The sequence below is a fragment of the Alsobacter sp. R-9 genome (genome assembly GCF_054612375.1).
Window position 1 is genome coordinate 55,452 of sequence record NZ_JBTSWJ010000017.1, and the last position, 51,757, is coordinate 107,208.

General features: G+C 69.0%; 45 protein-coding genes (1 of these 45 running past the window's edge). 30 read left to right on the forward strand and 15 right to left on the reverse strand.

Annotated features, from left to right (window positions below; genetic code table 11):
- The 3 genes from ACX9GQ_RS22055 to ACX9GQ_RS22065 all read left to right on the forward strand — a co-directional run.
- Nucleotides 1-321, forward strand: partial view of an efflux RND transporter periplasmic adaptor subunit gene (locus ACX9GQ_RS22055; RefSeq protein ID WP_459631760.1) — the 3' end only. 1,074 nt of this gene lie to the left of the window's left edge; 321 of the gene's 1,395 nt are visible here — the last part of the coding sequence; its start codon lies off the left edge, out of view; the stop codon is at nt 319-321.
- Between the two features lie 22 nt (nt 322-343).
- A complete protein-coding gene (locus tag ACX9GQ_RS22060; protein ID WP_459631761.1) occupies nt 344-3,508 on the forward strand; it encodes an efflux RND transporter permease subunit in 3,165 nt (1,054 codons plus the stop codon).
- A gap of 229 nt (nt 3,509-3,737) precedes the next feature.
- A complete protein-coding gene (locus tag ACX9GQ_RS22065; RefSeq protein WP_459631762.1) occupies nt 3,738-3,923 on the forward strand; it encodes a hypothetical protein in 186 nt (61 codons plus the stop codon).
- A gap of 58 nt (nt 3,924-3,981) precedes the next feature.
- Here the strand turns inward: ACX9GQ_RS22065 and ACX9GQ_RS22070 are convergent, their stop codons facing one another.
- A complete protein-coding gene (locus ACX9GQ_RS22070; protein WP_459631763.1) occupies nt 3,982-4,374 on the reverse strand; it encodes a hypothetical protein in 393 nt (130 codons plus the stop codon).
- Nucleotides 4,375-4,663: 289 nt separating this feature from the next.
- On the opposite strand from ACX9GQ_RS22070, the gene ACX9GQ_RS22075 reads away from it, so the two are divergent.
- Nucleotides 4,664-5,680, forward strand: a complete 1,017-nt coding sequence (locus tag ACX9GQ_RS22075) for an extracellular solute-binding protein (RefSeq protein WP_459631764.1) — start codon at nt 4,664-4,666, stop codon at nt 5,678-5,680.
- Between the two features lie 112 nt (nt 5,681-5,792).
- Nucleotides 5,793-7,442: an ABC transporter permease gene (locus tag ACX9GQ_RS22080; RefSeq protein WP_459631765.1), complete on the forward strand. Its 1,650-nt coding sequence runs from the start codon at nt 5,793-5,795 to the stop codon at nt 7,440-7,442.
- A 33-nt stretch (nt 7,443-7,475) separates the two neighbouring features.
- Here ACX9GQ_RS22080 and ACX9GQ_RS22085 read toward each other — a convergent pair whose 3' ends face one another.
- Nucleotides 7,476-9,446: an acetoacetate--CoA ligase gene (locus tag ACX9GQ_RS22085; RefSeq protein ID WP_459631766.1), complete on the reverse strand. Its 1,971-nt coding sequence runs from the start codon at nt 9,444-9,446 to the stop codon at nt 7,476-7,478.
- Between the two features lie 241 nt (nt 9,447-9,687).
- Between ACX9GQ_RS22085 and ACX9GQ_RS22090 the strand changes: the two genes are divergently transcribed.
- The gene (locus ACX9GQ_RS22090; protein ID WP_459631767.1) at nt 9,688-11,547 is read left to right on the forward strand and encodes an AsmA family protein; all 1,860 of its coding nucleotides are present in this window, start codon (nt 9,688-9,690) and stop codon (nt 11,545-11,547) included.
- Nucleotides 11,548-11,586: 39 nt separating this feature from the next.
- Here ACX9GQ_RS22090 and ACX9GQ_RS22095 read toward each other — a convergent pair whose 3' ends face one another.
- The 5 genes from ACX9GQ_RS22095 to ACX9GQ_RS22115 all read right to left on the reverse strand — a co-directional run bounded on the left by ACX9GQ_RS22095 (nt 11,587) and on the right by ACX9GQ_RS22115 (nt 16,190).
- Nucleotides 11,587-12,381, reverse strand: a complete 795-nt coding sequence (locus tag ACX9GQ_RS22095; RefSeq protein WP_459631768.1) for an ABC transporter permease — start codon at nt 12,379-12,381, stop codon at nt 11,587-11,589.
- Complete coding sequence (locus tag ACX9GQ_RS22100; RefSeq protein WP_459631769.1) at nt 12,378-13,280, reverse strand: ABC transporter permease; 903 nt, start codon at nt 13,278-13,280, stop codon at nt 12,378-12,380. The genes ACX9GQ_RS22095 and ACX9GQ_RS22100 overlap by 4 nt, the downstream gene beginning before the upstream one ends.
- Before the next feature lie 37 nt (nt 13,281-13,317).
- On the reverse strand, nt 13,318-14,529 hold the full coding sequence (locus ACX9GQ_RS22105; protein ID WP_459631770.1) for an ABC transporter ATP-binding protein: 1,212 nt from the start codon (nt 14,527-14,529) through the stop codon (nt 13,318-13,320).
- Entirely contained in the window at nt 14,522-15,208 is a 687-nt protein-coding gene (locus tag ACX9GQ_RS22110) for a Crp/Fnr family transcriptional regulator (protein WP_459631771.1), read from the reverse strand. The genes ACX9GQ_RS22105 and ACX9GQ_RS22110 overlap by 8 nt, the downstream gene beginning before the upstream one ends.
- Before the next feature lie 61 nt (nt 15,209-15,269).
- Nucleotides 15,270-16,190, reverse strand: coding sequence for an aldose 1-epimerase family protein (locus ACX9GQ_RS22115; protein WP_459631772.1), 921 nt, complete (start codon nt 16,188-16,190; stop codon nt 15,270-15,272).
- 307 nt (nt 16,191-16,497) lie between these two features.
- On the opposite strand from ACX9GQ_RS22115, the gene ACX9GQ_RS22120 reads away from it, so the two are divergent.
- The 14 genes from ACX9GQ_RS22120 to ACX9GQ_RS22185 all read left to right on the forward strand — a co-directional run bounded on the left by ACX9GQ_RS22120 (nt 16,498) and on the right by ACX9GQ_RS22185 (nt 31,412).
- Entirely contained in the window at nt 16,498-17,961 is a 1,464-nt protein-coding gene (locus ACX9GQ_RS22120; protein WP_459631773.1) for a sulfatase-like hydrolase/transferase, read from the forward strand.
- Nucleotides 17,962-17,984: 23 nt separating this feature from the next.
- Nucleotides 17,985-18,482 carry a tripartite tricarboxylate transporter TctB family protein gene (locus ACX9GQ_RS22125; protein ID WP_459631774.1) on the forward strand — a complete coding sequence of 166 codons (498 nt, stop codon included), beginning with the start codon at nt 17,985-17,987 and terminating at the stop codon, nt 18,480-18,482.
- 10 nt (nt 18,483-18,492) lie between these two features.
- Nucleotides 18,493-19,971: a tripartite tricarboxylate transporter permease gene (locus ACX9GQ_RS22130; protein WP_459631775.1), complete on the forward strand. Its 1,479-nt coding sequence runs from the start codon at nt 18,493-18,495 to the stop codon at nt 19,969-19,971.
- Nucleotides 19,972-20,015: 44 nt separating this feature from the next.
- Nucleotides 20,016-21,017 carry a tripartite tricarboxylate transporter substrate binding protein gene (locus ACX9GQ_RS22135; protein WP_459631776.1) on the forward strand — a complete coding sequence of 334 codons (1,002 nt, stop codon included), beginning with the start codon at nt 20,016-20,018 and terminating at the stop codon, nt 21,015-21,017.
- A gap of 64 nt (nt 21,018-21,081) precedes the next feature.
- Entirely contained in the window at nt 21,082-22,539 is a 1,458-nt protein-coding gene (locus ACX9GQ_RS22140) for a sulfatase-like hydrolase/transferase (protein WP_459631777.1), read from the forward strand.
- Between the two features lie 49 nt (nt 22,540-22,588).
- Nucleotides 22,589-23,323 (forward strand): dienelactone hydrolase family protein, encoded by a 735-nt coding sequence (locus ACX9GQ_RS22145; RefSeq protein WP_459631778.1) that lies wholly within the window; start codon nt 22,589-22,591, stop codon nt 23,321-23,323.
- On the forward strand, nt 23,320-24,228 hold the full coding sequence (locus ACX9GQ_RS22150) for a LysR family transcriptional regulator (protein WP_459631779.1): 909 nt from the start codon (nt 23,320-23,322) through the stop codon (nt 24,226-24,228). The genes ACX9GQ_RS22145 and ACX9GQ_RS22150 overlap by 4 nt, the downstream gene beginning before the upstream one ends.
- 94 nt (nt 24,229-24,322) lie before the next feature.
- Nucleotides 24,323-25,843, forward strand: a complete 1,521-nt coding sequence (locus ACX9GQ_RS22155) for a sulfatase (protein WP_459631780.1) — start codon at nt 24,323-24,325, stop codon at nt 25,841-25,843.
- A gap of 97 nt (nt 25,844-25,940) precedes the next feature.
- Nucleotides 25,941-26,876 carry an NAD(P)-dependent oxidoreductase gene (locus ACX9GQ_RS22160; RefSeq protein ID WP_459631781.1) on the forward strand — a complete coding sequence of 312 codons (936 nt, stop codon included), beginning with the start codon at nt 25,941-25,943 and terminating at the stop codon, nt 26,874-26,876.
- A gap of 43 nt (nt 26,877-26,919) precedes the next feature.
- The gene (locus ACX9GQ_RS22165) at nt 26,920-28,272 is read left to right on the forward strand and encodes an ABC transporter substrate-binding protein (protein WP_459631782.1); all 1,353 of its coding nucleotides are present in this window, start codon (nt 26,920-26,922) and stop codon (nt 28,270-28,272) included.
- A 7-nt stretch (nt 28,273-28,279) separates the two neighbouring features.
- Nucleotides 28,280-29,218: a carbohydrate ABC transporter permease gene (locus tag ACX9GQ_RS22170; RefSeq protein ID WP_459631783.1), complete on the forward strand. Its 939-nt coding sequence runs from the start codon at nt 28,280-28,282 to the stop codon at nt 29,216-29,218.
- Nucleotides 29,215-30,048 (forward strand): carbohydrate ABC transporter permease, encoded by an 834-nt coding sequence (locus ACX9GQ_RS22175; RefSeq protein WP_459631784.1) that lies wholly within the window; start codon nt 29,215-29,217, stop codon nt 30,046-30,048. Before ACX9GQ_RS22170 ends, ACX9GQ_RS22175 begins: the two co-directional genes overlap by 4 nt.
- Nucleotides 30,045-31,205, forward strand: coding sequence for an aldose 1-epimerase family protein (locus tag ACX9GQ_RS22180; RefSeq protein WP_459631785.1), 1,161 nt, complete (start codon nt 30,045-30,047; stop codon nt 31,203-31,205). The genes ACX9GQ_RS22175 and ACX9GQ_RS22180 overlap by 4 nt, the downstream gene beginning before the upstream one ends.
- 9 nt (nt 31,206-31,214) lie before the next feature.
- The gene (locus ACX9GQ_RS22185) at nt 31,215-31,412 is read left to right on the forward strand and encodes a hypothetical protein (RefSeq protein ID WP_459631786.1); all 198 of its coding nucleotides are present in this window, start codon (nt 31,215-31,217) and stop codon (nt 31,410-31,412) included.
- A 23-nt stretch (nt 31,413-31,435) separates the two neighbouring features.
- Here ACX9GQ_RS22185 and ACX9GQ_RS22190 read toward each other — a convergent pair whose 3' ends face one another.
- Together ACX9GQ_RS22190 and ACX9GQ_RS22195 are read right to left on the reverse strand one after the other, a co-directional pair.
- The gene (locus ACX9GQ_RS22190; RefSeq protein WP_459631787.1) at nt 31,436-32,623 is read right to left on the reverse strand and encodes a mandelate racemase/muconate lactonizing enzyme family protein; all 1,188 of its coding nucleotides are present in this window, start codon (nt 32,621-32,623) and stop codon (nt 31,436-31,438) included.
- Between the two features lie 12 nt (nt 32,624-32,635).
- Nucleotides 32,636-34,045, reverse strand: coding sequence for a sulfatase-like hydrolase/transferase (locus ACX9GQ_RS22195; RefSeq protein ID WP_459631788.1), 1,410 nt, complete (start codon nt 34,043-34,045; stop codon nt 32,636-32,638).
- 231 nt (nt 34,046-34,276) lie between these two features.
- On the opposite strand from ACX9GQ_RS22195, the gene ACX9GQ_RS22200 reads away from it, so the two are divergent.
- The 3 genes from ACX9GQ_RS22200 to ACX9GQ_RS22210 all read left to right on the forward strand — a co-directional run bounded on the left by ACX9GQ_RS22200 (nt 34,277) and on the right by ACX9GQ_RS22210 (nt 38,014).
- Complete coding sequence (locus ACX9GQ_RS22200) at nt 34,277-35,137, forward strand: formylglycine-generating enzyme family protein (protein WP_459631789.1); 861 nt, start codon at nt 34,277-34,279, stop codon at nt 35,135-35,137.
- A 325-nt stretch (nt 35,138-35,462) separates the two neighbouring features.
- A complete protein-coding gene (locus ACX9GQ_RS22205) occupies nt 35,463-36,476 on the forward strand; it encodes a Gfo/Idh/MocA family protein (RefSeq protein WP_459631790.1) in 1,014 nt (337 codons plus the stop codon).
- A 119-nt stretch (nt 36,477-36,595) separates the two neighbouring features.
- The gene (locus ACX9GQ_RS22210) at nt 36,596-38,014 is read left to right on the forward strand and encodes a hypothetical protein (RefSeq protein ID WP_459631791.1); all 1,419 of its coding nucleotides are present in this window, start codon (nt 36,596-36,598) and stop codon (nt 38,012-38,014) included.
- Between the two features lie 68 nt (nt 38,015-38,082).
- Here the strand turns inward: ACX9GQ_RS22210 and ACX9GQ_RS22215 are convergent, their stop codons facing one another.
- The 4 genes from ACX9GQ_RS22215 to ACX9GQ_RS22230 are packed head-to-tail and all read right to left on the reverse strand — an operon-like array spanning nt 38,083 to nt 41,829.
- Nucleotides 38,083-38,397, reverse strand: a complete 315-nt coding sequence (locus ACX9GQ_RS22215) for a UxaA family hydrolase (protein ID WP_459631792.1) — start codon at nt 38,395-38,397, stop codon at nt 38,083-38,085.
- Nucleotides 38,398-38,405: 8 nt separating this feature from the next.
- Nucleotides 38,406-39,575, reverse strand: coding sequence for a UxaA family hydrolase (locus ACX9GQ_RS22220; protein ID WP_459631793.1), 1,170 nt, complete (start codon nt 39,573-39,575; stop codon nt 38,406-38,408).
- A 52-nt stretch (nt 39,576-39,627) separates the two neighbouring features.
- The gene (locus ACX9GQ_RS22225; RefSeq protein WP_459631794.1) at nt 39,628-40,785 is read right to left on the reverse strand and encodes a mandelate racemase/muconate lactonizing enzyme family protein; all 1,158 of its coding nucleotides are present in this window, start codon (nt 40,783-40,785) and stop codon (nt 39,628-39,630) included.
- Between the two features lie 36 nt (nt 40,786-40,821).
- Nucleotides 40,822-41,829, reverse strand: a complete 1,008-nt coding sequence (locus tag ACX9GQ_RS22230; protein ID WP_459631795.1) for a LacI family DNA-binding transcriptional regulator — start codon at nt 41,827-41,829, stop codon at nt 40,822-40,824.
- Nucleotides 41,830-42,117: 288 nt separating this feature from the next.
- Here ACX9GQ_RS22230 and ACX9GQ_RS22235 point away from each other — a divergent pair, with 288 nt between their 5' ends.
- The 7 genes from ACX9GQ_RS22235 to ACX9GQ_RS22265 all read left to right on the forward strand — a co-directional run bounded on the left by ACX9GQ_RS22235 (nt 42,118) and on the right by ACX9GQ_RS22265 (nt 50,168).
- Nucleotides 42,118-43,113: an amidohydrolase family protein gene (locus tag ACX9GQ_RS22235; protein ID WP_459631796.1), complete on the forward strand. Its 996-nt coding sequence runs from the start codon at nt 42,118-42,120 to the stop codon at nt 43,111-43,113.
- Nucleotides 43,110-44,129 carry an aldo/keto reductase gene (locus tag ACX9GQ_RS22240; RefSeq protein ID WP_459631797.1) on the forward strand — a complete coding sequence of 340 codons (1,020 nt, stop codon included), beginning with the start codon at nt 43,110-43,112 and terminating at the stop codon, nt 44,127-44,129. Before ACX9GQ_RS22235 ends, ACX9GQ_RS22240 begins: the two co-directional genes overlap by 4 nt.
- 110 nt (nt 44,130-44,239) lie before the next feature.
- A complete protein-coding gene (locus tag ACX9GQ_RS22245; RefSeq protein ID WP_459631798.1) occupies nt 44,240-45,535 on the forward strand; it encodes an ABC transporter substrate-binding protein in 1,296 nt (431 codons plus the stop codon).
- Between the two features lie 83 nt (nt 45,536-45,618).
- On the forward strand, nt 45,619-46,521 hold the full coding sequence (locus ACX9GQ_RS22250) for a carbohydrate ABC transporter permease (protein WP_459631799.1): 903 nt from the start codon (nt 45,619-45,621) through the stop codon (nt 46,519-46,521).
- Complete coding sequence (locus ACX9GQ_RS22255; RefSeq protein ID WP_459631800.1) at nt 46,521-47,375, forward strand: carbohydrate ABC transporter permease; 855 nt, start codon at nt 46,521-46,523, stop codon at nt 47,373-47,375. Before ACX9GQ_RS22250 ends, ACX9GQ_RS22255 begins: the two co-directional genes overlap by 1 nt.
- 520 nt (nt 47,376-47,895) lie before the next feature.
- Nucleotides 47,896-49,821, forward strand: a complete 1,926-nt coding sequence (locus ACX9GQ_RS22260; RefSeq protein ID WP_459631801.1) for a PAS domain S-box protein — start codon at nt 47,896-47,898, stop codon at nt 49,819-49,821.
- The gene (locus tag ACX9GQ_RS22265) at nt 49,818-50,168 is read left to right on the forward strand and encodes a response regulator (RefSeq protein WP_459631802.1); all 351 of its coding nucleotides are present in this window, start codon (nt 49,818-49,820) and stop codon (nt 50,166-50,168) included. Before ACX9GQ_RS22260 ends, ACX9GQ_RS22265 begins: the two co-directional genes overlap by 4 nt.
- 164 nt (nt 50,169-50,332) lie before the next feature.
- On the opposite strand, the gene ACX9GQ_RS22270 is transcribed toward ACX9GQ_RS22265, so the two are convergent.
- Both ACX9GQ_RS22270 and ACX9GQ_RS22275 read right to left on the reverse strand, forming a co-directional pair.
- A complete protein-coding gene (locus ACX9GQ_RS22270) occupies nt 50,333-50,560 on the reverse strand; it encodes a hypothetical protein (protein ID WP_459631803.1) in 228 nt (75 codons plus the stop codon).
- Between the two features lie 267 nt (nt 50,561-50,827).
- Nucleotides 50,828-51,499, reverse strand: a complete 672-nt coding sequence (locus ACX9GQ_RS22275; protein WP_459631804.1) for a VIT1/CCC1 transporter family protein — start codon at nt 51,497-51,499, stop codon at nt 50,828-50,830.
- Nucleotides 51,500-51,757: the final 258 nt, after the last annotated feature.

Genomic DNA, 51,757 nt, shown 5'->3' on the forward strand with positions numbered 1-51,757 from the left:
GCGGTTCAGCAGAGCCAGAACGGCATGATCGTGTTCGTGGTGGAGAACGGTCAGGCCCGCGTGCGGCCCGTCACCGTCGACCGGTCCCTGCGGGGCCTCTCGGTGATCAAGACCGGGCTCAAGGGCGACGAGATCGTCGTGACGGACGGCCAGTTGCTGCTCAACGACGGCGCCCGGGTCGAGACCCGCACCGGAAACCAGCCGCAGCAGCGGCCGCAGGGCCAGGGCGGGCAGCGGCCGGAACAGCCGGCCGGGACGCCGCAGGCCGGAGCACCTGCCCCGGCGGGCGCCTCCGTGCAGGCCGGCCAGCCGCGCGGCTGAGCACCCGAAGGAGAACCAGGCGATGAGGCTCCCCGAGGTCTGCATCCAGCGCCCGGTGATGACGACGCTCATCACCCTGTCGTTCATCATCTTCGGCCTGTTCGCCTACCGGCAACTGCCGGTGGCCGCCCTGCCCCGCGTCGACTTCCCGACCATCAGCGTCTCGGCCCAGCTGCCGGGCGCAAGCCCCGAGACGATGGCCGCCTCCGTGGCGGCGCCGCTCGAGCGGCAGTTCTCCAACATCAGCGGCATCACGGCGATGACGTCGGTCTCCACGCAGGGATCGACGAACATCACCATGCAGTTCGACCTCGACCGCAACATCGACGGCGCCGCCCTCGACGTGCAGTCGGCGCTGAGCGCGGCGGCCCGCCGCCTGCCCTCGGACCTGCCGAACCCGCCGAGCTTCCGCAAGGTGAACCCGGCCGACCAGCCGATCCTGTTCCTCGTCGTCACGTCGAACACGCTGCCGCTCTCCACCGTCAACGACTATGCCGAGACGGTGCTCCAGCAGCAGATCTCCCAGATTCCGGGTGTCGCCCAGGCGCTGATCTTCGGCTCGCAGAAATACGCCGTGCGCATCATGGCCGATCCCTCGGCCCTCTCGTCGCGCGGCCTGACCTTCCAGGAGTTGCGCGCCGCGGTGGCCGCCGCGAACTCGAACCAGCCGACGGGAACGCTGCGCGGGGAGCGCCAGCGGGTGACGATCGAGGCGACCGGCCAGCTGCGCAAGGCCGAGGACTACGCCAACCTGATCGTCTCCTCGCGCAACAACATCCAGGTGCGCCTCGGCGACGTCGCCACGGTGAAGGATTCCGTCGAGAGCGACGAGTCGGCCTCGTGGTTCAACAGCGAGCGCTCGCTCATCGTGGCGGTCTTCCGCCAGTCCGACGCCAATACCGTGGAAGTGGTCGACCGCATCCGCGAGAAGGTGCCGGGCTACAGGGAGCAGCTCCCCGCCTCCATCGGCCTCCACGTCCTGAACGACCGCTCGATCCCGATCCGCGAGGCGGTGTTCGACGTCCAGTTCACGCTGATGCTCTCGATCGCCCTCGTGGTGCTCGTGATCTTCCTGTTCCTGAAGTCGCTCACGGCGACGATCATCCCGACGCTGGCGCTGCCGGTATCGCTGATCGGTACGTTCGCCGCGATGTACGTGCTCGGCTACTCGATCGACAACATCTCGCTGTTGGCGCTCACGCTGTCTGTCGGCTTCGTCGTCGACGACGCCATCGTCATGCTCGAGAACATCGTCCGCCACATCGAGGAGGGCATGGAGCCCTACGAGGCGGCGGTGAAGGGCTCGCGCGAGATCGGCTTCACCATCGTGTCGATCACGCTGGCGCTCGTGGCGGTGTTCATCCCCGTGTTCTTCATGGGCGGCGTCGTGGGACGCGTCTTCCGCGAGTTCGCCGTGACGATCTCGGTGGCGATCCTCGTGTCGGGCTTCGTGTCGCTGACGCTCACGCCCATGTTGTGCGCGCGCATCCTGAAGCCGCACGACTCGCACGCGAAACCCGGGCTGTTCTCGCGCGCCGTCGACGCGGTCGTCGGCGGGATGCTGGCGGTCTACCGCGTCACGCTCGACATGGTGCTGAAGGCCCGCGCCCTCGTCCTGCTGCTGACGCTGGCATCGGTCTACGTCACGGCCACCATGTACATGGAGATGCCCAAGGGCTTCTTCCCGCAGGAGGACACGGGCCTGCTGCGCGGCGCGACGGAAGGGCCTCCGGACACCTCGTTCCAGGCCATGGCGCAGCGCCAGCAGGCGGTGATGGAGATCCTCAAGCAGGATCCCGCCGTCGACTACCTGACGTCCAACATCGGCATGGGCGGCGTGAACCAGGGCTTCATGTTCATCGCGCTGAAGCCGAAGGACCAGCGCGACGACATCAGCACGGTCATCGCCCGGATGCGCCGCGCCACGGCGAACATCCCCAACCTGACGCTCGTCCTGCAGCCGGTCCAGAACATCAACCTGAATTCCGGCCGCCAGTCGCGGGCCCAGTACCAGTACACGCTGACCAGCGGCGACACCGAGGCGCTCTACAGGGTGGCCCCGGACATGCGCCGGCGGATGACGCAGCTGGAGCAGCTGCGTGACGTGAACATCGACCTGCAGCTCGCCAACCCGCAGGTGATGATCGAGCTCGACCGCGAACGCGCCGCCAACCTCGGCGTGACCTCCGACCAGTTGCGCCAGACGCTCTACAACGCGTTCGGCTCGCGGCAGATCTCGACGATCTACACGCCCTCCAACGACTACCCGGTCATCATGGAGGCCGACCGAGACTTCCAGACCGACCCGGCGCGGCTGTCTCAGCTCTTCGTGCGCGGCAACAACGGGCAGAACATCCCGCTGGAGTCGGTCGCGACGATCAAGCGCACCATCGGTCCGCTCTCGGTGAGCCGGCAGTCGCAGCAACCCGCGGTGACGATCTCGTTCAACCTCGCGCCCGGCGTGTCGCTGGGCGAGGCGGTCGAGGCCGTGCGCGCGGTCGAGCGGCAGGCCGGCATCCCGGCCTCGATCACGACAGGCTTCGCCGGCTCCGCCCAGCTGTTCCAGGACGCGCTGCGCGGCCAGGGACTGCTGATCCTCGCCGCCGTGCTCGTGATCTACATCGTGCTGGGCGTGCTCTACGAGAGCTTCATCCACCCGATCACGATCCTATCCGGCCTTCCCTCGGCCGGCCTCGGCGCCCTGCTTGCGCTGAAGTACTACAACATGGATCTGTCGGTGATCGCGATCATCGGCATCCTGATGCTGATCGGCATCGTCAAGAAGAACGCCATCATGATGGTCGACTTCGCGCTGGAGCGACGGCGCGAGGGCGCGGACGCGCTGACCGCCATCCGCGAGGCGGCGCTCATCCGCTTCCGGCCGATCATGATGACGACCTTCGCGGCGATCTTCGGCACGCTTCCGATCGCCATCGGACACGGGGCAGGCTCGGAACTGCGCCAGCCGCTCGGCATTGCGGTCGTCGGCGGTCTCATGGTGTCGCAGCTGCTGACGCTCTACATCACCCCGGTCGTGTACTACTACCTCGACCGCGTCGAGAGCTTCCTGACGCGCGGGTCGCGCCGGAGGAAGGCCGCAGCCGAGACCGTGGTCGCGGGTGGCACGCCGGTGGCCGCCGCGGTGCCGGTGGCTCCCCATGGCGCCGCCCACCAGAAGGCGGAATGAGGGACCGGATCCCTCTGCCTGGCGCCGCGGCTGAGGTCGCGGCGCAACACGCGACGACAATTCAAATTCGAACGGTCCGGCCAAGCTCCCGTTAAGGGATCGGTAAGGCTGTTGTTGCTCAAGCTGTGGAAGGGGTCATGCTTACCGGACCCTGAACGACCTTGCGTTGTGTTCGCTCATCATGAGTCACTTGCGGTTTGATCCTGCCCTCGAAGGGCCCTCCGGAGAGGTGGGCCCGGAGGCGGAGCATCCGCGTGACGAAGGCCGTCGGACGGGGCGGCTGTGGCGGGCCGTCGCCGCCTTCCTCCTCGGTCTGACGCTGGGTATCTCCGGGATCGTGATCGGCCAGTCCGCCTTCGAGCGGCACCTCGATCTCTTCGGGCCGGCCGACGCGCCGCCGCCACTGCGGCGCTGACGCGTCGGAGACGTGCGGGATGGAGGCGCGCCGCGGCTGCCTCCCCGATGGAACCGGTTCAGGCGCCCTTCACCGAGACCACGCGGAACGTGTGGGTGACGCCGTCCTCGTCCTTCACCGAGACATACTCGCCCGGCGCGAAGACGTGCTCGCCGAGTCGGTAGCCGGCCTCGTCGTCATCGCTGCCGGCCGGATCGTAGTCGAAGGCCCAGGTCGCGCCGCCCTTGCCGCCCGACCGATGCACCAGATGCCCGTACTCGTCCTTCTCCGCCCCCCAGAAGCGGCGTACACGGCAGGCGGCCCGCGTCTCCTTCCAGGCGATCGGATCGAGCCGCCCCTCGGCGTCGAGCGGGGCCACGATCTCGTAGCCGTGGCGGCCCGAGCCGTCGGGGTGCTCCTTGGAGCGAGCGAGGTTGAGAAGGATTCGCTTCAGGGGATGGGTGGTCATCATGGTCCTCGGTGGTCGGATCGCCGCCGGACGGTGCCAGCGGCAACACCATAATCCATGCCGGTGCACGGCGAAGCCGTCCTTGACCTCGCGCAACGGCGTAAGGACGGGTTCCGGCGTTTCAGTCACTTGAGGTCCAGAGACTGGAACGATTCCGGACTGCGCACTTTAGAAATGCTACAAAGTATTGAAGTTGCAGGATTTTTTCTTGACCCCCGATCCACGGCGGGCGATATCGCGGTCATCGACCACCCCGAGACAGGGCCTTGAACCCTGTGCAGGAGCAACGACCATGACCGTCCGCAACATCATTCCCGCCGTGCTGCTTGCCGGCGCTGCGTTCACTGCACCGGCACTGGCCGCCGAGGTGAACGTCTACACCTCCCGCGAGCCCGGGCTGATCAAGCCCGTTCTCGATGCCTTCACCAAGCAGACCGGCATCAAGGTCAATGCGGTGTTCCTGACGAACGGGCTGGAGGAGCGGGTCAAGGCGGAGGGACAGAACTCGCCGGCGGACGTGATCGTGCTCGTCGACGTCTCGAAGCTCGCCGGCGCGACGGACATGGGCATCACCCAGCCGATCGACGACGCGACGCTGAAGGCGCAGGTCCCGGCGGCTCTTCGTGACCCCGGAAACACCTGGTTCGCCACGACGCTGCGATCGCGCGTCGTCTATGCGTCGAAGGACCGGGTGAAGCAGGACTCGATCACCTACGAGGAACTGGCTGACCCCAAGTGGAAGGGCAAGGTCTGCATCCGCTCCGGCCAGCACCCCTACAACGTGTCGCTGTTCTCCGCTGCCGTGTCGCGCATGGGCCCCGAGAAGGCGGCCGAGTGGCTCAAGGGCGTCAAGGCGAACCTCGCCAAGAAGCCGTCGGGCGGCGACCGCGACGTGGCCAAGGACATTCTCGCGGGCGTGTGCGACATCGGCGTCGGCAACACCTACTACGTCGGCCTGATGCGCAACGGCACGAATGCGAACGAGAAGCAGTGGGGCGATGCCATCAAGGTGCTCAACTCCAGCTTCGCCGGCGGGGGCACGCACGTGAACATCTCCGGGGCCGCCGTGGCGCGCAACGCACCCAACAAGGACGCGGCCGTGAAGCTGATCACCTTCATGACGTCGGACACGGGCCAGAAGATCCTCGCCGACCTCAACTACGAGTACCCGATCCGCAAGGGCGTGGGCGGAGCCGAGACCGAGAAGGTCGCCGGACCGATCCAGCCCGACTCCCTCGCCCTCGTCGACATCGCCAAGAACCGCCGCGCCGCCAGCGAGATGGTCGACCAGGTCGGCTTCGACAACTGACCGGTCCTTGAACACTTCCTCCGAAACACTGGCTCGCGCCGTCCCGGGGTCTCCACGCCCCGGGATCGGCGCATCGGACACAGCCACGCGCCGGCTCGTCGCCGGCGCGACCATGGCTGCGCTGCTCGTCGCCGCGCCGGTCCTTGCTCTCGTCGCGATCGCGCTGGGCGGCGACGCCTCGACGTTGCGGCACGTGGCGCTCAACGTCCTGCCCACGGCCCTCGTCCAGACCGGCTGGCTGCTCGCCGGCGTGGCCCTGGTCACCGCCTCCGTCGGGGTCGGTGCCGCCTGGATGGTGACGGCCTACCGGTTTCCGCTGCGCGACTGGCTGGCGGCCGGGCTCGTGCTTCCCCTCGCCGTCCCCACCTACATCGTCGCCTACGTCTACGTGGAGATGTTCGAGCCGCTCGGGCCGGTCCAGACAGCATTCCGCGCCCTGACCGGCTATCGCTCCCGCGCAGAGTACTGGTTCCCGGAGGTTCGGTCGCTGCCCGGGGCCGTCCTGATCATGGGCGCGGTGCTCTACCCGTACGTCTACCTGACGGCGAGGGCCCTTTTCGCCGTGCAGAGTGCCAACCTGCTGGAGGCGGCCCGCACCCTGGGCGCGGGGCCCTGGGAGACGTTCCGCACCGTCGCCCTCCCACTGGCGCGGCCTGCGCTGGCGCTCGGCCTGTCGCTGACTCTCCTCGAAACGCTGAACGACATCGGAGCCAGCGACTACCTGGGCGTGCGCACGCTGACGGTCTCCATCTACACGACGTGGCTCAACCGCGGCAGCCTGCCGGGCGCCGCCCAGATCGCGTGCGTCATGCTGGCCATGGTGATGCTGATCCTGTGGGCCGAGGGCCGGGCCCGCGGCTCGCGAGGCTTCACCGGCTCCATGAAGCGCCCGCGCCCGGTCACGCCCGTCACGCTCAAGGGCGCGCGGGGCTGGACCGCGACGCTGCTGTGCGCCCTGCCCGTCCTCGCGGGCTTCGTGCTCCCGGCCGGCTTCCTGCTGCGGGAAGCCGTGGGCCGGACACTCTCGACCGGAGTTCCGGAGCCCTTCTGGGGCGCCCTCGCCGCCACGATCACGCTGGCCGCCCTCGCGACCGCCATCGTCCTCGTCGCGGGTGCCGTCGTGGCCGCGGCCGGGCGGCTCGTCCGCACCCGGCGGGTCGCTTTTCTCGGTCGCGTGGCGGCCATGGGCTACGCCCTTCCCGGAACGGTGCTGGCCGTCGGCCTGCTGTGGCCGCTCGCGGCCTTCGACAACGTCTTTGCCAACACGTGGCGCGCGCTGACGGGGGCCTCTCCCGGCCTCCTCCTGACGGGCTCGGGCGCAGCCGTTGTGATCGCCTACGCCATCCGTTTCCTGGGTATCGCGTCCGGCGGCATCGAGAGCGGCATGAGCCGCATCTCCCGCAGCATCGACGACGCCGCACGCACCCTCGGTCGACGGCCGGCCGCGGTTCTGCGGGAGATCCACCTCCCGCTGGCACGCCCCGCGCTCGCCTCGGCGGCACTGCTGGTGTTCGTCGACGCGATGAAGGAACTGCCCGCGACGCTGCTGCTTCGCCCGCTCAACCTCGACACGCTGGCGACCCTGCTCTACGCGCAGGCCTCGCGCGGCGTGTTCGAGGAGGGCGCACTCGCCGCACTCGCCATCGTCGCGGTGGGGATCGCCCCCGTCATCACGCTGATGCGGGTGTCGGCTCCTGGCACGCCGCCCGCGGAGGCGGTCGCAGTGGACGAGGCGGCGGGGCTGTCGCCGGCACGGGCCTGAACGCGCAGCGGCGGGCTTCCCTTCGGTCCGGGATCAGGTCCTCAGCTGCGGCAGGTCCCTGAACAGGGCCAGCGCCTCCGGGTTGGCCAGGGCCTCCTGGTTCTTCACCTCGCGCCCGTGCACGATGTCGCGCACGGCAAGCTCCGTGATCTTCCCCGACTTGGTGCGGGGGATGTCGGCGACGGCGACGATGCGGGCCGGCACGTGCCGGGGGCTCGCACCCGTACGGATCCGGGCGCGGATCTCCTTCTCGAGCGCCTCGTCGAGGGCGGCCCCCTCGCGCAGGCGCACGAAGAGCACGACGCGCACGTCGTTGTCCCACTCCTGCCCGATGGCGAGCGCCTCCACGACCTGCGGGATCGGCTCGACCTGCGCATAGATCTCCGCCGTGCCGATGCGAACGCCGCCCGGGTTCAGGGTGGCGTCGGACCGCCCATGGATGACCATGCCGCCGTTCTGCGTCCATTCGGCGAAGTCGCCATGGCACCAGACGCCGGGAAACCGGTCGAAATAGGCCGCCCGGTACTTGGCGCCGTCCGGATCGTTCCAGAACATGATGGGCATCGACGGGAAGGCCTTCGTGCAGACGAGCTCCCCTTTCTCCATCCGGACGGGCCTGCCCGTCTCGCTCCAGACGTCGACCGCCATGCCGAGGGCGGGCACCTGGATCTCGCCTCTGCGGACCGGGCCGGTCGGATCGCCCAGCACGAAGCAGGACACGATGTCCGTGCCGCCGGAGATCGAGGCGAGGTGCACGTCGGACTTCACGCACTCGTAGACCCACTCGAAGCTCTCCGGGGCCAGCGGCGACCCCGTCGATGTGATGAGCCGGACGCTGGAGAGATCGTGGGTCAAGCGGGGCTGCAGTCCGGCCTTCTTGCAGGCGTCGATGTACTTCGCCGAGGTGCCGAACATCGAGAAGCGCTGCTGCGCCGCGAAGTCGAACAGCACCGACGGCTCGGGGTGGAACGGCGAGCCGTCGAACAGCATCAGCGTGCACCCGTTGGCGAGCGCCGAAACGAGCCAGTTCCACATCATCCACCCGCAGGTGGTGAAGTAGAACACCCGGTCGCCGGGGCTCATGTCGCAGTGCAGGCGGTGCTCCTTGAGGTGCTGCAGGAGCGTGCCCCCGGCCCCGTGGACGATGCACTTCGGCACGCCGGTCGTGCCGGAGGAATAGAGGATGTAGAGGGGGTGGTTGAACGGCAGACGCTCGAACGTCACGGCCTTCGGCGGGTGCGCGGCCAGTGCGGACGGAAGGGCAGTCGCCCCGGGAAGGGATGCCGCAACGGCATCCGCCTCGCCGAGGTAGGGCACGACGAGAACCGCAGCCAGCGTGGGCAGCTGGGGCACGATCTCGGCGAGCTTCCCCGCGATCTCGATGCGCTTGCCGGCGTACCAGTAGCCGTCGCAGGCCACGAACACCCTGGGAGCGATCTGGCCGAAGCGGTCCAGGACGCCGCGCACGCCGAAGTCGGGGGAACAGGAGGACCAGACGGCGCCCAGCGACGTCGCCGCCAGCATCAGCGCGACGGTCTCCGGGACGTTCGGCATCATCGCTGCGACACGATCCCCGGGCCCGACGCCCTGCGCCGCAAGCCACTGCTGCAGGCTCGAGACGAGGTCCGTCAGCTCGCGCCACGTGAGCCGCGAAGCCGCCTTGTCTTCCCCGCGGAACACGATGGCCTCGCCGTCGTCGCTGCGGCGCAGGAGGTTCTCGGCGAAGTTCAGCCGCGCCTGCGGGAAGAATTCCGCTCCGGGCATGCGGTCGGCGCCAAGGATCACGTCCCCCTTCTCGCCGCGCACGTCGCAGGCGTCCCAGACCAGCGACCAGAACGCCTCGCGCCGTTCGACCGACGCCGCGTGGAGGTCCGCGTAGCTGCGCGTCGCCAGCCCGGTGCGGGCATTGAAGGCATCCCGGAAGCCGGAGAGGTTCGCCCGCGCGGCACGATCCGGCGACGGCGACCAGAGGACGGGCGATGGCGAGGGAGTGGATCCGGTCATCGTGCTGCCTTCATCTTGAGTCAGCGAGGCACTTCTCGCCGTCCTTCCGAACTCCGTCGATAGCGAAATCACCGTCCGTGCGAAAGCCTTCCCCCCGAGGCATGCGGCCCCTGCTGCCGTGCGAGCCGCCGTCCTACCCCAGCGCGGACGGGGTTTTCTTTTGTCTTTCAACGGCTATCATCCCTCGCCCGCTGTCGGGCTCGGCGCCTGTCGCCGATTCTGCGTGGCCGTGCTGGGCGACATGAAGCGACACTGGATCCTCGGTGCCACTTTGGCCGTCGCCGGCATCGCGGCCGCATCGGTGCCGTGGCCCGTCCCCGCCAGCGTCCTCGAAGGCCAGATCGCCCCGCAGCTGGCGGCTGCTGCGCGCGTGCCCGTCGGCACCGCGTCCTCGGCACGCTTCACCCTGCTCCCCGTGCCGCGTCTCGATATCGAGAGACCGGCGCTTCGGGACGACGCGGGGGGCGTGACGGTGGAGGCCAGCCGCCTGCGCGGGCGCCTTCGCCTGCTCCCGCTCGTCGGCGGGCGGATGGAGCTGACGGAAATCATGATCTTCGGCCCGCGGCTGACGCTGCGGGCCGACGGAGCCTCGGAAACGACGCTTCGGCGGATGGCCGACATCGTCCACCAGCCCGGTCATGCGCCGGGGGCGCCGCCGTTCGTCGAGCGGCTGGTCGTGATCGACGGGTCGGTCGAGACCGTCGAGGCCACAGGCGCGCGGGCCACGATCGCGTCGCGGATCGACACGATCACCGAGCGCGGGCCCGAGCCCGGCACGTTCGATGTCTCCGGCACGATGACGTGGCGCGGCGAGACCGTCTCGTTCCAGTCCTTCTCGGTCGATTTCGCGGCGCTGCTGAGCGCGCGGCCGGCAACCGTCTCGGTGCGCATGGGCGGCGATCTCGGCTCCGTCGACTTCACCGGCAAGGTCCTCGCGGCCGAAGGGCTTCAGGCCGAGGGACGGCTGGCGCTCAAGACCTCGGCCGTGAAGCGACTGGCACAGTGGGCGGACCTGCAGATGCCGGTGGCGTTCGAGGGGGGCGCCGATCTCCAGGGCCAGTTCCGTCTGAGGGACGGAGACGCCTCGCTCACGGATGCCACCATCACCGTGCGGCAGGGCCGGCTCGAAGGAGCGCTCCATCTCAAGGACACGGGCGGCCGGCCGTCCCTGTCGGGGACCCTTGCCGGGGAGCGCCTCGATCTCACGGCAGACGCGATCCGCCTCGTCGGCGCCCTGCGCGGCGACGATGGCGGCTGGTCGCGCGACATCATCGACCCCGCCATCCTTCCCGCCGGCGACATGGACGTCCGGGTGTCCGCCACGCGGGCGGCCGTCGGCAGCACGACCCTCGCCAACGTGGCCTTCTCGGTCCTCTCGCGACAGGGCAAGACGGACATCACGCTGGGGGGAGCCGAACTCGGGAAGGGCTCGGCGAAGGCCCGGCTCTCGCTCGCCACCGCCCCGCGCGGCTTCGACGTCAAGGCCCAGGCCACCTTCGAGCGCGTCGACATGGCCACGATCCTTTCGCCGCTCGTCGACGGCCGGCGCCTGACCGGCGCCGGCTTCGGCCTCCTGCAGGTGGAGGGCAGCGGCAGCAGCGTGCATGCCGTGATGCGCTCGCTGGAGGGCAAGTCCAGCCTCCTCGTCCGGCAGGGAGACATCGGCGGGATCAACCTGCCGGAGGTCCTGCGGCGCATCGAGAAGCGTCCGCTGGTGGCTGCCCTCGACGTGCGCGGAGGGCGGACGCCCTTCGACGTCGCCTCGTTCATGGCCAGGATCAGCAAGGGTGTCGCCGAGATCGTCGACGGCACGGTCGGCAGTCCGGCGGCCCGTGTCTCGCTCTCGGGGCACATCGCCCTCGCGGACCGGCACCTCTCCATGTCGGGCCTTGCGCAACTCCTCGATGCCGGCGCCGGACGCGAGCCGGTCACCCTGCCCTTCGAGGTGACCGGCAGCTTCGACGATCCGATGCTCGTTCCCGACGCGCGGGCGCTGCTGCGCAGGTCCGGCGCCACGGCACCCCTGTTCGATGCCAGGACCCGCGGGGAGAACGGCATGCTGCCCGCCGGGGCGGGGGCGCTGGCGCCCGCTCCCCAGTAGAGCCTCCGGCGTCCCGGACGATCGCCGAGCGGCCCGCCTTCAACCCCGGCTGGCGACGAGATTGCGCTTGGTTGCGAGCGAGGCGACCACGATCGCCGCCGCCACGACGCCGATCATGATCGTGCAGGCGGCGTTGATCTCGGGAGAGATGCCGAGCCGGACCTGCGAGTAGATGCGCATGGGAAGCGTGGTGGCGCCCGGCCCCGACGTGAAGCTCGCAATCACGAGGTCGTCGAGCGACAGCGTGAAGGCGAGCATCCAGCCCGCTGCCACCGCCGGCGCGATGAGCGGCAAGGTGACCTGCAGGAAGACCGCCACCGGCGTGGCCCCGAGGTCGAGCGCCGCTTCCTCGAGGCTTCTGTCGAAGGTGACGAGCCGTGACTGGACCACCACGGTGACGAAGCACATCGTGAGCGTGGTATGGGCGATGGTGACGGTCCAGAAGCCGCGGTCCATGTCGGCGGCGACGAAGAGCAGCAGCAACGAGAGACCCGTGATGACCTCGGGCATCACGAGCGGCGCGTAGACCATTCCCGTCAGGGCGATGCGGCCCGGGAACCTCCCGAAGCGCACCAGCGCGACGGCGGCCAGGGTCCCGAGGACCGTCGCAAGCGTGGCCGAGACGAGGCCGATGCGGATCGTGACCCATGCCGCGTCCAGCATCTGCTGGTTGCGAAATAGCTCGCCGTACCACCGCGTCGAGAACCCGCCCCAGACGGTGACGAGCTTCGAGTCATTGAAGGAGAACACGACGAGCAGGAGGATCGGCAGGTAGAGGAACGCGAACCCCAGCACGAGCGACACGATGTTGAAGCGCGTGAGGCCGCGGTTCATCGCGCCACCTCCGCACGAGCCTGTGCCCACCGCCAGGTCAGCATCGGGCCTAGGATCAGCACAAGCAGGACCACCGCGACGGCCGACGCCAGCGGCCAGTCGCGGTTCGAGAAGAACTCGTTCCAGAGGGTCCTGCCGATCATCAGCGTCTCGGAGCCCCCGAGAAGATCGGGGATCACGAACTCGCCCACGGCGGGGATGAACACGAGGAAAGCCCCGGCGACGACTCCCGGCAGGGACAGGGGCACGGTCACCAGCCAGAACGCCTTCCACGGAGGGCAGCCCAGGTCCTGTGCAGCCTCGAGCAGGGTGTGGTCGAGCTTCTCCAGCGCCGCGTAGATCGGCAGCACCATGAAGGGCAGGTACGAATAGACGAGCCCGATCTGCACGGCCATTTCGGTGTCGAGAATCTGGAGAGGCTCGTCGACCAGCCCGGTCGCCTGCAATGCCAGGTTGAGAAGACCCTCGGGCTTCAGGATGCCGATCCACGCGTAGACCCGGATGAGGAAACTCGTCCAGAACGGCAGGATGGCGAGGGTGACGAGCACCGGGCGCCAGCGACCCGGTGCCCGCGCCATGGCGTAGGCGATCGGGTAGCCGATGAGGATCAGCAGGACCGTCGCCGTGAAGGCGATGCGGATGGAGGTCCACGCGGCGTCGAGGTAGAGCGGCTCGTCCACGAGTGCCGTGAAGTTGTCGAAGGAGAACTGCCCCAGCTTGTCCCACCACCCGGCGAGGCCGTCGTCCCAGCTGAAGGACGGCTTGTAGGGCGGCCGCGCCGTGGCGCGCTCCGACAGGCTCATGCGCGCCACGATGAGGAACGGCAGCAGGAAGAACAGCCCGAGCCAGACAACCGGCGGCGCGGCCACCAGCAGCCGCCCCTTCCAGCCTCCGGCCATCCCGCCCACTCGCGGTCGCGACGGATCCGCGGCCATCTCAGCCGGCCAGCAGCACGCCGGCGCCCGGCGCGAAATGGATCCAGACGCGGTCCTCCCATGTCACGGGGCGCTCGACGAAGCGCGAGGCATTGGCGCGCGAGACGCGCACGATGGTCCCGTCGCCGATGCGGATGCGGTAGGTGGTCCAGTCACCGAGATAGCCGATGTCCCAGACCTCGCCCTCGATCACGTTCGGCGTGCCGGGCGGCGGCGGATCCTGCGCGATCACGATCTTCTCCGGCCGCACCGCGACCGCGACGGCGGCGCCCACGGGCGGCAGCGGCTGGCCGGTGGATGCCGCATCGACGACGACGGACGGGGCCGCCCCCGCGCCGGCCACGGCCACGAGGCCTCCCGCATGTCCCTCCACCGTTCCCTCGAACATCGTGACGTCGCCGACGAAGGCCGCGACCCCGCGGGTCGCGGGGGTCTCGTAGATCTCGGCCGGGGTGCCGACCTGCGCGATCCGGCCCCGATCCATCATGGCGATGCGGTCGGCCATCGTCATGGCCTCGTCCTGGTCGTGCGTGACCACGAGGAAGGTCATGCCGAGTTCGACCTGGAGGTCCATGAGTTCGAACTGGGTCTCCTCGCGCAGCTTCTTGTCGAGCGCGCCGAGCGGCTCGTCGAGCAACAGCACCTTGGGCCGCTTGACCAGCGCACGGGCGAGCGCGACCCTCTGCTTCTGGCCGCCGGAGAGCTGGTCGGGCCGACGCTGGCCATAACCCTCGAGCTGCACCATCTTCAGGGCATCCGCCACGCGGTCGGCGATCTCGGACCGCGCCACCCCATCCTGCTTCAGGCCAAAGGCGATGTTGCGCTCGACCGTCATGTGCGGGAACAGCGCGTAGGACTGGAACATCATGTTCACCGGGCGCCGATAGGGCGGCAGGCCGGCGAGGTCGACGCCTCCCAGCAGGATGCGCCCCGAGGTCGGCGTCTCGAAGCCCGCCAGCATGCGCATGAGCGTGGTCTTGCCGCAGCCGGACGGCCCGAGCAGGCAGAAGAACTCCCGCTCGAAGATCGCGAGATCCACCCCGTTGACAGCGGTGACGTCACCGAAACGGCGGCTGACGCCCTCGTAGCGGATGAGGGGGATTGCGGCGGGGTCGGTCCACGGCGCGAAGCTGCGACGCACGGAGCCTACCGCCTGCCCCGCCGCCTTGCCCGCCGCACGCCCGGCCGCCGGGCCGGTGCCGGCGTCAGCCATCGTTCTGCAACGCCTCGGCGAGGCGCTCCTCGAGGATCTTCGGTTTCAGGATGACCAGCGCACCGCGGGTCTTGGTCACGATGCCGCTCGTGGAGAGCGCGGACAGTTCACGCGTAACCTGCTCGCGCCGGCAGCCGATGCGCCCGGCAAGCACGTGGTGGAACGGGGGCGGCGAGATCGAGCGCTCCCCCGAGCCGCCCGGACGAAGCGTCGACATGCGCAGGAGCTCTGCGTAGAGGCGGTGCTTGAGGTCGAAGACCGAGTGCTCGGTGATGCGCGCGTTCAGCTCGCGGATGCGGTGGGCGAGAAGGCGCAGGAGGCGGTCGGTGACGACCGGAGAGGCATGCACCGCCTCCCTGAAGACGGCCGCCGGCATGATGCACATCTCTGCATTCGTCAGCGCGGTCACGTTGGCTGATCGCGGCGTGTCGTCGATCGCCGACATCTCGCCGAAGAACATGCCGCCGCGCATCTCGCCGAGAATCACTTCCTTGCCGGCCTGAGTGCGGATCAGGATGCGGACCTCGCCGGACATGATGAAGTAGACGTCGGACGTCTGGTCCTCGAAGTCGAGACAGATTTCCCCCTCGTCGAAGCGCTTCCAGCTGCAGCGACGGTCGAAGCGGTCGAAATCGATCCCCGCATCCTTGAAGAACGGCACCCTCGCGAGTGTCTGCACCACCGACCCCCAGCCTCACGACGCCGCATGCTCACGGTCGTGACCCTGCGGGTCAAGTGCCTCATTCCTCGGCAGACCGGAAGCGCAGCCGCATGCCATGGCGGGCCGTTTCGCCAGGGGGCAGGAGCGTCATGCCGGGCTTGTCCTCCAGCGTGCCCGCATACCCTTCCGGGTCGCCCTGCCCGCTCCACCCCTCGATGCACAGGAGTGGCGCTCCGGGGCGGCTCCAGAGCACGATGTTCGGCAGGTTGTCGAACTCCACCTCCAGGCGCGGACCGTCGCCTTCGCCCGGCCCGAACAGGAGGCGGCGACTGCGCGCGCCCATGAAGCAGAGCGCCTCGTCGGCGAAGGTGTCCTCCCGGAGCGCGAGCCTTCGCCCATCCAGTTCCACCGGCCGAGAGCGCGCCGAGAACAGGCCGCCGGGAGCGATCACCGGGACGCGCGGCTCCTCGCGCTCCGCGAAGATGATCGCCTGGTCCTCCCTTCGGCCGCCGGGCAGCGGCCACCGGAAGCCCGGATGCCAGCCGCAGGCGTAGGGCATCGTTGCGAGGCCGGTATTGGTCACCGTGAACGTGGCCGCGAGGGCGTGATCCTCGACGGCATAGGTGACGGACAGGCTGAACGGGAACGGATACAGGTCCCGCGTCGCCGGATCGTCGCGCAACCGCAGCGTGACCGTCGAGGCCTCCGCCGCGGCGACCTCGAAGCGGCGCTTGCGGGCGAAACCGTGCAGGCCGAGTGGGTAGGTCGTTCCGCCCACGCGGACCGCGCCATTCCGCGTCCAGCCCACGACCGGGAAGAGCACCGGGGCGACACCGTCCCACCATGCCGGGTCGCCCGACCACAGCACGTCGTCGCCCGCGATGCGCCAGTTCCGGAGCTCGGCGCCCTCCGGCGAGACCGTGGCGGTCGCATGGCCATGCCTGAGCTGGACGAATCCGGCGCCGGCAGCCTCACGCGCTTCGCTGTTGCCATCGTCCATGAGAATCGCCCCTTCCCTGCCGCCGCGCCGCTGCGGGAGCCACACCGCCGACAAGGCACCATGGCGGGATGCCGGACGGCCATCAAGTTCAGCGGCACGGCAGCCCCGGAGCGTTGGGCACGCTCGCCCGACACCCGGAGCCCGACGCGACCCGGCCTGCATCGGCTCTGCTGGCAGGCCGGATCAACGCGGGGAGGTCCTGACACCATGCATTGCGGCTATGGCAGAGAGCACTCTTGGTGGCTTGTGGCTGTTCCCGGCTGCTGGCAACGTCTCGGCACAAGAACAAGTCCGGGTGGAGACGCGCGTGCAGCCGACGAACCTGCTTTTCATCCTGTCCGACGAGCATCAGCGGGACATCACGGGGTGCTACGGCAATCCCCTCGTCAGCACTCCGAACATGGATCGCCTGGCGGCCCGGGGCGTCCGCTTCACCAACGCCTATACCCCGTGCCCGATCTGCGTGCCGGCACGCGCCAGCCTCGCGACGGGACAGTGGGTGCATCAGGTGGGCTCGTGGGACAACGCCGCGCCGTGGCACGGGCAGACCCCCAGCTGGCACGGCCGACTGCGCGACGCCGGCCACGAAGTCACCTCCATCGGCAAGCTGCACTTCCGCTCGACGGACGACGACAACGGCTTCACCGAGGAGATTCTCCCCCTCCACGTCCTCGACGGGAAAGGCGACCTGATCGGCGCCATCCGCGAGCCGCCGCCCAGGCGCGGCAGCATGCCCGCGTTCCGCAAGAGCGCCGGGGCGGGCAAGTCGACCTACAACGACTACGACAACGACGTGACCGCCGCCGCCTGCCGATGGCTTCTCGACGCGAAGGAGCGCTCGGGCGGAAAGCCCTGGACGCTGTTCGTCTCCCTGGTGCGCCCGCACTTCCCGCTGACGGCGCCGCCGGAGTTCTTTGCTCTGTATGATCCGGCAAAGATGCCTTTGCCCCGTCTCTACGACGAGGCGGGACGGGTGCGGCATCCCGCCATGAAGGCGCTACGGTCCATCATGGACTACGACGACTACTTCGAGGACCTCGACGCCGTCCGCCTCGCCATCGCCTCCTACTACGCTCTCGTCAGCTTCCTCGACGACAACGTGGGCAAGATCCTCGCCGCGCTCGAGGCGGCCGGGCTCACCGACTCGACGCGGGTCATCTACACGTCCGACCACGGCGAGAACCTGGGCTGCCGGGGACTGTGGGGCAAGTCCGTGATGTACGACGAGTCCGCCGCCGTCCCGTTCATCGCGGCGGGGCCCGGCCTGGCCCAAGGCAAGGTGGTGGACACGCCGATCTCGCTGGTGGACTGCCACCGGTCGATCCTCGAGGCCGTGGGCTGCCCGGTCCCGGCGGAAGACGAGGCGCTGCCGTCGCGGTCGATCTGGTCCATCGCAGACGGAGAGCGTCCGGACCGCTGCGTGCTCTCCGAGTACCACGCCGCAGCCTCGGTCACCGGGACCTTCATGATCCGGCACGGCCGCTGGAAGTACATCCATCACGTCGGCTTCCGGCCGGAGCTGTTCGACCTGCAGGACGACCCCGGCGAGACGACGGATCTCGCCGAGCGGCCGGGCATGGAGGCCGTGCTGGCCGAGTGCGAAGCCCGGCTGCGGGCGATCTGCGATCCGGACGCCGTCAACGCCCGCGCCTTCGCGGACCAGCGCGCCATGATCGCGTCCTACGGCGGACGCGAGGCCGTGATCGCGCGCGGGGACTACAGCTACACGCCGGCGCCGGGCGAAAAGCCGGTGCTGGTGGTGTCCAAGTGAACCCGCCTCCCCGAGGCGGGTCGATGAAACGCGGGGGCGTCGAGAGAGCGGCCGAGATCGGTTACATCGTCCTCGTCCTCGTCGTCGCCTTCGTGCTGTGGCGCGAGGCGGGCAAGCTTCCGCCCGCGCCGTACGACCCCCTGGGTCCGGCGGCATTCCCCCGCTGGGCGGCCTACGGCCTCGGGATTCTCGGGATCGCCATGGCCGTGCGCCTGCTGATGGGCGCAGGACTGGGGCGCGCCGCGCAGAGCCTGGTCACCGGCCTCGACGGTGATGCGGAACACGTCCGCAAGCCGTGGATCGCCGTTCTGACACTGCTCCTCTCGTTCGCCTATGCCGCGCTGCTGAGCACGCGCTCGATCCCCTTCCTGTACTGCACCGGGGCCTATTTCTTCGCTGGCGGCGCGATCCTCGGCCCGCTGGAGCGGGGGCGCCTGTGGCGGGTGGCGGTCGTGGCTGCCGTCGCCGCCATCGCGCTGGACCAACTGTTCCGCCGCCTCTTCAGCCTGGACCTGACGTGAGGGCGAGCGCATGACCCTGCCCGAAGCGTTCCTCCACCTCTTCACGCTCCAGGCGTTCGTCGTGATGGTCTCAGGCGTGGCGCTGGGCGTGCTCGTCGGCGTGCTGCCCGGCATCACGGCCGGCATGCTCATGGCGCTGACGCTGCCGTTCACCTACCACATGGCCCCCCTCGACGCGATCACGCTGCTGATTTCGATGTTCGTGGGCGGGGTCTCGGGGGGGCTCATCACCGCGACGCTGATGCGCATCCCGGGCGAGCCGAACTCGGTGATGACCTGCCTCGACGGCTACCAGCTGGCCAAGCGCGGCTTTCCGGGCCGAGCGCTCGGGCTCGGCAATGCGTCGTCCGTCGTCGGAGGAGCGCTGTCCTGGCTGGCCCTCGTGCTCATGGCCCCGCCGATCGCGAAGGCGGCGGTGGCCCTGGGGCCGTTCGAGAACTTCGCCCTCATCGTGATGGCGCTGATCCTGATCTCGTCGCTCTCCGAAGGGTCGTTCCTGAAGGGACTTTCGGCGGGCCTGCTGGGCATGCTCGTGTCCTTCCCGGGCATCGACGAGAGCTCGGGGATCATGCGGTTGACCTTCGGGTCGGCGGAACTCGAAGGCGGTTTCAACAGCCTGCCGGTGATCCTGGGCATGTTCGCGGTCAGCCAGGTCGTCGCAGACGCGCTGAACGTGGACGAGGAGACAGAAGCGATCGAAGCGTCGATGAACGGCATGTTCGTGACCCTTCGCGACTACTGGGTCCACGGCTGGAACATGCTGCGCTCGTCGCTCATCGGGATCTGGATCGGCATCCTGCCCGGCGTTGGGGCCACGATCGCCTCGATCGTCGCCTACACCACGGCGCGCAACCTCTCCAAGACGCCGGAGGCCTTCGGGCGCGGCAGCGAGGAGGCGATCGTCGCCTCCGAGAGCGCCAACAATGCCACGACAGGGGGTACGCTGATCCCGCTTCTGACGCTGGGCATCTCCGGCGGGCTCACGGATTCCATCCTGCTCGGCGCGCTGGTGATCCACAACCTCCAGCCCGGCCCGCTCCTCTTCAAGAACAACCCCGAGATCATCAACACGATCTTCGCGACCCATCTCGTCGCCCATCTCGTGATGTTCGCGATGATGACCTTCGGCATCTCGATCTTCGCCCGCCTCATGCGACTGCCGAAGGCGTTCATCCTGCCGATGGTGATCGTGTTCTCGGTGCTCGGCGCGTTCGCGCTCAACAACCGGGCCTTCGACATCTGGGTGATGCTCGGATTCGGCCTTCTCGGCGTCCTGCTCGAGGCGGCGAAGGTCCCGCTGGCCCCGTTCGTCGTTGGCCTCGTGCTGGCGCCCGTGGCCGAGTCGGAGCTTCGGGCGGGCCTGATGGCCTCGGCCGGCAGCTTCAGCCCCTTGGTCGAGCGGCCGATCGCGCTCACCATCCTCGTGATCTCGGCGGGCCTGTTCGTTTGGCCCTTCATCCGCGAATGGCGCCGCGCCAGACTGTCCTGACGGGAACACCGGCCTCGAGCCGGGGAGCAAGAGGGAGGAACACGATGAACCGACTGACCAGACGCATCGCCGTCGCAGGCGCCCTGGCGACGGCGGCGCTGTTCGCCGCCGCACCGCACGGGCAGGCGGCGGGTTATCCCGAGAAGCCGATCCGGGTCATCATTCCCATTGCGCCCGGCGGCCAGACGGACGTCCTCGCCCGCCTGCTTCAGCAGACGATCGACAAGAACAAGCTGCTGCCCCAGCCGCTGGTGATCGTCAACAACGCCGCAGCGGGTGGCTCTGCCGGCACGCGGACGGTGCGCGACGCGGAGGCCGACGGCTACACGATCGGCATGTTCCACATGGGCCTGCTGACGGCGCCGGCGATGGGCGTGGTCGACTACGACCATACCGCCTTCGAGATGATCGGCCAGGTCGGGCGCACGCCCGTCGGCCTCGGGGTGCTGGCCTCGAGCCGGTTCAAGACGATCCAGGACCTCGTCGCGGAAGCCAAGGCGAAGCCGGACACCGTCACCGTGGCGATGAACATCGGCCTGCTTCCCCACTTCGTCCCGCTGATGTTCCAGCAGGATGCCGGCATCCGTCTGCGCTATGTGCAGTCGGGCGGCGGTGCCGTGCGGCTCAAGTCGCTGCTGGGGAACCACACGGAGGTCTCGCTCTTCGCGAGTTCCGAGTTCGTCCTCTACAAGGACCAGGGCATCAAGCCGCTGGTGATGTTCTCCGAGACCCGCGTGTCCGACCTGCCGGACGTGCCCACCGCGCGCGAGATCGGCATCAAGACCGTGTTCGAGGAGCGCGTGATGGCCTTTGCGCCGAAGGGCACGCCGCGCGACCGGATCGAGGTGGTCGCCAAGGCACTCCAGGCCGCGCTGGACGATCCGGAGGTCGTGTCGCGGCTCGCGGCGCTGGGGATCGAGCGCCAGTTCATCGACGGGCCTAAGCTGCGCGCCACGCTCGACCAGCTGAAGGGTCCCATCGTCACGGTCGGCGAGGAGGTCCGCAAGGCGCAGGCCGAGCAGGCCGCCGGCGAGAAGAAGCAGTGATCGCGGGCCCGGGCCGCCTCATCCGAGGGGCCCGGGCCGTCCCTGCCCATCGACAGGCGCCCGCATGAAGCCCGCCAACCTGCTCTTCATCCTCTCCGACAACCATGCACGGGGCGCTCTCGGGGCAGCAACCGGGGGCCTCGTGCAGACGCCCCACCTCGACGCGCTTGCCGCGCGCGGCACCCGCTTCTCGGCGGCTTACACCGCGAGCCCGATCTGCTGCCCGGCCCGCGCCGCCCTCGCCACGGGGCGCTACCCGCACGAAACGGGGTACTGGGACAACGCCATCACCTACGACGGCCGCGTGCCCACCTGGCACCACCGCCTGCGGGAGGCCGGGCACCCCTGCGCCGCCATCGGGAAGCTGCACTTCCGTTCGCAGGACGACGACAACGGTTTCACTGAAGAAATCGGCACGATGCACATCCTCGGCGGCAAGGGCGGCGTCAGCATGCTGCTGCGGGCCTGCGGCGAGGAGCCGGTCAACGTCGGGCAGTGGGAGCTCTACGCCGACCGCTGCGGCGAAGGATCGACCACCTACCAGGCCTACGACGCCGACATCACACGCAAGGCGATCGACTGGCTGGAAGCCCACGGGCACGGCGCCGGGAAGCCGTGGGCGCTGATGGTCTCCTATGTGAGCGCCCATCCCCCGTTCAGCGTCCCGCGGCGGCTGCTCGACCTTTACCGCGACGAGGACATGCCTTTGCCTCCGCGGTTCTCAGCCGGGGAGCGGTCGGAGCACCCGGCCGCCCGTCATCACCGGCACATCTTCGCCACCCGTTCCCTGGACGAGGCGATGATGCGGCGGGTCGCCCGGGCCTATTTCGCGCTCTGCACCCATCTGGACGAGCAGATCGGGCAGTTGCTGGGAGCGCTGGAACGGCTGGGACTGACCGGCGACACACGCGTCATCTACACGAGCGACCACGGAGAGATGCGCGGCGAGCAAGGCCTCCTCGGCAAGTTCCATCTGTACGAGGGATCCGCGGGCGTTCCCCTCATCATGGCTGGCCCGGACGTGCCGGTCGGCCATGTCGTGGATGAGCCGGTGTCCCACGTCGACCTCTATCCCACCATCCTCGGGTCCTTCGGCGCCCCGTCGCCTGATCCGCCGCCCCATGCCTTCAGCCTCTGGCCGGTCATGGCGGGGGCTCACCGACCGGAACCGGTCTTCGCCGAGTACCACGCGGCGGGATCCAAGGCCGGCAGCTTCATGCTCCGCAGGGGGCGCGACAAGCTGATCTACGACGTGGGCGAGCCTCCGCAACTCTTCGACCTCGCTGCGGATCCGGACGAGGTACACGATCTCGCCGCAACGCCGGAGGGACGTGACCGGGCCAGCGCCCTGGAGCGCCAGCTCCGCACCATCTGCGATCCGGAGGCGGTCGACGGCCGGGCGAAGGCAGACCAGCGGGCGAAGATCGAGTTCTGGGGCGGGGTCGATGCCGTCCGCAGCGAGGGACTGCTCGTCTACACGCCGGCTCCCGGCACTTCGGCCGAGATCGAGAAGGCCCCATGACGTCCCCGACCGCCCTCCCCGAGCCTTCGCTTCGAACCGGAGGCCAGCGTTGACGATCCGGACGGAGGAGCACCGCCTGGAGACACCCGAGGGAGTCCTTCCCGTCCGGACCTTCATTCCGGAGAGCCCGCGGGGCGGGCTGATCGTGTACATGGACGCCTTCGGCATGCGGCCGGAACTCGATGCCATGTGCGCGGAATGGGCCTCGCACGGCTATGCGACGTTCCTGCCCGACCTCTACTGGCGGCAGGGCACCGTGCGCTTTGCCGTGCCTCGGCGTGCGCACGAGCCGCTGGACTCCGCCATGGTCCGCGCGAATCTTGCCACCACGATGGACATGACGGTCGCCGACACCGGCGTCATCCTGGACCGCTTCGGCGGCGACCGACCCGGAGCCATCCCGCGGTTCGGGACCGTCGGCTACTGCATGGGCGCGCGGCATGCGCTGGCGGCCGCGGCGGCATGGCCGGAACGCGTTCGCTACTCCGCCTGCCTCCACGGCGGACGGATGGTGTGGGAGGGGCCGGACTCGCCGCACCTTCTCATCCCCAAGGTGAAGGGCAGGCTCTACCTCGCCTTCGCGACCGACGACGAGACCTGCCCGGACGCGCACCAGGAGCTCCTGCGCACGACGCTGCAGCAGTCGGGCGTCGGGGGCGAGGCCGAGCGGGTCCCCGCGGCGCACGGCTGGATGTTTCCGGACCGCTGGTGCTGGGATGAGGCGGTGGCGACGGCGGTGAAGGCGAAGATTCTCTCGGCGCTGGACAGCGAGGTCGCCCGGTGATCGACCTGCGGCAGCTGGAGTACTTCCTCAAGATCGCGGAACGCCGCAGCTTCACCGCCGCCGCCGCCGAGCTGCGCATCACGCAGCCCTCGCTGACGAAGAGCATCCGGCTGCTGGAGCAGGATCTCGGGGTGCAACTCTTCCGGCGCCTCCCGCGGGGCGTCGAGCTGACGCCCTTCGGCGTGAGCCTCGCCCGTCATGCGCGCTCGGTCCGCGTCCAGGTGAAGGAGGCCCTTGGGGAGATCGAGAGCCTCCGGCAAGGCGTCTCGGGCCGCATCACGGTCGGCGCCGGCCCGTCATGGCTGCGTCGCCTGCTGCCCCGGGCCGTCGGCCAGCTGATCGAGGAACGGCCGCTGGTCCGCATCCAGGTCGTCGGAGGCTTCGATGAAGCCTTGCTGCGCGGCCTGCGGCTCGGGGAGATCGACGCGGCGGTGGTCGAGATTCCGTCGGTCGAGGAGTGCTCGGACCTCGACGCGAGTCCCCTCGCCTCCGACCGGCTCGTCGTGATCGCGCGCGAGGGGCACCCCCTTGCCGACGGCGGTGCCGTTTCGGCGGGCGATTGCCTCGCCTTCCCGTGGGTCCTGCCGCCTCGGGCGACCCGCTCCCGCCGGCGCCTCGACGCGCTCTTCGTCTCGCGAGAGCTACCGCCGCCCGATGCCACCGTCGAGACGGATTCGGGCGCCTTCATCGTGTCGATGCTCGCCGCCAGCGACGCCCTGACCTACACGACCCGCCGGACGGTCGAACAGGCGGAGGCCACCGGCCTCGTCGTCATCGACGTCCCAGAACTGGCGGCCGAGCGGACGGCGGGCTTCATCACGCGGCGCGGGCAGGCCAAGAGCCCGACCCTGGAGGCTCTTTTCACCGCCCTGTCGGCGCTTGCCGCGGCGGACCCCAGGAACTGACTGCGATTGCCCGCGGCTATACCTCGGGGCGTCGAACTCAATTGTCGCCCGCGGCACGGCATGACACCGTCGAGGCCAGCATGAGGGGGGTTCCATGCGGTGCGTCTTCGTCCTCTTCGACAGCCTGAACAGGCACATGCTGTCGCCCTATGGCGGCAAGCGCGTTCCCACGCCGAACTTCGAGAGACTGGCGCGGAAAGCCGTCACCTTCGACAACCACTACGTGGGCAGCCTGCCCTGCATGCCGGCACGCCGAGACATGCAGTCCGGCCGCCTCAGCTTCCTGCACCGCAGCTGGGGCCCGCTCGAGCCGTTCGACAACTCGTTCCCGGAACTGCTGTGCAAGGGCGGCGTCTACAGCCACCTGGTCACGGACCACTTCCACTACTTCGAGGACGGCGGCGGCACCTACCACAACCGATACGACAGTTACGAGTTCATCCGCGGCCAGGAGGGGGACGCCTGGAAAGCCATGGTGCAGCCGCACTGGGAGCGGCTGCGCGAGAAGTACCACGAGCGGCAGTACAGCGAAGGCCAGCGGGAGTATTTCCGCCACAACATGGTCAACCGCGAATTCATCCGCGACGAGGCCGAGTTCCCGTCGGTCCAGTGCTTCGCGCGGGGCCTCGAGTTCCTCGACACGAATCGGTCGGCCGACAACTGGTTCCTGCAGATCGAGACGTTCGACCCGCACGAGCCCTTTACCGCGCCGGCCCGCTTCAAGGAGGCCTTCGACACCGGGTGGACCGGTCCGGTGCGCGACTGGCCCCGCTACGGGCGGGTGGATGAACTACCGGAGGAATGCGAGGAGCTGCGCGCCAACTACTACGCCACGATGGCGCTGTGCGACTTCCTGATGGGCCAGCTGCTCGACTACTTCGACGCGCACGACCTTTGGAAGGACACGGCGCTCGTCGTGAGCACCGACCACGGATTCCTGCTCGGCGAGCACGACTTCTGGGCGAAGAACCGCATGAACCTCTACGAGGAGATCGTGCACATCCCGCTCTTCGTGCACCATCCGGCGCATGCGTCGGCGGCCGGGACGCGGCGCATGGCCCTGACACAGACGATCGACTTTCCCCAGACGTTCCTCGACATGTTCGGCCAGCCGCACGCCCCGGAGATGCAGGGGCACTCGCTGATGAACGTGCTGGCGCGCGACGAGACGCCGCGCAAGGGCGTCCTGTTCGGGTATTTCGGGGGCGCGGTGAACGTGGCGGACGGGCGCTACACCTATCACCGCTATCCGGCCGATCTCCTGAAGCAGGAGATCTACCAGTACACGGTGATGCCCACGCACATCTTCGAGCCGTTCAGCGTCGAGGAACTTGCTGGGGCGACGCTCTCCGAGCCGCTCGCCTTCACGCGCGGGGTGCCCCTCCTCAAGGTGCCCGTCAACGACCGGTCCCCGTTCTTCAACATTTATGGGCCGGGCGGACTGCTCGAGGACGAGACCCGGCTCTACGACCTCCAGACAGATCCGGGACAGGACCGTCCGCTCGCCGACCCCGAACTCGAAGCGCGGATGCTGGCCCTCATGAAGGACATGATGCACGCCAATGACGGGCCGCCGGAAGCCTTCGTCCGCCTTGGCCTCGACCCCAAGCCATAGCTGCACGCTATGGGGCGGCAGCCGGAAGCTATTTGCGAGGGCACGGTGGGCTTTCTAGACTTTTGCCACGCCGCGATTGAAGGAGTGCCGACCCGCCATGGCTGAGGTCGAAGCAATTCCGGATGACCTGGCATCCCGCCCGGTCGGTTTCATCGGCCTTGGGGTCATGGGTGGGCCCATGGCCGCAAACCTCGCTGCGCGCGGGTTCGACGTCGTCGCCTTCGACATCGATCCTGCCGCCCTGCAGCGCGCAACCGCGACCGAGCGCATCCGTGCCGGCTCCTCGCCGGCATCGGTGGCACAGGCCTGCGGGACGGTCTTCACGTGCCTTCCCAGCGAGGACGCCATCCGGGCGGTCTACTGGGGCGCGGACGGGATTCTCGCCGGTGCCCGGCCGGGGCTCGTCACGTGCGAGTGCTCGACGATTTCGCCAACCCTCACGGAGGAGCTCGCCGGGCGAATGTCGTCCGCCGGGGTGCGCCACGCCGAGACGGTGCTGATCGGCCGGCGGACGCAGGCGGAAAGCGGAGCGATCTTCTTCATCGTCTCCGGTGACCGGGCCGTGGCCGACGCGGTGGCGCCGATGCTCTCGGCCATGGGCCGGGAGTGGCGGTACCTGGGGGGGCACGGTGCCGCAAGCCGCGTCAAGCTTCTGCAGAACGCGCTGGGCTACGTGAGCGCGATCGCCACGACAGAGGTGCTCGCCCTCGCCAAGGCGAGCGGCGTCGACCCCGTCGCCTTCGCCGGCCTGGTGAACGAGGCCGGCGGCATCGGCGGTTCCACCTATTTCCGCGAGCATGCGGAGGACGTCGCGCTGGGGCGCGACAGCGGCTCGGGCCGCCTGCGCATCGCCGCCAAGGACATGCATCTCGTCATGGCGCTGGCGCGGGACACCGGCTTGCCGGTGCCGGTGCTGACCGACGTCGACGCGATGTACTCGCAGGCCGTCGAGAGCGGCTTTGCCGAGGACGAATACACCGCCACGTGGCGGGTGATGGAAGCGCGGGCCGGACGTCGTCTTTTCGGCCGTTGACCAACGCGATCCCGCCAAAGGGACGCAGCACAGGGAGGGTACGATGTCCGAAGTTCGGATCGACAGGCGCACGGCGCTTCAGATGGCCGGCGCTGTCGCGACCACCAGCCTCGTTCTCGGCACCGGGGCCCGGGCGCAGACGCCCAAGCAGGTCCCGATGACGATCGTCATCAACCAGTCCCCCTGGTTCGACGGCTTCCGGAAGATCGTCGAGCTCTACGAGAAGGAGACGGGCAACAAGGTCAATCTCGACGTCAACCCCTTTGCGGGCAGCCTCGAGAAGCAGCGCAACTCGGTGCGCGCAGCGCAGGGACTGTTCGACCTGCTGATCATGAACGGCCTGTTCTACGCGGAGATGTACCATGGCGGGTTCCTGACCCCGATCCACGACATCGACCCGTCCTTCAAGCTCGACCCGTCCATCCCGACCTTCGACGACACGGTCTACTTCGACCCGGTGACGAAGACGAACTCGTCCAAGGGCAAGCTGATGTCGGTGCCGATCAACCCGAACATCCCCCTGCTCTACTACCGCGCGGACCTGTACCAGCAGAAGGGGCTCAAGGTCCCCACCACCTGGGACGAACTGCTCGCCAACGCCAAGGCGCTGCACAACCCGCCGCAGATGTACGGCATCGTCCAGCGCGGCGCGCGCGGACCGTCCGACGTCACCTACGACTGGTTCCCCTATTTCAACGGGTTCGGCGGCGAGCTCTTCAAGGACGAGAAGGCAGGCGACTTCACGGTCACCATCAACAGCCCGAACGGCAAGGCGGCCCTGGAGTACTACGTCCGGCTCGCCAAGGAGGCCGGGCATCCGAACACGGGCGGCCAGGCCCAGGCGCAGGTCATCCAGAACATCGTGACGGGCAAGGCTGCACACGCCATCCTTGTCATCGCAGCCTGGGCGCAGATGGACGACCCGTCGAAGTCCGCCGTGGTGGGCAAGATCAACCTGGCCCTGCCGCCCTCGGCGCCCGGGTTCAAGCCCGCGCCCACCGTCGGGCACTGGCTGGGCGGCATCCCGAAGAACGTCCCGAAGGACCGCCAGCAGGCCGCCCTCGCCTTCATGAACTGGTTCCAGACCTACAAGGCGCAGGTCGAGTACACCAAGGCCGGCGCCCCGCCGGTGCGGCTGGACGTGATGGCGTCCGACATGGCGAAGGAGCCCGCCAACCGCTGGATGAAGGCGATGCAGGAGGGGCTCCCCCTCGGTCGCCAGATGTGGACGATTCCCGAGGGAGCCCAGATCGTCGCCATCACCGAGTTGCGCCTCAACCAGGCCGTGACCGGCGAGCTCACGCCCGCCGCCGCGCTCAATGCCTGCGCGAAGGAGATCCACGAGGTCATCGAGAAGGGCGGCTACAAGACCGGGCGCCTTCCGGACCTGACCTGAGCCCCCCATGAGCGTTCTCGGCAGTGCCGAACTGCCCGCCGCGAGGAGGCCGGCCGCGCCGGCCGCCGGCGGCGGGCTGCTCGACCGGTTCTGGCCCGGCGTCTCCCTGGCGCCGAGCATCCTGCTGTTCCTTGTCCTGACGTTGCTGCCGATCGCCAACCTCGTCGTGATGTCGTTCCACGACATCACGTGGCGGCAGGGCACCGCGACCTGGACGCCGGTCGGCGTGCGGCACTACGCGGCCCTCGCGAGCGATCCCCTCTTCAAGGCCGGCATCGGCAACACGCTGATCTTCGCGACCGTGGCCGTCGTGGCGCAGATGCTGCTGGGCTTCTTCCTGGCGCTGCTCACCAGCCGCGTGTTCCACGGGCGCGTCGTCTACCGGACGATCTTCGTGCTGCCGATCCTCGTGCCGGGCATCGTCATCGGCGCGATGTGGAAGCTGATGTACAATTTCGACTTCGGCATCATCAACCAGGCCATCGGCCTCGCGGGGATGATACCGCGCGACTTCCTGGGCGATCCCAAGCTCGCGCTCGTCTCCGTCATCGTCGTCGACATCTGGCACTGGACGCCGTTCTGCTTCCTCCTGCTGCTGGCAGGCCTGGAGTCCCTGCCCCAGGACGTCTTCGAGGCGGCGCGCATCGACGGCGCGAGCTTCTGGCAGGAGCTGCGGCACATCATCCTGCCGCTGATGCTCCCCACGATCGCGGTGACGCTGCTCTTCCGGCTCATCGTGGCGTTCAAGGTGTTCGACGAGGTGTTCCTGCTGACCGGCGGCGGCCCCGGCACATCCACCGAGGTCGTCAGCTTCAGCATCTACCGCCGCTTCTTCACGGAGGACCGGATGGGGTACGGCTCGGCGATGTCGGTCGTGACGCTGTTCGGCCTCGCCCTCCTGATCATCATCGCCCAGGGCGTCGCCCGGCAGTTGAGGCGGCCATGAGGCGGCAACGGACCTTCGGCCCGGTCGTGGCCACGCATGCCGCGCTGATCGCCGCCTCGCTGCTCGTGCTGATCCCGTTCGTCTGGATCGCGGCCGCCGCCTTCAAGACCCAGATCGCCCTTCTGACGGGGGCCCTGTTCTTCGACCCGACGCTGGCGAACTTCAACGAGGTGCTTTTCACGAAGACCTCGGAGTACCTGCACAACTTCGGCAACAGCATGATCGTGGGGACCGTCAGCACCGCTGTCGTCCTCGCCGTCGCCACGCTGGGAGCCCATGCCCTCGTCCGCCGCCGCGCCCCGTCGTGGCTGATCCACGGGCTCCTGGGATGGTCGCTGGCCTTCCACATGATTCCGCCCATCACCATGGTCGGCCCGTGGTTCGTCATGTTCAGGAGCGTCGGCCTCGACAACACCATGACGGGGCTGGTGCTGGCGCACACCACGCTGAACCTTCCGCTCGCGCTGTGGCTGATGTGCGTGTTCGTGCGCGAGATCCCGATCGAGCTCGAGGAGGCCGCGCTGATCGACGGCGCCACCGCGCCCCAGCTGTTCATGCGGGTCATCCTGCCGCTGGTCATGCCGGGCCTCGCCGCCGCCGGGATCCTGACGTTCATCTTCAGCTGGAACGAGTTCGCCGTCGCGCTGAACCTGACGCAGAAGGCGACGGCCACCGTTCCGGTCGCCATCGCCAAGTACGCGCAGGAGTTCGAGATCAAGTACACCGAGATGGCCGCGGGCGCGTTGCTCTCCGCAATTCCCGCCGTCGTGCTCCTCCTCCTCGGACAGCGCCACATCATCAAGGGACTGACCGCCGGAGCCGTGAAATGAGCCTGCAGCTGTTCGGGCAATCACTGGACCGTGTCCAGCTGAGGCGGCGCCTCGCCTCGGTCTCGACGGCGTGCGGCGTGCGCCTGATGACGTTCGCGGATGGTCCGGAGCAGGGCGTCCGGGTGCTGGAGTTCCGAACCGGAACCGGACTTCGCTTCACCGTCCTGGTCGACCGCGGCATGGATGTCGGTGACCTCGAATGGCAGGGCGTGCCGCTCGCCTGGCAGTCGGCCACCGGCTACCGCTCGCCCCACTTGCACGACGCCGAGAGCGAGGGCGGCCTCGGGCTCATGCGCTCGTTCACCGGGTTCATGCTGACCTGCGGCTTCGACCATGCCCGCCGGCCCGACCGCGAGAGCGCCGCCCACTTCGGGTCGTCGATGCGCGGGGAGATCGTCCACCCGCTGCACGGACGCGGCGCCCTCACGCCGGCCCGGCTGGTCGGCTACGGCGCCGACTGGACGCCGGAGGGCGACCTGGTGCTGTGGTGCGAGGGCGAGGTCCGCCAGGCCTTCCTCTTCAGCGAGCACTTCGTGCTGCGGCGGCGCATCGCAGTGCGGGCCGGGACGAGCCGCATCACCGTGTCGGACCGCCTCGTGAACGAGGCCAGCCTCCCCGTCCCTCACATGCTGCTCTACCACCTCAACCTCGGCTGGCCCCTGCTGGACGAGGGTTCCGAGTTCCTTGCGCCCGTGTCGGAGACGGTCTGGTCGAGCGTTCCGCAGGAGACCCAGCCGGTCGGCTGCTGGCGACAGGAGGGACCCCAGCCCCGCGGCGACCAGCAGGTGTGCATCCACCGGCCCGTGCCCGACGCCTCCGGCCGGGTGGGCACGGCGCTGGTCAACCGGCGCCTCGACGTCGGCGTCCGGATCGCGTGGCCGGTCGAACAGCTTCCGTGGCTGCAGGAGTGGCAGTGCCTTGCGGAAGGGACCTACGCGTTCGGTGTCGAACCCGCGACCAACCGCTTCGGCAGCCGCGCGGAACTGCTGGAGCGAGGCGAAATTGCCTTCATGCAATCCGGAGAGGAACGCCGCTACGACCTCACCGTTGACGTCCTGGCAGGCCGCGAGGCGATTGATGCCGTCGAGCGGGATATCCGCGCACTCGCCCCGCCTCGGCCGGAAAGACCGCCTCGCACGGGGTGGATACCGTCCTGAACGCGCGCCATGACGATCCGCCGACGAACCTTCGCTGACCTCATCCGGCGCGTCCTTTCGAGGATCGGTTTCGACGGCTACGATCCCGCCCGGCACTACATGCGCGGCCCCGGCCCCAGGACGCGAGCGAAGCAGGCGCTACGCGACAAGGATGAACCCGCCTCGACATCCGCCAAAGCCGGCACCGTCAAGGAGCAGCGCGGCTGAAGCCCCACGGGCGCGGCGGATGCTCAGCCGTCGCGCCCGGCGCCCGATACTCCCGAGAGGCTCGCCGGGCGCGTGAACCCGAGCGCTGCCAGGCGATCGAGGACGGCCTGGACGGGCGGGGCCCCGAATCCCGGAGCACCGTCGATCCGGATGGCTCCGTCCTCCAGAACCTGCGGCGCGCCGCGCACCTCGTCGAAAAGCGGGCTCTCGCGAACCTGCCGTTCGAGGATCATGAAGGCCGGCAGCGCCGCCGCCACCTGGACGCTGATCCGGTCCAGCACCGGCCCGACGGGATTGTGGAGGCTCACGCCGACTCCCGATGCATCCGCCAGTTCCAGCAGCGCCATGCCCGACCGTATCCCGATCCATCGAAGATCGGGCAGGATGGCGTCGCAGGCTCCGCGGGCCAGGAAGTCGCGCGCTTCCGGCAGCGACGCCAGTTCCTCGCCGCCCGCGATGCGGATTCCGCGGTCGTTGGCGAAGCCGCGGAGGGCGCGCGCCGTCTCGGCGTCGTAGACCCGTTCGTGGAGCGGTTCCTCGAGCCAGAAGAGCCCCGCGCGCTCCACCTCCCTCAGCACCGTCCGGGCCGTCACGGGCGTGAGGCGCGAATGGCAGTCGACGAGGAGCCGGACGTCCGGCCCGATGGCGTCGCGCACGGCGGCGATGCGCGCGAGGCCCGTCGCGAGACGCTCGCCCGCGACCGCGTCCGGCGTGCGCGACCGGTCGAGGCCGTCGAACGGCGCGATCTTGATCGCGCGATAGCCTTCCTCCGCCACGACCTCCTTCGCCCGTCTCGCGAAACCGTCGGGTGTCCGGTCCGTGATGCCGCGGTTGATGTTGGCGTAGACCGGAACCATCGTCCGCTCCGGCCCACCGAGAAGCGAGGCGAGAGGCATTCCGGCCCGCCGCGCCAGCGCGTCGAGGAAGGCCTGCTCGATGGCTCGCATCACGGTAACCCGCGCGAGCGACGCATTCGCCATCCTCAGCGCGGCGACCGCCTGCCCTGGGCCTGCTACCGTGTGCCCCGCCAGCAGCCGGTCGGCGTGGCCGATCTCGGCCAGCACCGCCTCCTCCGCACCGGCGAGCGTGGCCTCGCCCCAGCCTGACGGCCCATCCTCCAGGACCAGTTCCGTGAAGATCCAGACCGACTTCGCGGACACGGGAACCGTGAACCCGCGAACCGAAACGATGCGAAGGGATGCCGACGACATGACGACGCCATCCTAGGCCGCAGGATGCATCAGGTCGACATAGGGATCGCCGCTGCGGCGCTGCCAGTCCTCGAGAGCGGACGCAAGCCGCTCGCGAACGTCTGCCAGGTCCGGGCGCCATGCGAGATTCGTCGTCTCGCCCGGGTCCGCCTGAAGGTCGAACAGCTGGTCCACCGACGAACCCGGAGTGGGGACGGGATATCCCTCCGTCTCCGGAACCGGGAAGAGGTGCCAGGGATAGTAGCGGATCAGCTTGTACCGCTCGTCCCGGATCATCCGCTGGCTGGTCCGATAGGCGGCGCAGAACGTGTTGCGAACCGCCGGCCCCTCGCCACGCAGCAGCGGGAGAAGGCTCCGTCCGTCCGAGGCCTCCTCGACCGCCAGTCCGGCAACGTCGAGCACCGTCGCCCGGGTATCGGCGTGCCAGACGAGGTGCGGGACCCTGACGCCGCCTCGGATGCCCGGGCCGGCCATCATCAGCGGCACGTGCACGCTGTGGTCGTAGAGGTTCTGCTTTCCCATCAGCCCGTGCTGACCCAGCGCGAGGCCGTGGTCGGCCGTGTAGATCACGACGGTGTCGTCGAGGATCCCCTGCTCCTGCGCGACGGCGAGGATGCGCCCGATCGCGGCGTCCATGTGGGCGATCATGCCGTAGTAGTCGGCGAGGTGCTGGCGGATGGCCGCCCGGGTCCTCGGGAAGGCCTCCAGCGTCTCGTCGCGGACCAGCGCGTCGCCGTTGTCGAAGGGATGGGTCTGCCAGACGTTGTCGGTGAGGGCGATCCCCTCCGGCGACCTCGCGTACTCCAGCGGCGGTGTGCGCGGGTCGTGCGGGGCAGTGAAGGCCACGTAGAGCAGGAAGGGCTTTTCAGCCCCGCAGGTCCGGAGGAAACGAACCGCCGCATCGGCGAAGAGGTCGGTCGACAGGCCCTCCTCGTAGTGGATGTCCGTGTCGGCATACACGCCGGTCGGATCGTAGGCGCGCAGCGGCACCCTGTCGTGGTCGCTCATGCCGCCGAAGAAGAGCCTGTCCCCCGAGGAGAAGGACCGCGCGAACGCGGCACGGTCGTTATGCCACTTGCCGATGGCGTGGGTGACGTAGCCCGCCTCCCGCAGGCGCTGCGGGAAGGTGGGAAGGTTGGCCGGGATCGTGAAGGCCGGGCACTCCGACTGCCCCGTCGTGTAGTCGTCGGCGGTGGGATTGCATGAGGAGGCGAAGATCGTCCGGCCGGTCATCAGCGAGGCGCGGCTCGGGACGCATACGGCCGGGTGCATGCTGCCCTGGCAGTGCGCCCCGTCGAAGATCGTCCCGCGCCGCCCCAGAGCGTCGAGGTGGGGAGTGCTCACATCCGCGCAACCGTTGATGCCGATGGACGCGTGGCGGTGGTCGTCGGCGATGAAGACGATGACGTTAGGCTTGCGCATGGGCCTCCCTCCTCCTGGACGGCCTAGGTTAGGGAGGTCGATCCGTCGCGGGAAATGACTTTCCGTTCCTCCCGCCATAGCCCGAGGGAATGCCGAAGACCGGGCGGACGGGGATTTGCCTCGGTGCCGTGGCCGGTCGATAAAGGGCGGCCTCCCCGACGGATCCGCACGCCGATGACCTGCTGCCCCAAATCCGACACTCCGGTCCTGTCGCCCGGGCCAGCCCGGCGGATGACCACCGACCCTGCCGCGGCCCGTGACGTGGTGCGGTTCGACGGAGGTCCGAGCTTCATCGGGACGGACAGGCCTGCGCTGAAGGCCGACGGCGAGGGACCAAGGCGCCCCATCCGGCTGAAGCCTTTCGGGATGGAACGCTTCGCCGTGACCAACCGGCGCTTCGCGGCGTTCGTCGAGGCGACAGGATTCGTCACGGAGGCCGAGACCTTCGGCTGGAGCTTCGTCTTCCAGACATTCCTCGACGCTCGACTGAGTGCGCCGGCGCCCATCGACACCCCGTGGTGGCGGAAGATCGACGGCGCGTCCTGGCGTCATCCGGAGGGAGCCGGCTCGTCCATCGAAGGACGCGAGGATCACCCGGTGGTCCACGTCTCCTGGAACGACGCGCAGGCCTTCGCGACGTGGTGCGGCGGACGCTTGCCCACGGAAGCGGAATGGGAACACGCGGCGCGCGGCGGCCCCGAGGACCGGCGGTTTCCCTGGGGCGAGGAGGAACCCGACGACCAGCACCCGCTCTGCAACATCTGGCAGGGGCGCTTTCCCGACCTCAACACCGCCGTCGACGGCTTCGCCGGGACGGCCCCCGTCGACGCCTTCGCGCCCAACCCGGCGGGGCTCTTCAACACGGTGGGCAACGTCTGGGAGTGGTGCCAGGACCCCTTCCGCACGCGCTCCCTGACGCGGGCCGGACGGGAGCGGGACAGGCAGGCAGCAGCCGAGACCGAGCGGGTCATGAAGGGCGGCTCGTACCTCTGCCACATCAGCTACTGCTACCGGTACCGCGTCGCGGCGCGTCTCGGGCGCCATCCGAACACGTCGACCGGCCACGTCGGCTTCCGCGTGGCTTACGACTGAGCGTCGTGGACCCGGTCGCCGGCCGGTGGAGGCGGCGGAGACGTCGCCGTGGCGGACGTCCATCGTCCTCAGGTCGGCGCTGCCCCGCGCCGGGCTCGCGGCGCGGAGCAGGCGAAGACACACGAGGCCGTTCAGATCCCCGTCGACGCTCCGAACCATCACCTCTCGACCGGACCTTGCGCGGCTGGCAAGGTCCGCGGCTGGCGGTGGCCCAGGCTTCCGCGTCGCCGCCTCGGCTTCGTCCGTTGGACGGGGCCTGCGGATGGTGGCGGGCTCGAACCATAGGCGCGGGCGCCGCGTCCCGCGCGAGCACGGGGGACCGCTCATGATCGGGATCGCACTCGTGGGGGCCGGCTTCATCGCCGACTTTCACCTCGCCGGGCTGGCCGCCATCCCGGACGCGCGCGTTCGGGTGATCGCCAGCCGAAGCGCCGACCGCGCCGTCGCGCTGGCCGGCCGGTTCGGGGTTCCTGAGGTGACGGAAGATGTCATGGCGGGGATGCGGCGCCCGGATGTCGACGCGGTGGTGATCACCACGCCCGACGACACGCACGAGGCGCTCGCCATCGAAGCGCTCAGGGCCGGAAAGGCCGTCCTGCTGCAGAAGCCCATGGCGGGCGACGCGGGCGCCTGCCGCCGCATCCTGGAGACAGCCGCCCGGACCCGGCGCGACGTGCAGGTGAGCTTCATGCACCGCCACTTCGGGGAGGTGGCGGCTGCCCGGGCGATGCTCCGGGAGGGAAGCATCGGCCGGGTGGCCACGGTCCGCCAGCGCAATGCGACGCCCGGCCCCGCCTGGGGCGACTGGTTCTTCCGCAAGGATCGGGTGCCGGGGGGAGTCGTGTCGCAGCTCGGCGTCCACGGCATCGATCTCGTCGAGCACGTCTTCGGGCCCATCGTCGCCGTCTCCGCCCGCACGGCGACCTGCGTCCCCCGGCGCGTCCTCGCGAACGGGCAGACCGTCGACGTCGAGAATGCGGACACCGCCTTCGCCGTCTACGAGATCGAGCAGGGACCCATCGTCCATCACGAGATGTCGATGATCGAAGCGGCCGGCACGGACCGGTACCGCATGGAGATGTACGGGTCGCTTGGGACCCTCTGGTTGCGGACGGAGCACGGCCTGCTTGCTCGCGCCGGCGGAGCAGCCTGGGAGTCCATCGATGTTCCACAGGCCGATCCGGGAACACGTCTCCATCGCCAGTGGATCGATTCCCTCATGGGCCGCATCCCCTCGCCGCAGACGGGGCTGGCAGGGCTGCGCGCCATGCTCGTGGCGCAGGCGATCGCGCTGTCGGCCGACGCCGGAGGACGAAGGGTGCTCGTGGAGGCCGTGTAGCGCATGCCCTCCAGAACTTCGCGGCCGCGTGTGATCGCGGATCGTTGCGGCAGGCGCCGATGGCCTGTATCCGGGGAGAAACGGCGGCGCCGCGTTCCGCCGGATGCAAGGGGGAAACCATGTCGCGTCGCAGCGTAGGCGTCACGATCCTGCCGGAGTTCTTCCAGGCGGAAGGCGTCGAGGCCGTGCTCGACAACGTGACCCGCCGGGCGGGAGCGACCGCCATCGCGACGTCTCCCTACGTGATGAGGCCCGCCGCGGACGGCGACGGCAGCCGGGAACCCCCGATCGACGCCGGCGCGGGGTCCGTGCGGCTGCTCGACAGGCCGCTCTGGGGGCGTCGCGAGCTGTGGGTCCGGACGGCGCCCAGCTTCGAGCCGCGTCGCAGCCTCTACGAGGGGTTGCGATACCAGCCGGCCGAACCCGACGCGCTGACGGACAAGGAAGGCAAGGCCGTCGAGGAGGCCGTGCGGTCCGCCAAGGCGCGCGGCCTCGAGGTCCATATGCAGGTCCAGGCCGCCATTCCGCCCGGCTATCGGGTCCAGTTCGGCGGCCCCGTGGAGGAGGACCGTCCCCTCCTGCCGAACCTCACTTCGCCCCGCGTCCGGGTCGACAACAACGGGTCGCTGGCAAGCCCCCATATCCTCGCCTACACGCAGGCGTTGATTCGTGACGTCATCGCCGCCTATCCCGACATTGACGTGTTGCGGATCGACTGGCCCGAGTACCCGCCCTACTCGCTCGATGCCCTGTTCTTCGACTTCTCCCCGCACGCGATGCGCGCGATGGAGGGGCTCGGCTACGACGCCGAACGCATCCGCCGCGACGCGGCGGACCTCTACGAGAGCCTCGCCGGCCTCTCACCCGGGGACGCCGGCCGTGCGCTGGCGGCGGGGCCCTACGCGCTGGGTCGCCTCCTGGCGGCCCGGCCCGCGCTTCTCGATTGGGTTCGGGCAAAGGCTGCCATCGTTACCCGCTTCGTCGGCGCCTGCGCGGCCACCGCGGCAGAGGCGTCCGGCGGGCGCGTGCGCCTGATGCCGCAGGCCTTCCCGCCTCCGTGGACGCTTCTCTCAGGCTTCGACTACGCGGCCGTCGCCGGCACGGGTGTCACGGCCATCGGCGTCAAGCTCTACACGATGCACTGGCCGATGATCCTGCGCAGCGTCTGCGATTCGCTCGTGGCGCGCTCGCCGGCGCTCGACCGGGACGACCGGCTCGCCACCGATGTCGCCGGGCTCCTCGGCATGCTGGATGCCGGCCAGGCGTTCGGTACGCGCGCTGACGTCCGTTACCCCGAACCGGACGAACCCCATCCCGTTGGAGCGCAGGCGCAGGCGGCGAAGATCCGGCTGGCGCAGAGCGAAGCCGGTCGCGTCCCCGTCCACGCCTTCGCCCATGGCTATGGCCCGCTCGCCGATGTGACCGAGCGGATGCGGGTCGCCTTCGAGGCGTCCGGTGGCCTGCTCTGGATCAACCGCTACGGATATCTGGCAGACGACAAGCTCGACGCCATCGGCCGCGTGACCGGAGGCCATTGAGGCGCCTCCGGCTGCGACCTTGTCCGGCCGCGGCCGGCACAGATCGTTGCCTTCACAGCGTCAGCCGGTCACGGGGCGGCACCGCCCCTGGCCCTTCGGCTCGCCAGATTGTGCACGTGGACGTGGGCGCCTGCTTCGATCGGCCGGGTGGCGCTGCCGATCACCTCGCCATACTTCAGGATCGTCGCCCCGGCAGGTATGTCCGAGAGCGCGAATTTGTGGCCGAGCGGCACCGGCTCGCGCACCGAGACGGCGATCGTTTCGCTGCCGCGACGGACGCGGACAGGACCCGGCGAGAGGTTCGTAAGCGCGACCCCGACATTGTCCGTCTCGTGGATCACGACTGCGTTCCACGCGTCGCCCGCCCCCGTTTGCGTTGCCATCCCGCCTCCTAGAATGACGGCCCGAGACGCACGGGCACCTCGTCGCCTTCGTCGAGGACCTCGCCCCAGGTCGGCGCTCCCGACGCGACGTCGGCGATCAGGTGGAGGAGTCGAAGGGCCGCCTCGTCCTGCGGTTCCCGGCCGAGGAACACCGGCGACGCGTCGAAATCGATCTGCTCAGGAAGCCGCCGGGCGGTCTCGGGATGGGCGCTGATCTTGATGGTCGGGGCGACGGCGTTGCAGAAGCTGTTCCCCGGTCCCGTGGTGAACAGCATCAGCTGGGCTCCCGCCGCCGCGAAGCCGGTGAGGGATTCCGGCGAGAAACCGGGCCCGTCCATCACGTGCAACCCAGGCCCGACGGGTGCTTCACCGAGGGCAAGCAGCGACCGGATGGCACGCGTGCCGGCCTTGGCGATGGCGCCGAGCGACTTCTCCTCGATCGAACTGAGGCCGCCGCGGATGTTCTCGGGACCGGGATTGTTGCCGGTGAGGTCCATGCCCGTCGCCGCGGCCGCCGCCTCGCGACGGGCGACGGCGGCCACGACGGCCTCGGCCACCGCCGGGGATGCCGCACGACGCGCGAGAACGTGCTCGGCACCGAGCCATTCCAGCGTCTCCCCCACCACCGTCGCGGCGCCCCGATCCACCAGGAGGTCCGAGACGGCGCCGGCCAGCGGGTTGGTGACGAGCCCGGACGTCGCGTCGGAATGCCCGCACTCGATCCCGACGAACAGGTCGGCGAGCGGAAAGACAACCCGCCGCTCGCGTCCGATCGCATGGGCGAGGCGCGCACCGGCCCGGACGCCCCGGTCGGTCAGCGCGAGGGCGTCCTCGTGCACGTCGTCGAGGGTCACGACCTCGCACGGCTTCCCGACGGTGGTCGCCGCCTCGGCCACGGCATCGGCGCTGGCACGGTCCGCCCCCACCACGAGCACGGCGCCGTTGTTGGGGTGGCACGCCAGCCCGATCAGCTGTCGCCGATAGGCGAGCTTGTCCTCCCCGAGCTGCCCGCGGCCATTGGCGGCCGCCACCAGCACGCTCCCCGGCAAGGATCGATGGATGCGCCGCGCCGACGGGGTCGTCAGGCCCACGACGGACAGGACCAGGAGCCGGTTGCGGATGCCGGGACGGCCCGCTGGCCTGCGGAATCCGAGGAAGGTCTCGGAAGAGGAGTTCACCGGCGCCCTCCCCGGCCCGGCAGAAGGGCCCGTTGCGGCCGTCGCGCGGTCCTCATGACGTCGAGCCCCAGCGCTCGACCACCCCGGGAGCCAGCGTCACCCCGAGGCCGGGTCCGGACGGAAGCATCAGGCATCCGTCCCTCACGGCAGGAACGACGTCGAGCGTGCTCTCGAGGAGCGGGTTCGGGTTGGCGTCCATCTCGAGCCAGTGCGCGCCCGGGATGGCGGCCGTCAGGTGCGCGCTCGCGTAGAGGCCGACCGCGCCGCCGAACATGTGGAGGCAGAGTTTCCTCCCCGCCGCCACGACGGCGCGCCCGATCTCGAGTCCCTCGGTGAATCCCGCCGTCTTGGTGATGTCAGGCTGGACCGTATCGGCCCCGAGCGCGATGACCTGCCTGAGCTGATCCAGGCCCTGGGCATTCTCCCCGAACGCGAGAGGCACTCCGATATCGCGCGGCCAGTTGCGGTAGGCCTCGACGTCATCGACCGGGAACGGCTCCTCGAGGAAGTCGAGCCGGGCCGCCTGGATCGCGGGCAGCATGTCGCGCAACGTCTCCGCCGTCATGGTCTGGTTCGCATCCGCCATCACGGGGGCGTCGCCGGCCAGCCGCCGGGCCGTGGCGAGCGTGTCGCGGTCGGCATCCGCGCCGAAGGACAGGCGGATCTTGAAGCGGCAATGCCCGCGTGCCCGCGCGGCCTCGATCGTCCGGACGACGTGCGGCGGGGCGATGCCGCTGGCGTAGACCTCCACGCGGTCGGGAGCCGAGCCTCCTCCCCTCAGCACCTGCGCCAGGGGCTGCCCCAACTGGCGCGCGAAGGCGTCCCAGATGGCGATGTCGAGGCCGGCGATGGCCTGGTGGACGGGTCCCGGCGCTCCCCACTGGTTGGCCAGCAGCCGCAGACGCCGGTGCATGAGGTAATAGAGCCGGCGCGGGTCATCGAGGCTCTCGCCGACCAGCAGCGGCGCCAGTACGTTGCGCACGATCTCGATCCGCTCCTGGCATCCCCAGGGCGGAAAATTCGCCCAGATCTCGCCGAGCCCCTCGATGCCTGCGTCCGTCCGAACCCTGACCAGGAGGTTGGGCCGGGCATCCAGCCGGCCGAACGGACCCACGATCGGGCGCTCCAGCGGCAGCCGGAGCATGATGGTCTCGACCCCTACGATGCGGGCCGGCGATGCCGGGGAACGGATGGCGTTCGTCTCGGTCATGGTCCCTCCCGCAATGGCCCTGTCGCCCCGGACATGTCACGCGCTCTCCCGCATGACGGTCTCGAACCCCACGTCGACGACGGGCTCGTCGATCGTCTCCCCCCGCAGCCGGCGCACGATGAGGTCCCCGGTGATGCGGCCGATGGCGTCGCTGCGGACATGGACGGTCGTGAGGGGGACGGGAAGGTTCGGCGAGATCTCGAGGTCGCCGTAGCCGGCCAGCGCGATGTCGCCGGGAATCGACAGGCCCAGCCGCAGGCACTCGAGAAGGCCGCCGACGGCCGGAATCTCGGAATGGAAGCAGACGAGGTCGGGCCGCGGCGACAGCGCGAGGAGCCGCCGGATGGCGTCGCGCCCGTTCTCCATCGTCGTCGGCTGGGGAACGCTGACGACGTATTCGGGCGGCACGGCCATCCCTGCGTCCCGCATCGCCATGAAGAAGCCGCGCTGCCGGTCGAAGGCCTGGTCGTTGTTGGTGAAGTCGCCGCCGACGAGCGCGATGCGCCGATAGCCGCGGGCCAGCAGCTGCATCGTCAGCGTGCGTGCCGCCGCGACGTTGTCGTAGCCGACGACGAGGTCGATCGGATCCGGCCTCAGGTTGAAGGTCTCGACCACCGGCCCGCGGTAGCGCCGCAGCCGCTCGCGCGTCTGGGGCGCGTGCGTGAAGCCGGTCAGGACGAGGGCATCGGCCTGCCGGCCGACGAAGGCGTTCAACAGCTCCGACTCAATGTCGCTCGAGCGTTCGCTCGCCCCCACGAGGAGCTGGATGCCGTTCGCCTGCAGCACCGATGCAAGGCTCTGGATGGCCGTCGAGAACAGGGTCGAGCGCAGGATCGGGACGATGGCGCCCACGGTGTTGCTGCGGCGCGAGACCAGCGAGCGGGCCGCGAGGTTCGGCACATAGCCCAGCTGATCGATGGTCCTGTGGATTCGCTCCCGGGTCTCGGCCTTCACCGACTCGGGGTGACGCAGTGCCCGCGACACGGTGATCAGGGAGAGCCCCGCGGCTCGGGACACGTCCTTGAGGGTGGTCGGCCGTCTCATCCGCACGTCCGAAGGGTTCGGTTGCCCGCCGATGCTGCGCAGCACCATACAAGGGTCGAAAAATGATGCTCGTATGTCAAGCAGTCTGTCACATGAGAAGCACGAATGCAGACGCCGAGGATGATCTCCTTGCCTCGTCTTTCTGCGCTTCGGTGCCGATTCCGAGCGTGATCCGAACAATGTTGACACGTCCTGCGGAATGCCGTGACATACGGATGTCATCAAGCGTCGTGGCGTTCCGTTCGACGGGATCCAGCGACCTTGTTCGCACGAAGGAGATCGCTGGGCATGGGCCCCGAGGCCAAGGAGATGGCGCGATCACAACGGCACCCTGACCGTCCGGGGCCGGTCGTCGACGCCCATTTTCACCTGTGGGATCTCGAGCGCCTGCCCTATCCCTGGCTCGCGCCCGACGCACCCCCGCGACCCTTCGGCGACCACAGGCCGATCAAGTCGACCTATACGCCTGAGCGTTACCGTGCCGACTGGCGCGGCGTCGACATCGTCGCCTGCGTCCACGTGCAGGCGAACTGCGCCAATCCCCGGGGCGAGACACAGTGGTTGGCCGATTGCGCGGCCCGTACCGGTATCCCCTCGGCAATCGTGGCCTACGCCGACCTCGCGGCCGATGACGTGGAGGCCACGCTGGAGGAGACCGCGGCCGAGCCGCTGGTGCGCGGCATCCGCATGATGCTGAACTGGCACGATGAGCCTGTGCGCCGGGCGGCCAGCCGCTTCGACCTGATGGAGGACGAGCGCTTCCGCCGCGGCTTCCGGCTGCTGGCCCGCCACGGGCTGTCCTTCGACCTCGGCTGTCTTCCCGCGCAGCTGCCGATGGCGAGCCGGCTGGCCGGCGACCATCCCGACACGCTCATCGTCCTGAACCACCTCGGCTGGCCGCTCCTGGGCGACCCGGACGGCGAAGGCACGTGGCGGCGCGGCCTGCGGGACCTCGCCCGGCATCCCAACGTCCGCCTGAAGATCTCCGGCCTGTGGCCCGTGGACCAGGCCTGGGCCGTGGAAATCCTTCGCCCCTTCGTCAGGGAGGCGCTCGATCTCTTCGGCTTCGATCGCTGCATGTACGGCAGCAACTTCCCGATCGAGAAGATGATGACGACCATCCCGCACCAGGTCTCCGCGCTGCAGGCCATCGTCGCCGACGCCTCGCCGGCGGAGCGGGATCTGCTCTTCTCGACGACGGCCCGCCTGGCCTATCGTCTTCCCCACCAGGCGGAGGAAACACCCTTGCACGCCGCAGCCCCCATCCACGAGGCCGCGTCATGAGCCTGCCCCGGCGCGCCATCGGCACGACCGGCCTCGACGTGCCGGTTCTCGGCTTCGGCTGCGTCCCGCTCGGCGGCTTGTTCAGCGAGGTGAGCGATGCGGACGCCCGCGGAGCGGTCTCGGCCGCCCTCGCTCGCGGCATCGACTTCTTCGACACGGCCCCGCTCTACGGGCACGGGCTCAGCGAGCATCGCCTCGGCGAAGCCCTGCGGGGCGTGCCGCGCGACCGCGTCGTGGTCTCGACCAAGGTCGGCCGCCTCCTCCGCCCCGTCGACCGCGTACAGGAGCGCAGCGAGCTCTTCGCGGCTCCCCTGCCCTTCGACACCGTGTACGACTACTCCGCCGCCGGCGTGCGCCGTTCGCTGGAGGACAGCCTGCAGCGGCTCGGCCTCGCCCGCGTCGACATGCTGCTCATCCACGACGTGGTGCGGCGGTGGCACGGGGACGCCTTCGAGCAGCGCTACCGCGAGGCCATGGACGGGGCCTACCCGGAGCTGGACCGCATGCGATCGGAAGGGCTGGTCCGCGCCATCGGGGTCGGGATCAAGGATGCCGACGTCTGCGAACGCTTCGCGCGGGACGGCGACTTCGACTGCATCATGCTGGCGGGCCAGTACACCCTGCTGAACCAGGATGGGCTCGACAGCTTCCTGCCGCTGGCCGCGAAGAAGAACATCGCCGTCCTGATGGCGGCCCCCTACAACTCGGGCATCCTGGCGACGGGCGCCGCGCGCGGGGCGAAATACTTCTACCAGGACGCGCCGGAGGACGTGCTGGCGAAGGTGCGCCGGATCGAGGCGGTGTGCGCCAGCCACGGCGTGCCGCTCGCGGCGGCGGCGCTGCAGTTCCCGCTCGGGCATCCCGCGGTGGCGACGGTCGTCGCGGGGTGCCGAAGCGCGTCCGAGGTTCACGCGAATGCCGACCTCATGGCGCAGGCCCTGCCCGCGGCCCTTTGGTCGGACCTCAAGTCCGAGAAACTCATTCCAGCGCATGCGCCGTTGCCGGGGGGCCCGTGATCGGCGCCCCATGGCCTGGCGGCGGGTATGCGACGCCGCGGTGAAGAAACGGGACGGTGGCGCGCCGCAAGGTCCGCAGCGGTCCAGGAACGAAGACGAGGGAGGGTGACATGACGATGCGACTGAAGACATTCGTGGCGGCCGCGCTGCTGGCCGGCATCGCCACCGCGGCGCAGGCCCAGACGACCATCACGTTCCGCTTCAACGATCCCGAGGCGCCGCAGATGCGCGCGGCACTCGACGAGTTCGAGAAGGCCAACCCCGACATCAAGGTGACGATGCAGCGCGTGAGCTGGGGCGACGCGCAGCAGCAGTTCCTGAGGGAAGCGGCCGTCGGCACCGCGCCCGACGTGGCGCAGATCGCCTTCGTCTGGCCGCGCGCCTTCGCGGCGGCCGGGGCCCTTCGGCCGCTCGACGACTTCATAGCCAAGACCGGCATCGGCGTCGCGGGTTGGGACCAGTTCGTCTCGCGCGACCTCGCCATGGGTGCTGACGGCAAGACCTACGCAATCCCGTTCACGACCGACACGTTCGGGATGGTCTACAACAAGGACCTGCTGAAGGCGGCCGGCTACGACTCGCTGCCGAAGACGTGGGACGAGCTGCGCAAGGCGAGCGCGGCGGTGAAGGAGAAGACCGGCAAGGCGGGCTGGGGCTTCCCGGCCGGCACTTGCGGCACGCCGACGATCTGGTTCCTCACGAACTTCTACATCTGGTCGAAGGGCTGGGCCTTCGTCGACCAGCAGCCGAACGGCGGGAAGTTCTTCGTCAACATCACGCCGGACCAGATCGCCGAGGCGTTTGACTACTACAAGAGCTATCTGGACCAGGGTCACAACCCGAAGTCGAACCTCTCCATCTGCCTGTGGGGGGCGCCCGAGATCGTCGAGGGCATGGTCAACGGCGACATCGCCATGGCCAGCGTGCCGGATGCGGTGGGCGTGCAGATCGTCAACGCGTTCAAGCAGCGCAATCCGGGCAAGCCGGTGCCGTTCGCGGCCGCACCCCACCCCGCCGACGCCAACGGCTCGAAGACGTTCTTCGGCGGCCGGCACATCGCCATCAGCGCGAACACCAAGTACCCGGAGCAGGCGTGGCGGCTGGTGCGCTTCCTCGCGACCCCCGATCCGCTGTTCACGAAGCACTACACCAACTACGTGCAGCCCCAGCGGCCCGTGATGAACTACGACCGGCTGCCCGCCGAGATCGGCCCCGGCTTCACGGCTCAGTTGCAGACGGCCCGCAGCTGGGGCGCCTACAACAGCGGCCCCGTGACCATTCCGTTCATGTGGAATGCCGTGGGACGGGCGGCCGGCTCGGTCTTCATCGGCGAGAAGACGTCGAAGCAGGCCGCGGCCGAGCTGCATGAGGCCATCTCGAAGGAACTGGCCAAGAACCAGAAGTAACCGATGCAGGTCCCGGGACCGGTGCGTCCGCGCGCACCGGTCCCGCCGCATCCAACGTTGATACGGATCGAGAAGAGCGAGAGATGAAGGGGGACAACCGGTTCGTCGTCACCATGCTCGTGCCGACGTTCTTCTTCCTGGTGTGCTTCTACCTTTATCCGACGCTCTACAACCTGAACAACAGCTTCACCGACCTCAGCCTGTTCGGCATGCGGAAGGGGGGCGAATGGATCGGGCTTGAGAACTACTGGGAGTTGCTGACCAGCCGCGACTTCCGCAACGTCCTGTTCAACACGGTGGTTTGGCTGACGGTCGTGGGCGTGACCGTGCGCATCGTGCTCGGCCTCGGCCTCGCCTTCCTCCTGACCAGCCGCACGGTCCGCAAGTATCGCCTGCAGACCATCAGCCGCGTGCTGCTGCTGGTGCCGTGGGCGACGCCGCCGATCGTGGCGATCCTGATCTGGCGCTGGATGCTGGATCCGCGGGTGGGAGCGATCAACGAGGCCCTGATGGCCCTCGGGCTGGTCTCGCAGCCCGTGGCGTTCCTCGCGACGGCCAACTTCGTCTGGCCGGCGCTCATCACGATCATCACGTGGAACACGCTGCCGCTCGTCACGCTCACCTTCATGGCGAGCCTTCAGTCCCTCCCGGACGAGCTCGTCGAGGCGGCCGAGGTCGACGGCGCGAGCCGCCTGCAGGTGATGCGCTACGTCTACCTGCCGCACCTCAAGCCGGCGATCATCGTCATGGTGCTGATGTCGACGTTCTGGACCTTCAACAACTTCGTCTACGTCTGGCTCACGACGGGCGCCGGCCCGGGCCTCTACACCAACGTCATGGCCACGGAGGTCTACATCAAGGGCTTCATCGAGGGCCGCCTCGGCTACAGCTCGGCGGTGGGTGTCGTCATGGCCGCGATCATGACGGCGTTCGGCATCGTGTACCTGCGCGTGATCGCGCAGCGCGAACTGAAGGAAGTGTTCTGATGGTCGCCGCCCCGAACCGGGTCCGGTACGGCTGGCAGGGTCCGCGCCGGCTGGCGGCCGAGGTTCTCGTCATCCTGACGACGCTCGTCGCGCTGTTCGTGCTGGTGTACCCGACGGCCTGGGTGTTCGTGGCGTCGTTCCGGACTCCGGAGACGATGTTCGCGGCGGGGGCCCACGTCTACACGCTGGAGAACTATCGCAGCCTGCTGGCGTCCGAGTTCTCGCGGGCCATCTTCAACAGCCTCTTCGTGTGCATCGCCAGCGTGCTTGCGTCGACGGCCGTGGCCGTCGTCGCCGCCTACGTCTTCTCGCGCCTGCGCTTCCGCGGCAAAGGCGTCCTCTTCGGCTCGGTGATGATGGGCCAGACGTTCCCGTGGATCATCCTCGTGACGCCCCTGTTCATCCTGTTCGCGCGGCTGGGCCTCCTGAACAACTATCTCAGCCTGATCTTCGTCTATGTAGCGGTGTCGATCCCGTTCTCGATCTACCTCCTCGTCGGCTACCTCGAGTCCGTGCCGCGCACGCTGGACGAGGCCGCCATCATCGACGGGTGCTCCCGCCTCCAGGTGATCACCAAGATCATCCTGCCGATCATGATGCCGGGCATCGTCGCCACGGCGACCTACGCCTTCCTGCTGTGCTGGGCCGAGTACCTGTTCGCCCTCGCCTTCCTGACCGAGACCGAGTTGAAGACGATGCCGCTGATGCTCAGTTCCTACTTCGGCGAGAACGTCGTCGAGTGGGGTCACGTCATGGCCGGCTCGGCCCTGACGACGCTGCCGACGCTACTCCTCTTCCTGCCGCTGCAGACCCGGATGACCTCGGGGCTCGCCGCCGGATCGGTCAAGCAGTGACGATGGCCGCACCACCGGCGGTTCGCCCTCCCGGACGCGCCGCCGCATGAGCGCCTCGTCTCCACAGGGGCAGGCGGGTTGACGCGGGAGTGCGCCTTGCGCGCACCCATCGAGTGCCCCGACCACCTTTCGCCGGGATCTCGCCGTCTCCTTCGCGAGGAACGTCGTGCAGCCTCGCCCGCGCCAAGCGCCTCACCTTGGATGGCCGGGGATGACGATCGGGCTGATGGCTCCTTCATGGAGAACCACGGTCTCGTGCGCCCGGCCGGAAATCCATCGCGGACAAGCCATGCGGCGCGCATACATTCAAGAATTGAAACCCCAGCGAGCCGGCTGTACCTGTGCAGTACTCAGTGTTCTTATTACTGAGCTACAGCTTCGCTATTTCGTATTCCTATCATCTCTTTTCGCTTCATTGCAAGACCGGACATGTTTTCGCGACGAATGATATTGCCGCAGATCTCCAGCCGACCTAACTTGGAGTGAGTTTGGCAGCCGGAGAAGAAGGTCATCGCGCATCATGAACGGTGTCGCGGCAAGCGCCTCAACCACGCCAACCGGGGACCCGGTTCCGGCGCTCCATGACAGCCAGAACCTTGCCGTCCTCTACAGATTGACGGACCGCCTCTACCGGGCCGTGTCCCTTGCCGACGTGTTCGATGCCGCGCTGGACATCATCTGCGAGGCGATGGGGTGCAGCCGGGCGTCCATCCTCCTGTTCGACGACGATGGCGTCATGCGCTTCGTGGCCTGGCGGGGGCTTTCCGAGGTCTACCGGCACACGCTCGACGGCCACTCCCCGTGGGTCCGTGGCCAGAAGAACGCCGAACCCATCTTCGTGGGCGACATCCGGGAGACCGCCGAACCGGACTGGGTGAAGGAGAGGATCGTCAGCGAGAACATCCTCGGCCTGGCCTTCATCCCGCTGGTCGCGGGCGGGGCCGTCGTGGGCAAGTTCATGACCTACTACGCGTGCCCCAGGGTCTTCGGCGCGCGCGAGGTCGACCTCGCGGTCACGATCGCCCGGCAGGTCGGGTTCAGCGTGGAGCGCGCACGCGCCGAGGAGGCACGCAGGGCCGCCGAGGAGGCACTGCGGTTCTCGGAAGAGCGCTCCCGCATGATGCTGGAGAACGCGCCGGTCATGATCTGGATGAGCGACGCTTCGGGAAAGTGCCTGCACCTCAACAGGAAGCTCCGCGAGTTCTGGGGCGTGGACGAGGCCACGGTCCCCGACTTCGAGTGGACGAGCACCATGCACCCGGAGGATGCCCCGGCGATCGGCGCGGCGATGGCGCGGGCGCTGGGCCGCCAGGAGCGGGTGCGCACCAGCGGCCGCTTCCTCGACGCCAGAGGGCGCTGGCGCGTGCTCAACACGGATGCCGAACCCCGCCGGTCCCAGAACGGCGCCTTCCTCGGCATGATCGGCGTGAACATCGACGTGACGGAGCGGGAAGAGGCGGAGCAGGCGATCCTCGCCAGCGAGCAGCGCTTCCGCCTCGTGTTCGAGTCGGCGCCCAGCGGGATGATCCTCACCGACGCGGACGGCGCCATCCGGATGGTGAACGCGCAGGCCGAGCGCCTCTTCGGCTACGTTCGGGACGAGTTCATCGGCATGCCGGCAGAGACGCTGATGCCTCGTGACGCCATGGCACCCCTCCTGTCGGGGCCGGCGGACGATAATGCCCAAGTCCCAGGCAGGAACCGCAGCGCCGAGATCATGGCCGTCCGCAAAGACGCGACCACGTTCCCGGCAGAGATGGTGCGCACCAGGGTGCCGGGGGACGAAGGCCTTTGCCTGACGGCGATCGTCGACATCAGCGAGCGCCGGGCCGCGGAGATGCAGCGCGAACTCCTGCTCGCCGAACTGAACCACCGGGTGAAGAACACGCTGGCCGTGGTCCAGGGCATCGCGCACCAGACGTTCAAGGGCGCAGACGTGTCCGCCGGGTTGCGAGGAGCGTTCAACGGCCGGCTGGCGGCTCTCGCAGGTGCGCACGACATGCTGACGCGCACCCACTGGTCACACGCGCGGCTGGACGAACTTGCGGACGAGGCGCTCGGTCTCGGCGCCTCCCATCGCAGCCGCATCGAGATATCGGGCCCCCCGCTGATGCTCGATCCCAAGGCCGCGCTGGCCATTGCCATGGCGCTGCACGAGCTTTCCACGAATGCGGTCAAGTATGGCGCGCTCTCCAATGATCGGGGGCGCGTGCGACTGAACTGGACGAGCGCCGGGACGCAGCCTGACCGGTTCCACCTCCAGTGGATCGAAAGCGGCGGGCCGACCGTCCGGGTGCCGGAGAAGCGCGGCTTCGGCTCGCGACTGATCGAGCACATCCTTGCCAGCGATCTCGATGGCCGCGTCGAGTTCCGCTTCCTGCCCGAGGGCGTGACATGCGCCATCGAAGGCGCCGTCAAGCCGGGCGTTCGGGAGGATCCGAGATGACGCTGTCGGGAAAACGCATCCTGGTCGTGGAGGACGAGGGCTTCGTCGCCGCCATGATCGAGGACCTCCTGGTCGAGTTCGGCGCGACGGTGATCGGCCCTGCGGGCTCGATCGACTCGGCGCTCGAACTGGCCGCTTGCGCGCCGCTCGACGCCGCGCTCCTCGACATCAACGTCCGAGGGCGGAGGATCGACCCGGTGGCCGATCAGCTCCGCGCCCGGGGGATCCCCGTCGTCTTCGCGTCTGGCTACGGGGTGACGGGGGCGCCTTCGGGAGCCGGAACGAGCGTCCTGACGAAGCCGTTCAGCGCCGAGACGCTGGAGTCGGCGCTGTCCCGCGTCCTGTGAGCGACGACGAAAACCGGCCGACGTGGCCCGGCCAGGCAGTCGCTGGCGCCGGAGATCCTGAGCCATCGATCTATGGCCCGCGGCACGATGGGTTGGAACGCCCCCGCCCACACCTCAGCCCGCCTGGGGGATGGCTCCACGACGCACAGCCGGGGGAAGCCAGCTCAGTGCTTCTTCGAGGACGGTGCGTGGGTTGGGGTCTGTCCCGCCATCTTGCGCGCCAGTGCGCGGACCTCGTCCAGCACGAGAGCGATCACCCGGGCGGAGCAAGGGCGGTCCTCGGCCGCAATGAGGGTGACGAGACAATCCGTCTCGTCATCGAGGTCGCACTGCTCCAGGAGGAGTGTGGCAGCCAGTTGCTCGTTCAGGTCGCGCCCGCTCATGGACGACATGTTTGGTGTCGCGCCGGCGCCGCAAGTCAGGAGTTAAGCGTAGCCGTGGCGATCGGCGCGTGATGCCACCTCGGTCCCGGCCCCCGACAAAGACATGCCACTCGCCGTCGGTCGCGGCGATGAACGGCTTGGGTTGACGCTGACCGGGCGGATCAGGCCGGCGCTCCCTGCGGAACGGGCGCTGGATGCAAGCCCCTTCGGCGCGTTCCCCTGGATTGCCCGGTTCAGTTCGGTCTCCGGTCGCTGACCTGGGAGACCCTGGCGGGCCTAGCCTCCGAACAGGACTGCGACCGAGACGAGCGCGAGCCCGATCCCGACCATCGAGGCCCCGGACCACCAGATGCTCGTGCCGGCAAATCGCCCCCACGCGGCACCGGCGGCGAAGAGCATCACGAGCAGCAGCACGTTGGACGCCCGCACCGCTGCGAAGGGATCGTCCATGACGAGGTAGAGCAGCACGACCGGGAGCGTCGAGACGAAGACCAACGCGAAGCAGGCCACTGCTCCCTTCACGTCGTCCGACGTGATCCCAGAACTCACTGGCCGTGCCGCGAGGATGTACTCGCGCAGATCCTCCTCCAGCCGCACCATCACGGGTTCGCTCGCCACGGTCTCGAACTCGGGCAACACGTGTTCCCGAATGACGGCCCGCGCGGATTGCTCGTCGGGAGCGTCCTGAACGGCAGCCAGGATCCGCGCCTTGCCCGTGCGCTCCGTCACGGCCGCCATGATGTACATGACGCCGTCGATCACGCCCCAGGCGAGATTGCAGCCGAGCGCGGCAAGAATGAGCTGATGCATGCCCTCCGGCCCTTCGGTCACGGTGAGGCGCGCGGTCAGCGTCACGCTCAGGACCATGATCAGGCCGAACAGGACCTCGCCCAGGCGGCTCGCCGGATCGAGATAGCGGGGCATGAGGCGCCGGCTTGCACTCGTCATCCCGGCTGGCCCTGCGGGGGATGTGACACCGGACGGGTTCGATAGCCGCACCACGACTTCCTCTCGAGCGCCGAGTGCCATGGTCGGCGGTGATCAGGGATTGGCACTTCGGCGATGAATGCGCTGAAATGAACCGATCACTCAATGCCCCCCGAACACGAGCACCTGGAAGGGCAGCAGGAGGGCCTCGATGCGCAGCAGCATGGCGTGGACGAGGCCGACGGCGTCCACGGCGTGCAGCGCGACGCGGCGCAGCGC

Excerpts from the sequence above, each read along its gene's own strand:
- ACX9GQ_RS22060 (WP_459631761.1), top strand. The coding sequence starts at position 344 with ATGAGGCTCCCCGAGGTCTGCATCCAGCGCCCGGTGATGACGACGCTC.
- ACX9GQ_RS22070 (WP_459631763.1), bottom strand. The coding sequence starts at position 4,374 with ATGATGACCACCCATCCCCTGAAGCGAATCCTTCTCAACCTCGCTCGC.
- ACX9GQ_RS22075 (WP_459631764.1), top strand. The coding sequence starts at position 4,664 with ATGACCGTCCGCAACATCATTCCCGCCGTGCTGCTTGCCGGCGCTGCG.
- ACX9GQ_RS22080 (WP_459631765.1), top strand. The coding sequence starts at position 5,793 with ATGGCTGCGCTGCTCGTCGCCGCGCCGGTCCTTGCTCTCGTCGCGATC.
- ACX9GQ_RS22085 (WP_459631766.1), bottom strand. The coding sequence starts at position 9,446 with ATGACCGGATCCACTCCCTCGCCATCGCCCGTCCTCTGGTCGCCGTCG.
- ACX9GQ_RS22090 (WP_459631767.1), top strand. The coding sequence starts at position 9,688 with ATGAAGCGACACTGGATCCTCGGTGCCACTTTGGCCGTCGCCGGCATC.
- ACX9GQ_RS22095 (WP_459631768.1), bottom strand. The coding sequence starts at position 12,381 with ATGAACCGCGGCCTCACGCGCTTCAACATCGTGTCGCTCGTGCTGGGG.
- ACX9GQ_RS22100 (WP_459631769.1), bottom strand. The coding sequence starts at position 13,280 with ATGGCCGGAGGCTGGAAGGGGCGGCTGCTGGTGGCCGCGCCGCCGGTT.
- ACX9GQ_RS22105 (WP_459631770.1), bottom strand. The coding sequence starts at position 14,529 with ATGGCTGACGCCGGCACCGGCCCGGCGGCCGGGCGTGCGGCGGGCAAG.
- ACX9GQ_RS22115 (WP_459631772.1), bottom strand. The coding sequence starts at position 16,190 with ATGGACGATGGCAACAGCGAAGCGCGTGAGGCTGCCGGCGCCGGATTC.
- ACX9GQ_RS22125 (WP_459631774.1), top strand. The coding sequence starts at position 17,985 with ATGAAACGCGGGGGCGTCGAGAGAGCGGCCGAGATCGGTTACATCGTC.
- ACX9GQ_RS22130 (WP_459631775.1), top strand. The coding sequence starts at position 18,493 with ATGACCCTGCCCGAAGCGTTCCTCCACCTCTTCACGCTCCAGGCGTTC.
- ACX9GQ_RS22135 (WP_459631776.1), top strand. The coding sequence starts at position 20,016 with ATGAACCGACTGACCAGACGCATCGCCGTCGCAGGCGCCCTGGCGACG.
- ACX9GQ_RS22140 (WP_459631777.1), top strand. The coding sequence starts at position 21,082 with ATGAAGCCCGCCAACCTGCTCTTCATCCTCTCCGACAACCATGCACGG.
- ACX9GQ_RS22155 (WP_459631780.1), top strand. The coding sequence starts at position 24,323 with ATGCGGTGCGTCTTCGTCCTCTTCGACAGCCTGAACAGGCACATGCTG.
- ACX9GQ_RS22160 (WP_459631781.1), top strand. The coding sequence starts at position 25,941 with ATGGCTGAGGTCGAAGCAATTCCGGATGACCTGGCATCCCGCCCGGTC.
- ACX9GQ_RS22165 (WP_459631782.1), top strand. The coding sequence starts at position 26,920 with ATGTCCGAAGTTCGGATCGACAGGCGCACGGCGCTTCAGATGGCCGGC.
- ACX9GQ_RS22170 (WP_459631783.1), top strand. The coding sequence starts at position 28,280 with ATGAGCGTTCTCGGCAGTGCCGAACTGCCCGCCGCGAGGAGGCCGGCC.
- ACX9GQ_RS22175 (WP_459631784.1), top strand. The coding sequence starts at position 29,215 with ATGAGGCGGCAACGGACCTTCGGCCCGGTCGTGGCCACGCATGCCGCG.
- ACX9GQ_RS22180 (WP_459631785.1), top strand. The coding sequence starts at position 30,045 with ATGAGCCTGCAGCTGTTCGGGCAATCACTGGACCGTGTCCAGCTGAGG.
- ACX9GQ_RS22185 (WP_459631786.1), top strand. The coding sequence starts at position 31,215 with ATGACGATCCGCCGACGAACCTTCGCTGACCTCATCCGGCGCGTCCTT.
- ACX9GQ_RS22190 (WP_459631787.1), bottom strand. The coding sequence starts at position 32,623 with ATGTCGTCGGCATCCCTTCGCATCGTTTCGGTTCGCGGGTTCACGGTT.
- ACX9GQ_RS22195 (WP_459631788.1), bottom strand. The coding sequence starts at position 34,045 with ATGCGCAAGCCTAACGTCATCGTCTTCATCGCCGACGACCACCGCCAC.
- ACX9GQ_RS22200 (WP_459631789.1), top strand. The coding sequence starts at position 34,277 with ATGACCACCGACCCTGCCGCGGCCCGTGACGTGGTGCGGTTCGACGGA.
- ACX9GQ_RS22205 (WP_459631790.1), top strand. The coding sequence starts at position 35,463 with ATGATCGGGATCGCACTCGTGGGGGCCGGCTTCATCGCCGACTTTCAC.
- ACX9GQ_RS22210 (WP_459631791.1), top strand. The coding sequence starts at position 36,596 with ATGTCGCGTCGCAGCGTAGGCGTCACGATCCTGCCGGAGTTCTTCCAG.
- ACX9GQ_RS22215 (WP_459631792.1), bottom strand. The coding sequence starts at position 38,397 with ATGGCAACGCAAACGGGGGCGGGCGACGCGTGGAACGCAGTCGTGATC.
- ACX9GQ_RS22225 (WP_459631794.1), bottom strand. The coding sequence starts at position 40,785 with ATGACCGAGACGAACGCCATCCGTTCCCCGGCATCGCCGGCCCGCATC.
- ACX9GQ_RS22230 (WP_459631795.1), bottom strand. The coding sequence starts at position 41,829 with ATGAGACGGCCGACCACCCTCAAGGACGTGTCCCGAGCCGCGGGGCTC.
- ACX9GQ_RS22235 (WP_459631796.1), top strand. The coding sequence starts at position 42,118 with ATGGGCCCCGAGGCCAAGGAGATGGCGCGATCACAACGGCACCCTGAC.
- ACX9GQ_RS22240 (WP_459631797.1), top strand. The coding sequence starts at position 43,110 with ATGAGCCTGCCCCGGCGCGCCATCGGCACGACCGGCCTCGACGTGCCG.
- ACX9GQ_RS22245 (WP_459631798.1), top strand. The coding sequence starts at position 44,240 with ATGACGATGCGACTGAAGACATTCGTGGCGGCCGCGCTGCTGGCCGGC.
- ACX9GQ_RS22250 (WP_459631799.1), top strand. The coding sequence starts at position 45,619 with ATGAAGGGGGACAACCGGTTCGTCGTCACCATGCTCGTGCCGACGTTC.
- ACX9GQ_RS22255 (WP_459631800.1), top strand. The coding sequence starts at position 46,521 with ATGGTCGCCGCCCCGAACCGGGTCCGGTACGGCTGGCAGGGTCCGCGC.
- ACX9GQ_RS22260 (WP_459631801.1), top strand. The coding sequence starts at position 47,896 with ATGAACGGTGTCGCGGCAAGCGCCTCAACCACGCCAACCGGGGACCCG.
- ACX9GQ_RS22265 (WP_459631802.1), top strand. The coding sequence starts at position 49,818 with ATGACGCTGTCGGGAAAACGCATCCTGGTCGTGGAGGACGAGGGCTTC.
- ACX9GQ_RS22270 (WP_459631803.1), bottom strand. The coding sequence starts at position 50,560 with ATGTCGTCCATGAGCGGGCGCGACCTGAACGAGCAACTGGCTGCCACA.
- ACX9GQ_RS22275 (WP_459631804.1), bottom strand. The coding sequence starts at position 51,499 with ATGACGAGTGCAAGCCGGCGCCTCATGCCCCGCTATCTCGATCCGGCG.